Consider the following 57,671-nt stretch of genomic DNA (forward strand, 5'->3'; position numbering starts at 1 on the left):
GATTATGAAGTCGGAGTTCCTCTACATAAAAGAATTTGAAAATGTAGAGCACTTTAAAATAGAATTAGAAAAATATATAGATTATTATAATACGAAACGGATTAAGGCAAAATTAAAAATGAGCCCGGTACAATACCGGACTCACTTTTATCAAGCTGCCTAATGAAATAACCGTGTCTAACTTTTAGGGGTCACTTCACTAAAAACTGCTCTCTTTTTATTTGTTATTGAACTTTCTTTTTCCAAACACCTAGCATAACAGCCGAGACAATTGTTCCAATTAATATAGAGAAAATGTATAGTAACGGTTTATTTACTAACGCTATTACAAATAATCCACCATGCGGTGCCGGTAATGTAATTTGGAATAACATAGATAACGCACCTGCAATACTTGAACCAACAACACAACTTACGATTACTCGAACCGGATCTGCAGCTGCAAACGGAATCGCACCTTCTGTAATGAACGATGCTCCCATAATATAATTTGTTAAACCAGATTTACGTTCCGCTTCTGTAAACTTTGATTTAAAGAATGTAGTTGCGAATGCAATCGCAAGTGGCGGTACCATCCCACCAGCCATAACTGCTGAGTGCACTCCAAAATTCTGTGCTTCTATTGCAGCAATACCAAACGTAAATGCCGCTTTATTAATTGGACCCCCCATATCAATTGCCATCATACCACCTAAAATAAGACCTAGTAATATAGCATTCGTACCGTTTAAACCATTTAACCACCCTGTCAACATTTCATTTAATGCTACTACAGGCGGAATTACTACTTTTTGCATTACAACTCCTGTAATCAATAATCCAAATACTGGATATAACAATACAGGTTTAATTCCTTCTAATTGTACTGGTAGTCCTGAAAATAATCTTTTCAACCCTAAAACAACATATCCAGCTAAGAAACCAGCAATTAATCCACCTAAAAATCCAGCATTCGCATTCGCCGCTAAAAATCCACCTACAACACCAGGCATAAAACCAGGACGATCAGCAATAGAACTTGCAATAAATCCAGCTAAAATTGGTACAAGGAATAAAAACGCACCTGTTTTTCCTCCACCAATTGACATGAACAATTCAGCTAAAGGACCTTCCGCCTTTATACCACCAAACGAAAACGCTAGCGCTATTAAAATCCCGCCACCAACAACGAATGGAAGCATATTACTTACACCGCTCATTAAATGCTTATAAATTCCTAATCCTTTTTCTCCCTCAATACTTTCTGACTTCCCGTCCTCTTTTACACCTTTAAAGATTGGTGCATCTTGTTTGACAGCTCGTTTAAGCAGATTTTCCGTTTTTCGAATCCCATCAGCAACTGGCACTTGAATGACATGTTTACCAGCAAAACGATTCATTTCTACTTGTTTATCCGCCGCAACAATAATAGCTGTTGCACGTTCAATATCCTCTTTCGTTAAACCATTTTTAATACCTGTTGATCCGTTTGTTTCAACTTTAATCGCTATTCCTAACTCTGTCGCTTTTGCTTTTAAGCTATCCGCTGCCATATATGTGTGAGCGATTCCAGTTGGACAAGCTGTAACAGCAAGTACGTACGGTTCATTTCCTTCTGGTTTTGCGACTTCAATCTCTTCTTCTTTTTCATTCTCTTTTTCATCAAATAGTTGAAGAAGCTCACTTTCATCCTTCGCTTCTAATAGTTGCTTGCGAAACCCTTCATCCATTAATAATGTTGATAAACGAGACAACGTTTCTAAATGAGTATTATTCGCTCCTTCACTTGCAGCAATCATAAAGAATAAGTGTGCCGGTTGTCCATCAAGCGACTCATAATTGATACCGCTTACACTTCTACCAAAACAAATCGATGGTTGTTTAACAGCCTTTGTCTTCGCATGAGGTATTGCAATACCTTCACCTATTCCAGTCGTACTTTGGGACTCCCGCTTTAAAATAGCTTCTTTAAATTCCGTTTTACTATTTAAACGATTTGCCCCGTTTAATTTCTCAACTAATTCATCTATGACAGCTTCTTTATTTGAAGCTGTCAAATCCATAATGACTGTATCCCTTTTTAATAGTTCTGTAATTTTCATATGTTGCTTCCCCCTATCGCTTAGCTACAATTACTTGCGACAATAATTCTTCTACTTTTTCCTTCTTACATAAATCAGCTGAAAATGCTGTTGCACTCCCTGTTGCAACGCCGTATTGAAATGCCTTTTCAATATCTTTTGTCTGTTCATATTTGCCTACAAACCCTGCAACAAGAGAATCTCCGGCCCCAACTGAATTAATTACAACACCTTTTGGAACAGTCGCTTCATATATACCTTCTGCCGTAAATAATAAAGCTCCCTCTCCAGCCATCGATACGATAACGTGTTTTACACCTTGTTCAATTAATTTTCTTCCATAAGGTAAAATGTCCTCTACTGTTGAAAGCTCCACTCCAAACAACTCACCAAGTTCATGATGGTTTGGCTTAATTAAAAATGGCTTATTTTTAATTACATGTTGCAGTGCGCTTCCACTTGCATCTACTACTACACGAATACCTTTTTCAGCTCCAAACGCAGCAATTGATTCGTAAAAGGTACTTGGAATAGAGACCGGTACACTCCCAGCAAGTACAACACAATCTCCAGGTTGCATACTCTTAATTTTTTTCATTAACTGTTCGAACTGCTCTTTTGTTACGATAGGACCTTGGCCATTTAATTCTGTTTCTTCTTCCCCTTTTATTTTCACATTAATGCGAGTATCTTCATCTACTTGGACGAAGTTTGTTGTTACACCTTCTGTCTGTAATACCTCTTTAATAAATTGACCAGTAAATCCACCAGTAAATCCAAGTGCTATATTTTTAACACCTAAACGCTGAAGAACACGAGAAACATTAATTCCTTTTCCTCCAGGAAACTTCATATCTTTCTCCGCTCGATTTATTGTTCCTAAATCAAAAGAAGAAACTTGCACTACATAATCAATAGATGGGTTTAAAGTAACTGTATAGATCATTGTTTATCAGCCTCAATTACATTGGTTTGTTGTTTATATTTTTCTAAATCAATTTCTAAATGGTTTGTAATAATATTTGCTTCTTCAACATTTGCAATTTTCGCAAACGCAACTTCTGAAAACTTACTTTCATCAATTAAGAAATATCCTTCGTTTGCTAATGTTAATGCCATTTGTTTTAAGAGCGCTTCTTCTGGATCTGGCGTTGTAAAGCCAAGCTGTTCATGCACACCATTTGCACCTAAAAAACATTTATCAAAACGATACTTCTGCATACTTTCCTGTGCCATAGCACCGATTAAAGCTTTCGTCCTACTCTTCATCATTCCGCCTAGTAAATACGCACGAATATTATTTTCAACTAAAGCTTCAATATGCATAAGTCCATTCGTAACGACAGTAACATCTTTATTTATTAAAAATGGAATCATTTCAAATGTTGTACTCCCTGCATCTAAATAAATACAATCACCTTGTTCAACAACGCTAGCCGCATAATTAGCAATTTGTTGTTTTATTTGAATGTTTTTGGATGATTTTTCAACCATCGTTGGTTCTTGCCCTTTTCCTGTTAAAACAGCGGCACCACCATGAACTCTTTTTAATAACCTTTGCTTTTCCAATTGTGCTAAATCACGGCGAATTGTCGACTCAGAGCTTTCTGTTCTTTCAACTAATTGCTGTAATTTTACAACTTTCTGTTCTTTTACAAGTTGCAATATCATTTGATGACGTTCAGGAGTTAACATTTTATTCACCTCTTCTTTGATTACAGTATAATGAAAACGGTCACAAAAATCAACCATAAACAATCAAAAATAACCAAAAACATTCATAAACGTTTATAAACAATAAAAAAAGAAACCTATTCGATCAAACAATCAAATAGGTTTCTTTTCTAAATTCACTTATAAAGAAGCTTTATATATACTTAGAACATCATCTTTATTTAATTTTTTAAAGTTACCAAATTCACCATACGCCATCGCTTTATTAGCCATTATATCAATTTCATTTTCTCCAATACCGTAATCAGCTAATGTTGCTGGCGCTTCAATTGAAGTCCAAAATTGACGCAGTGCCTCAATTCCTTCTAACGCCACTTCTTTATCTGTTTTTCCATCTGTTTCTATTTCAAATACACGAATAGCGAACTGTTTAAAACGACTTACATTTTCCTCTATAACATGTTTCATCCAGTTCGGGAATAAAATCGCAAGGCCACCCCCGTGCGGTATATCATGAACAGCAGAAACTGCATGTTCAATATTATGAGTTGCCCAGTCACCTCTTACTCCCATCGCTAAAATACCATTTAACGCCATCGTTCCGCAATATAAAATTGTTTCCCTATGCTCATAATTTTCTAAATCACTTAAAAGCTTAGGTGCTGTTTCAACGACTGTTCTTAAAACAGATTCACAATAACGATCTTGTAGTTCTGTATTCGTTCCATGATGGAAATATTGTTCTAATACATGTGACATAATATCTACCATACCATAAATCGTTTGATCTCTCGGCACAGATGCAGTATGCACTGGATCTAAAATTGAAAACTGCGGGAATGTAACGGGGCTTCCCCATCCATACTTTTCATTCGTTTCCCAGTTTGTAATTACCGAGCCTGCATTCATTTCAGAACCTGTCGCAGCAAGAGTAAGTACAGTACCAAATGGTAATGCCTCACTAGCAAATGCTTTTTTCGTTACAATATCCCATACATCTCCATCATATTTACTACCAGCAGCAATCGCTTTCGTACAGTCGATTACACTTCCTCCACCAACTGCTAAAATAAATTCGACTCCATTATCTTTACAAATTTGAATCCCTTTCTTTACAGTTGATACACGAGGATTCGGTTCAACACCCGTCAATTCAAATACTTCTGCATTAATATCCTTTAAAATAGAAATCACATTATCATAAATACCGTTTCTTTTAATACTGCCTCCTCCATATACGAGAAGAACCTTCTTACCAAACTGTGGAATTTCAGTTTTTAACTGTTCTAATTGATCTTTACCGAAAATAAGTTTCGTTGGATTACGAAATACAAAATTTTGCATATTTCTTTACCATCCCTTCTATATGAAAAGCAACTATACTTTTGTATACCATATTTTTTTCATTTCACAAAAAGATTTGCTTAATAAAAAAATCCCAGCCTACAGGCTGAGATTTTTTATTGGTAATAAGGTGAGATCATTAAGTAAACAATAACACCAGATAAACTTACATATAACCAAATCGGCATCGTCCAACGTACAATTTTACGGTGACGTGTTAATTGATTTGTAAAACCAAATACAAGCGCAAACAATGCAAGTGGTACGATAATTGCTGCTAGGATAATATGTGTAATTAAAATGATGAAATACACATATTTAATGAATCCTTCTCCGCCAAAATGTGTTGCCGGTGCTAAGTAATGATACGATAAATACGACACACAAAATAGTAAAGTTGTCGTAAATGCTGCAAGGATAAAACCACGATGCATTTTCACATTCTTTTTAATAATAGAGAATAACGCTGCTAATAAAAATACGAACGTAAAGCTATTAAAAATCGCGTTTAACATTGGTAAAATCGTTACATCAAAATGTACTTCTCCTTCATAGCCAACAGGTCCAAAGAACAAAAATAAAATAATCGCATTTACAATTACAGAAAGCGTTATCACAATAGGAGCATAGCTTTTCTGATTTGTTGATTGATCCACCAAAATGGTCACTCCCTCTTCCTTCAAGTATGTATACATAACCTCACTATTTTAACATATTATTCACAGTGTAAATGTGACAATAGTTTGACACAGCAAGACAAAACAAAGAAAAAAATCCTTCTTAATAAAACTTCTTAAGAAGGATTTTATCGCTTTATTATTCAAATAGCAACGCGATTAATTTTTGTTAAAAAATGTATCGCTATATGCTTGAAAAATTTCAGACACTTGATATCCCATTAATGAAATTGCTGTTAATGAAAAGAAACCAATCATAAGAAATCGAAACCACATATAAATCTCCTCCTTGTATTTAGCTTAAAAAACGTTAGCTACCTTACAAGTTGCGTGGCACTCTTCATCATCACTTTCCTTCTTCTTTACAATTGCTGTTATAAATCGAATCATAAAGAAAACTACAAAAGGAAATTGTTCGTAATTCACATTGGCATAGTTTAGCAACGGCTCGCGCTGCACATCGAACGGAGATGAGAAGGAATAGAACATACCTTGCTCTTCCATATATACAATTACAATTTTCATGCAAAATACGATTCCTAGAAACGAAACAATATCTTGCCATTCTGTCGTATATAACAGGTTATACAGCTCTAATACATACTCTTCCATCATCATCCCCCCTTCCTTTTTTACCATTTTGCTCGCCTTCGTATAAAAAGTCAAGAAAAAAGTTTATATTCACTATGACAATAGTAATTACTTGTTTCTATGATTATATATGATTCTTTTATAGCAATGATTGGGTGTAACTCTCTTCGAAAATAAGAAAATTAGAATCGAACAGATTCCTCATTCTTACTTTTAGGCTTCAAAACTGTGCTATTTTTATTTCTATTAAAAATAAAATAAGAAAGTATGATAAGAACAGTAACAAACATTGTTAAAAATGCTTGTGAACGTAAAGTATCAATTGCGAACATCGCAACTAAAACTGCTATAATAGCACCAATTGTAACATACGTTACATACGGAAAAAGCCACATTTTCACTTTCAAATTTTGTTGTTCTACTTTCCCCATTTTTTTACGCATCTTTAAATGCGAAACTGCAATAACGAGATAAACTAGTAACGCAATCCCGCCAGATGCATTCACTAAAAACAAAAAGACTTTATCTGGAGAAATGTAACTAAACACAACTCCAATATAAGCGAAGAAAGTTCCAAATAAAACCGCTCGAACAGGAACACCACTACTGTTCAATTTTAAAAATGACTTTGGAGCATCTCCTCTTTCTGCCATTGAAAAAAGCATTCTTGAATTTGTGTATAATCCTGAATTTAAGCAAGAAAGTACAGCTGTTAAAACGATAAAATTCATAATTTGTGCTGCCGCTGGTATTCCTATATGTTCAAGTACAGCTACAAATGGACTTTTTAATATGTTTGCTGAATTCCATGGCAGTAGTGTAACAACTACCGCTATAGACCCAATAAAAAATACAAGAATACGCCAAATCACACTATTTGTTGCTGTTTTTACTGCTTTTACAGGTTCTGCAGATTCACCTGCGGCTACTGCTACAATCTCTGATCCCATAAATGAAAATATAACAACAGTAATTCCAAGCAGTACCGAACTTATACCGTTTGGCATAAATCCACCTTGTCCAATTAAATTCGAAGTGCCGGGTGCTTCTGTTCCTGGAACAAACCCTAAAATAACAGCAAGACCTAGACAAAGGAACAAAACAATACTTATTACTTTAATAAAAGAAAACCAATATTCAAACTCTCCAAATGATTTCACCGAAAAAACGTTCGTCAGCGTTAATAAAATTGTTAATATTAAACTTAATAACCAAAGCGGTATTTGTGGAATCCAATATTGGATAATACCAGCACCTGCTGTGGCTTCTATTGCAATAACAATTACCCAAAAAAACCAGTATAACCAGCCTATTGTATAACCTGCCCAAGGACCAATCGCTTCTCTTGCATACGTTGCAAATGAACCACTTGTCGGATTAACAGCTGCCATTTCTCCTAGCATTCTCATAACGAAAATGACTAGAAGTCCTGCTAATGCATATGAAACGATAGAACCTGGTCCTGCCGAATGTACAACTGCACCACTTCCAACAAACAAACCAGCCCCTATTACGCCGCCAATTGAAATCATTGTAATGTGGCGTATTTTGAGGTCTTTCTTTAGATTTTTATCCAAATCTTGTACATCCCCTTCCAAACTAAATTTTGAAATTTATGTAAGAGTACTGTGCGAAAGATTTTGTCCTATACTTTAAAATATATCAAAATATTCTGAATTTAACAATTACAATTCAACCTTCTTCAAAAATTATTACATTAGGTTTAATACTTTCCCATACACAATTGTTGAGAAAATTATAGTCCTCTTACAAAAGAAAGAATTTTCAGATATTATTAAATAAACAAGATTATACATCTAGACAACTTTTTGTATAGGAGTGTTGATATGTTAAACAAGTTCAAATTTTTTTGTTGTATTTTAGTAATGTTCTTACTTCTACCGCTATCCCCTTTCCAAGCACAAGCAGCAAACAATTTAGGTTCAAAATTACTCGTTGGATACTGGCATAACTTTGATAACGGTACTGGCATTATTAAATTAAAAGACGTTTCACCAAAATGGGATGTAATCAATGTATCTTTTGGTGAAACTGGTGGTGATCGTTCCACTGTTGAATTTTCTCCTGTGTATGGTACAGATGCAGACTTCAAATCAGATATTTCTTATTTAAAAAGTAAAGGAAAGAAAGTAGTTCTTTCAATAGGTGGACAAAATGGAGTCGTTTTACTTCCTGACAATGCCGCTAAGCAACGTTTTATTAATTCCATACAATCTCTAATCGATAAATACGGTTTTGATGGAATAGATATTGACCTTGAATCCGGTATTTACTTAAACGGAAATGACACTAATTTCAAAAACCCAACTACTCCCCAAATCGTAAATCTTATATCAGCTATTCGAACAATCTCAGATCATTATGGTCCAGATTTTCTATTAAGCATGGCTCCTGAAACAGCTTATGTTCAAGGCGGTTATAGCGCATACGGAAGTATCTGGGGTGCATATTTACCAATTATTTACGGAGTAAAAGATAAACTAACATACATTCACGTTCAACACTACAATGCTGGTAGCGGGATTGGAATGGACGGTAATAACTACAATCAAGGTACTGCAGACTACGAAGTCGCTATGGCAGATATGCTCTTACATGGTTTTCCTGTAGGTGGTAATCCAAATAACATTTTCCCAGCTCTTCGCTCAGATCAAGTTATGATTGGGCTTCCAGCAGCACCAGCGGCCGCTCCAAGTGGTGGATACATTTCGCCAACTGAAATGAAAAAAGCTTTAAATTATATCATTAAAGGAGTTCCGTTCGGAGGAAAGTATAAACTTTCTAACCAGAGTGGCTATCCTGCATTCCGCGGCCTAATGTCTTGGTCTATTAATTGGGATGCAAAAAACAACTTTGAATTCTCTAGTAACTATAGAACATATTTTGATGGTCTTTCCTTGCAAAAATAGCAAAGTAAAACTATAATTAGCCCTCATCAATCGGACATTTATGGGCAATCAATGCAGGATAAAAACAACAATAGGTCCCTTTATAGGTCCTATTGTTGTTTTTTATTTATGAAAATTACTTTGTCACATCTAAAGTTTTAAGAAACTCCTTACCATCGACCAACATCGCACGTTCCTTGGAATCATATTGTTAAATATTCTAGTTACTATTTTGCTTCAACACAAAAACTGAAAGTTCAGGTACACTCCAAAATCTAACAGGCATCCTAGTAGTCCCAATGCCACGATTTACATATAAATATAACAGCTTACTCTTCCCCTCTACTTCATACATACCTTCAACATAGCTCTCAGCTAGTTTGGTAGTAATTAATGGACCTACAAAAGGAATTTGGACTTGTCCTCCGTGACTATGTCCTGACAGTTGAAGATCAACTGGATAACGATTTATTTTGGTTACAACATCCGGCTCATGTACTAATAACATGTTGAAATCATTTTGTTTCAAGTTTTTTAAAGTTGAATCTATTTGCGGCTTCCCTAATAGAAAATCATCCAAACCTGATATTGTAATATATTTGCCGTTTTCCACTTTAATTTTCTGCACTTCATTTACTAATACAGAAAAACCAGCTTCCTCCATATATTTTTTGTAAAATAAACTACCGCCCCCGCCCCTATCATGATTCCCAAACACAGCATATTTCCCTAAGGGAGCGTAAATTTTCTGCAAAATAGCCTTCGCTTCTTCTCTTTCCGCATTATAAGACCCAAATTTATCTATTAAATCTCCGGTAAAAACTACTATATCTGGATGTAATTCATTCATCTTCTCCACTAAATGTTCAAGTTGTTTCAGTGTAAACTCTGGTCCTAAATGTACATCTGAAAACTGTAATATTTTTTTATTATTAAATTCTTTAGGAATTGCAGAAACTTCTATTTCATTCCACGTAACTGTTACTAGTTTTCGTTCTATTTCTGTCGCATAATAATACAAACTTACTGGTATCATTAATATACTTATAAAGCTAATAATAAATATCTTTACGATTGCTTGTTTTCGTTCTTTTTTTACATAATTCGTATTCATGTTTTCACCTCTAGAAACACTTTAAATCCTTATTGTTACATTCATGTGACAACATGAACAATGTTATCAATTTGTAATTCCCTCTCTATTCACTTTGACAATTTTATACAGAAGTCATAACATATTTTTATAATACATAGATTTTTGAAATTTTTTCTATTCATTCCATCATTTTATTACGGAGGGATTATTCATGTCTGTATTTACACCAGAAGAAATTACGGAACTTGCTGCGAATTCAGGAAGGAAAAAAGCTCATTTATCATTGCTCCCTATGCTAATTCTTGGTTTTTTTGGTGGCGCTTTTATCGCATTAGGGTATTTACTCGATATTCATGTTATTGGGACAATACCAAAATATTGGGGATCATTTTCTAGTTTTCTAGGCGCTGCTGTATTCCCTGTTGGTCTCATTCTCGTTATTCTTGCAGGCGGTGAACTAGTAACTGGTAACATGATGACAGTTTCTATGGCCTGGCTCCAAAAGAAAATTACTTTATTTTATTTCATACGAAATTTAGTTATTGTTACATTTAGCAATTTCATAGGAGCTGTATTCGCAGCCTATTTTTTCGGTCATATCGTCGGCTTAACTGAAGGAGCTTTTTTAGCGAAAACTATTTCTATCGCTCAAGCGAAACTACAAGATACACCATTGCAAGCATTTATTTCTGCAATCGGATGTAATTGGCTCGTTTGTTTAGCTGTTTGGCTCAGTATGGGAAGTAAAGAATTTATCGGAAAGATTATCGGTATTTGGTTCCCAGTTATGACTTTTGTTGCGATTGGATTTCAACACGTTGTAGCAAATATGTTTGTCATCCCAGCCGCAATTTTTGCCGGTCATTTCACTTGGGCTGAATATTTTCCAAACTTTATTTTTGTTTTCTTTGGAAATTTAGTAGGAGGTATGTTATTTGTAGCACTACCTTACTTCATATCTTATAATAAGAAACTACCTTCTCATCAAGAGAAGACTGAAATGAAGAGCAAATCTCTGTCCGCTTAAATGGAATGTCTATAAAGTGTCCTAAAAAATATTACAAATTTCATTTTTTTTGCGAATATATGTACGTACACTTGTTCTCGAATGTTTTATACGTTATAATAACAACTTAAATAGCATTATTTACATATGAGGTGAAAAACATGAACAAAACAGAATTAATTAAAAACGTAGCACAAAATGCTGAGATTTCTCAAAAAGAAGCTACTGTAGTTGTACAAACTGTAGTAGAATCAATCACTAACACTTTAGCTGCTGGTGAAAAAGTACAACTTATCGGATTCGGTACATTCGAAGTTCGTGAAAGAGCTGCTCGTACAGGCCGTAACCCACAAACTGGTGAAGAGATGCAAATCGCAGCTTCTAAAGTACCTGCTTTCAAAGCTGGTAAAGAACTAAAAGAAGCTGTAAAATAATGAAAAATATCCTTCTCATTTATGAGAAGGATATTTTTTTCATAACATAATTAATAAAAATCTGACCATTATGCTGTTTCTTTTGTTCCTTTATGCAAATAAAACCTTTACTTTCAAAGAAAGGTTTTGCTGTAATACTCGCTTCTGTATAGATTTCCCTATGCCCTAGGTTCACTGCTTCTTTTTCTAAATTCTGTAATATAGATGAGGCTATCCTTTTCCCTTGATAATCTTTATGTGTAAATAAACGCTCTACGTAATGATCCTCATTATAATCTCCAAACCCGACTATCACACCGTTATGATTCGCTACATAACTAATATTCTTCTTTAAAGACTTTAACCAACTTTCTCTATCTAGTCGATCTGGTGCCCATGCCTGTAGCTGTAACTCATTATAATCTTTTGCATTAACCGTATGAACTGTTTCATAGAACAATTGTAATACTTGATTTAAATCTTCTTTCTGAAATGTTCTAATTATAATATCTTTTAACATATATAAGTCTCCTTACCAAACTACCTCTTAACTTTTCTACTACATACGATTCAATAATTCTTCTTTATTATATCGTTTTAATTTCTATACGAACAAAAAAACAATACTTATTCAAAGTATTGTTTTTTAATTCTATTCAATTACTTAATGTAGCTTTTTTAAGATTTTAATTTAACTCTTTGTAATCGTAATGCATTTAATACAACGGATACAGAACTAAATGCCATCGCTGCTCCAGCAACCCAAGGGGCTAAGAAGCCTAATGCCGCAATTGGAATTCCTAACGCGTTATAAGCTAATGCCCAGAATAAATTTTGTTTAATATTTCTTATCGTCATTTTACTCATAAAGATCGCATCAGCAATACTATTTAAATCACCGCGGATCAATGTTATATCCGCTGCTTCCATCGCTACATCCGTTCCCGTTCCAATTGCCATACCAATGTTCGCTGTAGCAAGAGCAGGAGCATCATTTATCCCATCTCCAACCATCGCTACTTTCTTACCATTTGCTTGCAGTTTTTTCACTTCTTCTGCTTTTCCTTCTGGCAATACTTCTGCAATTACGTGATCAATACCAACTTGCTTTGCAATCGCCTGAGCAGTTTGTGTATTATCTCCTGTAATCATCACAACGTCTAGACCCATTTTTTTCAGTCTTGCGATAGCTGCTTTTGAAGTATCTTTCACAGTATCTGCAACGGCAACTATACCAGCATATTCTTTATCGATTGCAATAAGCATTGCTGTTTTTCCTTCTCGTTCTAGCGCTTCCATTGATTTTGAAACTTCTTCAATATTAATATTGAATTTCTTCATTAATCGACGTGTGCCAATTAATAATTGTTTTCCTTCTACAACTGATTCGATACCGAATCCTGGAATCGCTTCAAACATTTCTGAACTTGGGATATCAATTTTCTTTTCTTTAATTCCTTCTACAATCGCTTCTGCAAGTGGATGTTCAGAATTTCTTTCCGCTGCCCCTACTAATCTAAGCAGTTCATTTTCATTGAATCCATCTGCCACAATTACATCTGTTAACACCGGCTTCCCATTTGTCACTGTACCCGTTTTATCTAAAATAACCGTATCTAATCGGTGCGTTGCTTCTAAATGCTCTCCACCTTTAAATAAAATACCATACTCAGCCGATCTTCCTGATCCTGCCATAATAGATGTAGGCGTTGCAAGACCTAATGCACATGGACAAGCGATAACAAGTACTGCTATCATTTTCTCAAGGGCTCCGCCAAAATCACCAGGTGTAACAAATATCATCCATACTGCAAATGCGATAATCGCAATCACAACTACAACCGGTACGAAAATACCTGAAATTTGATCTGCTACCCTTTGAATAGGAGCTTTTGAACCTTGTGCCTCTTCTACTACTTTAATAATTTGAGCTAATGCAGTATCTCTGCCTACTTTAGTTGCTTTCACTTTTAAAAAACCATTTTTATTTATTGTAGAACCTATTACTACATCCCCAATTGACTTATCAACAGGAATACTTTCACCCGTTAACATCGATTCATCAATCGCTGATTTTCCTTCTACAATCTCACCATCTACTGGTATTTTTTCACCAGGCTTTACATAGACGATATCACCAGCTACTACTTCTTCAATCAAAATTTTTATTTCTGTTCCATCTCGCACAACTGTAGCTGTCTTCGCTTGTAAACCCATCAATTTTTTAATTGCTTCTGATGAGCGCCCTTTTGCTTTCGCTTCAAATAATTTACCTAAAATAATTAATGTAATAAGTACCGCACTCGTTTCAAAATATAAATCTGTCATATGTTCCGAAGAACCAATAGATTGAATACTTAAATATACACTATAGAAATACGCGGCCGACGTTCCAAGTGCCACGAGAACATCCATATTAGCACTTTTATTGCGTAACGCTTTATAAGCCCCAACATAAAACTGTCCACCAATGATAAATTGAACAGGAGTTGCAAGTGCTAGTTGCACCCAAGGGTTCATTAACATGTCTGGTAAATAAATAAACGACGTAAATGAGAAATGACTAACCATTGCCCATAATAATGGGAAAGATAGAATAAACGAAATAATAAACTTCTTCTTTTGTCTTTCAATTTCTTGTAATCGATGATCAGTTGATGCATCTTGATCATCTGGTTTCACTTCTAATTTATATCCTAACTTCGTAATCGCACTCTTCATTTCATTTACATTAACTTCATCAGGATTAAAGTCTACTGTAGCTGATTCTAAAGCAAAATTTACTGTCGCTTTGTTTACACCATCTAACTTATTTAAACGCTTTTCAACTCTATTTGCACATGCTGCACATGTCATTCCTGAAACAGTAAATTCAGCTTTATCACTTACAATTCCATATCCTAATGATTCAACTTTTTCTTTAAATTGTTGCGGATTTGTTTTAGTTGGATCGTACATTATTTTTGTTTTTTCAAGCGCAAAATTTACATTTGCCTCATGAACACCTTCTACTTTTTTTAGACCTTTTTCAATTCTATTTGCACATGCCGCACATGTCATTCCTGATATTTGAAGATTGGCCTCTTTTTTTTCATTCATGTCTCTCACCTCTATATACCCTTATGAGGTATAATTATTAGCAAAATAAATCGTACTTCATTTAAAGTACGATTTATTTCCATATCTAAAAATAATTATTGAACATCGTATCCTTGATCTTCGATTACAGCAACGATATCTTTTAATGTTACAGCAGACGAGTCGATAGTAACTTCAACAGTTCCTTCTGCTAATTGAACCTTCACTTGTTCAACACCGTTTAGCTCTTTCACACTGCTTTCGATAGCATTTACACAATGTCCACAAGACATACCTTCAACTTGTAATGTTAACTGTTCCATTTAAAATCCTCCTCTTGTTTATTCATTGTTTGTTAATCACAATTACATTTTACCATACCCCCCTAAGGTAATCAATGGTTTTGTATCATGATTTTTCAATTATTTTCTAAAAGTTTATTTTACACACACTTTTTCACTACAATACACCAAAATCCAATATGAGGGTAAACAAAAAAACAAGCCAGTTAATGAACTGCACCCCAATTGTTAGACACAGTCTAACAATTGGAGGTGCAGTTTTTCTATGGCTAAATTTACAGCTGATGAAAAAATACAAATCGTTCTACGTTATTTGAACGGAAATGAAAGTTATCGAGAAATAGGTAAAGTCATTGGTATAAGAGACACCGTAATTTTGAATTGGGTAAACCAATATAAGCAGAATGGTGCGGAAGCTTTTCTAAAACGGTATACAAATTACACCCAACAATTTAAACTAGACGTACTAAATTTTATGATTGAAAACGGTACGTCCTTGTTTGAAACGGCAGCTATCTTTAACATCCCTGCCCATTCAACGATTATTGCTTGGAAAAAACAACTCGAAGCACAAGGAATTGATGCCCTTCAATCAAATAAAAAGGGGCGTCCATCCATGAAAAAAGAGTCAAATAAACAATCAAAACAAGCACCAGTTGAAATTTCAGTCGAAGCACTTGAAGCACGTATTAAACAGCTTGAAATGGAAAATGAGTACTTAAAAAAGTTGAATGCCTTAGTTCAAAACAAGGAAAAATCACGAAACAAGATAAAGCGCAAGTAGTCTATGAATTAAGGCATAAATATTCGGTGAAGGCACTCGTGGAGCTAGCTAATATTCCACGAAGCACGTATTATGATTTAGTACAGAAAATGAATCGTCCGGATTTAGATGCGGATTTGAAAGCTGAAATTAAAGCAATTTATGAGGAAAATGAAGGTCGTTATGGCTACCGTCGCATTCGTGATGAGTTAACGAATCGTGGTCAGAAAGTGAATCATAAGAAGGTTCAGCGCATTATGAAAGAGCTTGGATTAAAGTGTGTTGTACGTATAAAAAAATATAAGTCTTATAAGGGGAAATCCGGTAAAATTGCACCAAATATTTTAGCTCGCAATTTTCATGCAGATGCACCGAATCAAAAATGGGTAACAGACATCACAGAGTTTAAATTATTTGGAGAGAAACTTTATTTATCACCTGTATTAGACTTGTATAATGGTGAAATTATTACCTATACAATAGGCTCTAGACCGGTGTATTCACTTGTTTCAGAGATGTTAGAAAAAGCATTAGAACGTTTGCCTGAACATCACCAACTATTGATGCATTCAGATCAAGGATGGCATTATCAAATGAAACAATATGTCCGTACACTTGAATCAAGAGGTATTGTGCAGAGTATGTCTCGAAAAGGCAACTGTTACGACAACGCAGTAATGGAGAATTTCTTTGGGATCATGAAATCGGAATTCCTCTACATAAAAGAGTTTGAAAGTGTAGAACATTTTAAAATAGAATTAGAAAAATATATAGAGTATTATAATACGAAACGGATAAAGGCAAAATTAAAAATGAGCCCGGTGCAATACCGGACTCACTTTTATCAAGCTGCCTAATGAAATAACCATGTCTAACTTTTAGGGGTCACTTCATAAATACTAGCTTGTTTTTACGCTTTTGAAAAACGTTCAAATACTGTCATTAATTCTTCAATTGCTTCGTCACCATTTCCATTTTTAATAGCTCCTGAAACACAATGACTCGTATGATTTTTGAGAACGCCCATCCCTACTTTTTTCATTGCTGCATTAATCGCTGAAATTTGCACTAAAATATCTACGCAATAACGATCATTTTCAATCATGTTTTGAATACCACGGACCTGTCCTTCAATTCTCTTTAATCTATTTATAATCTGTTCTTTTTCTTTTTCTGATCTATGTGTTACTGCTTCATGCTCTTTATGATCCATATTATCACCTTCTTAAAGTTTCTCTTCATCCAATAAAACAATTGTCTTTTATGAGTATACCAATTATAGCATTAAATATCTACGCATGATACCCCATAAGAGTATATTTACGCTTTATGATTATTCTTAACAACTCATTAGCTTCTTAATCTCAATTTTCAGTATACCCTTTCCTTTTTGTCGAAAAAATCATTATATCTCTCATCAAAATTCAATAAAATGAAACAAGAATAAGCAGGGATTACCCGCCCCGCTTATTCTTCGTGTATAATGTTTTAATTTTCAGATATTTAACCCTAGAATTTTTCTTTCCATATATAATTATTGCTGATCACATACTTTTGTATCATTCACTACTGAAGTTCCTTCAACGGTTACCGTATGAAAACAGTCATTTACTCGAACTGTCACAACATTATCTTGCCGATCAATGATATGATATTCATTAAAATTTTTATTTAGAGCACTGCGAATTTGTTCTCCTTCATAAATTGGAATGCCATGCGATAGAACCCAAATAAGTCCAGCGATAGCAAGAATAGTTTTCATACGATCTACCTCCTTGGGAATATAGTGAACTTTTAATCCATGCTTTTTCAACTCTACGAATCATGATTGAAATAAACCAAGCCTTTTTGGAAATAAGTTCATTTCGTCTATTTTATGTTTATGCTAATTGTGACCGATTTGTGACAACTTTTTGTCTCTTTAGACGAAAAGTTGAAACAAAACTTTCAAAAAGGACAATTCTACATATCAAAAAAGGCTATAGAATGTTTCATCCATAACCTTTTTTCCTATACGTAACTAATAAACCTCAATCCTTTACTTAAAGACGTCGGCACAACAGATGCATGATTCTCCCCTTCAGCCTCATAGAACTTAAATCTAAACTGATCATGTTTTACTAGGAGAAGACGCTCTGATAATTCATTTGCTCCTACAACCATATGCTCTCGCTCTAGTGACCCAACTGTAAGAAATACTCCTGTTTCAAACTTAGCATTGTTTAATTCAATTATAAGGTTCTCTTCTTTTTCAAGAACGGATTTATTATTCCACCATATAGATGGACTACTAATAAAATAATTTTGAAAAGCATTCAAGTTTGTAAATAGTATATGCAAAGCGAATAGGCCACCTAAAGAATGCCCAAATAAAGTTTGCTTACCTTTATCAATCTCAAAATTCTTTTCAATTTGTGGTTTCAGTTCTTCTTCAATAAAAGTAAAGAAATTATGTGCTCCTCCTGTTTTAGGCCACGGTTTACCGTCTGGTTTTAAAGGGGCATCTTTTGAAATTACGCTAGGCGTAAAATCATAGCACCTTTCTTCCCCTGAAAATGCGCCTTCAATCGGATAACCCACTCCAACTATAACAGCTGGTGAAACACCAGTTTTTTCCGCTCTTACTGATTGTATTTTAACTGCTTCATGAAATGTTTGAAAAAAGGCATTGCCATCTAATACGTAAATGACAGGATATCCTGAATCCGGTGCTGGTTGCCTCGGCTTTGAAATATGAATTTGATATTCCTTACCTTCTAATTTTGAATACATTTTCCACTGCTCTGTATTAGATGTTATAATCTGCTGTTTTTCAATTGTAGTATTCACCCTATCCCCCCCCTTTTAACTTGTTACATATATTTCGATTTTTTCTTCTTGAGATACAACGCTATCATAACCGAAACAAACAGGAGCCCCATTATACGGATCAATCATGACACGCGCATCAATATGAAATACTTCTTTTAACACTTCATTTGTAATGATTTCTTCTGGGCTACCAGTTGTAACAATTTCGCCTTCCTTCATTGCAATAATTTCATCTGAAAACCTTGATGCATGGTTAATATCATGTAATACCATAACAACCGTACAATTATGTTCTTTATTTAACTTCTCCACAATTTGTAATACATCTAATTGATGAGACATATCAAGGTATGTAGTTGGCTCATCTAATAGCAACACTTCTGTCTCTTGTGCTAATGCCATCGCTAGCCATACCTTTTGTCTTTGACCACCTGATAAATTTGCAATTTGTCTCGTTCGAAATTCAGAAGTTTTCGTTATATTTAATGCCCAATCAATCATTTCTTTATCTTTTGTCGTTAACTTATTTACGTTATTTCGATGTGGATAGCGTCCATAAGAAATTAATTCTTCCACTTTAAGTTCACCTGGTGCAATTGGAGTTTGCGGGAGTAAAGCTAACTGCTTCGCAATTTCCTTCGTTGGAATTGTATGTAAATCTTGCCCTTGCAAATATACTTTTCCGCTTTTTTGTTTTAAAATTCTTCCCATTGTTTTTAACAATGTCGATTTACCGCAACCGTTTGGACCTATAATTGTCGTTACTTTTCCTTCTTGTATTTCCACATTTAAATCGCGAAACACTGTAAGCTTTTCATAACTTGTTTCTAAATTTTTTGCACTTAAAATACTCACTTTTATTCCTCCTCTTACGCTTTCGCCTTATAAAGTAAATATAAGAAATACGGTACACCGACAATAGAAATAACGATTCCAACTGGTAGCTCTACAGGTGTAAAAACTGTTTTCGCAATAAAGTCTGAAGCAATTACAAGAAACATTCCGATTACGCCGCACGTAGGAATTATATACTTATGTTGAATACCGACAAGCCTTTTCGCTATATGCGGTGCCATTAAGCCAATAAAACCGATACTCCCTGAAACAGCAACACATGCGCTCACAAGCCCGATACTACTTAATAGTAAAATCGACTTCTCTCTTTCTACTGAAACACCTAAACTTGTAATACTCGTTTCTTCCAATTGAAATAAATCTAATAAATAAGCTTTCTTTTGTATAAGCGGAATTAAGATAATAAGCCATGGTAACATAGCCACAATATACTTCCAGTTCGCACTATATACGCTTCCAGACACCCACACTGCGGCCATTTCAAAATCAGTTGACTTCATTTTGAGTGATAAATACATAGAAAAGGCTCCAAATCCTGATCCAATTGCAATCCCTGTTAATAAAAGTCGCTGCGAATCTAATTTACCGTTTTTCCAAGAAAACAGATAAATGATGATAGCTGCACCTAATCCGCCTACTAAACCAAACATTGGCATCATCATAATAGAAACCCAGTCTGTGCTTTTTAATTGCCCTTGAAAGAAAAACATAAAAATGACAATCGCTGTTCCTGCTCCGGCATTTACGCCTAAAATACCTGGGTCCGCCAACCCATTTCTCGTAATCCCTTGAATAACGGCACCCGCAACACCAAGGCCTAATCCTACTAATCCAGCAATTACGATGCGCGGAAGGCGAAACTCAAAAATAACTAAATCATGTTCTGGTACTGGATCAATTCTAAACAGTGTTTTAAATACATCTGTAATCGTAATGTCGAACGTACCATTTGTTAAACTAATATAAATAGCACATAGTATTAAAAATATAATAATCCCCATCGTCATTCCGAAACGTTGACTTGAACTTTTAAGCATGTCTCTCTCCTCCTCTAGTACGGATTAAATAAAGGAAGAAAGGAATTCCAATTAAAGAGGTAACGACTCCAATAGGTGTTTCAAATGGATAGTTTACAAATCTACTCAAAACGTCACATAACGCTAAGAAAACGCCACCAATAACACCTGCACATGGCAAAATCCACTTATAATCTACCCCAATTATAAAGCGGGTAATGTGCGGAATAATTAAACCTACAAAACCAACTTTCCCCACTAAAGCAACTGCTGTTCCTGTTAAAAAGATAACTGATAAAATTGCCATCGCTTTAACTAGTTTTGTACGTTGCCCTAAATTAATAGAAACCTCTTCGCCTAATGAAAGAATGGTAATAGATTTTGATATTAACAGTGCTAAAATTATTCCAATTATCGCAAACGGTATCGTGATTTTAATGATATTAGGATCTACTTGATCTAACTTTGCATTAAACCAAAAACTAACATTTTGAGAAATTTGGAAATACGAAGCCATTGCAGCCGATACACTGCTTAAAAATGTTCCAATAACTGTTCCTATAATCGCTAACCTAACTGGTGATAAGCCATTTTGAAGGAGCGAACCAAAACCAAACACGATACCGGCTCCTAGTGCAGAACCAATCATTGAACATAAAACCATACCAATTGATGACATTCCCGGAAGAAAAATCATGCTAAGTGTAATAACAAAGGCAGCGCCATCCGTCACACCCATAATAGAAGGGGATGCAAGATAGTTTCTTGTCATCCCCTGCATAAGTGCTCCTGATATGGCTAGAAATGCTCCGACTAAAAGAGCTGCAACTACCCTTGGTAAACGTGAAGTAATAATAATATTATGATTTACATCGCTTGAATCAAAATGAAATAATGCGTTCCACACTGTTTCAGCGTCAATACTTTTTGCCCCATACAAAATCGAAAGTATAACTGTAAATAAGATGAGTATGGGTGCTATACATAATATAGTTACTGGTACTGCATTTGTTTTCTGCATATCATTCAACGCACCTTATTTATTGTATTATTTAGATAAATTTTTCACTGCTTCTTTTAAGAATGCTGTTTTACTCCAAGCTGTACCACCTTGTGCCATTGGGTCTACAACATTTACAAATACTTTCTTTTCTTTCGCAGCGTTCATACTTTGCCAAATTGGATTATTTTCAATGTCTTCTAACACTTTCGGTTTATTATTTTCACTTGCCTCGTATTGTAAGAAGATATAATCAGGATTAACTTCAGCTAATTTTTCTAAAGAAATTTTTTCTTGTGCTTTTACCGTTTTAAGTTGTTCTGGAGCAGTTAGTCCAAGATCTTTATAAATTACAGGGTTAAAGTATACTCCTTCTGGGTATAGGAATAAGTCATTTGCTCTTAGTCTAATGACAAGTACTTTTTTATCTTTTAACTTATCTCCTAGTTTTGCTTTTGCTTTTTCAGCGTCCGAATTGTAGTCTTTAATAATTTTTTCTGCTTTATCTTTTTTACCAGTTAATTCTCCCATTAACTTTAAGTTATCTTCCCAATTTGTTGAAACGTGTGATACCGGGAATGTAGGAGCTACTTTCGTAAACTTTTCAGCTGTTTCTGCTGGGAATTTCGTACTTGATGTAATAACGTCTGGTTTTAATTGAAGTAATGTTTCGAAATTTGGTTCCATTTTCTCACCAACAGATTTCGCACCTTCTAAATCTTTCTCAAGATACTTCGGTAATTTACCACCAACAGTAATGGCACCAACTGGTTTAATTCCAAGTACTGCCGCATCTTCCATTGATTCTAAACTAGCTGTCGCAATTTTGTCTACTTTTGCTGGCACTGTATATTCTTTACCTAAATATGTAATTTTTCGTTTTTCATCTTTTTTCGTTTCCGTAGCTTTTGTCTGTTGTTTTTGCTCGCCTGAAGTTTTATCCGCACTATTACATGCCGCTAAACCTACACTTAAAACTGTAACCATCCCTAATGTAAATAACTTCTTATTCATCTTTATATATCTCCTCTCGAATTTTCCAAACTATATTCTCAATAAAATTTAACTATATGAAACTTGTCTTACATATATATTTCATTAGATTAATAATTCTATCCAGAACTCATTCCCGTTCACTTCCCCTAAGCTATAATTCTTTTATACCTCATCCGTTGATAACGCTTTTCATTGATAATGATTATCGTTACTAAGTATATATTTAATATGCAATTATTTCAAGAAAGATTTGAAAAATTTTAACAAACTGAATTAAAAAAGAAGTATCCGCCTAATGTTAGGTAGATACTTCTTTTTTTAGAAATTTATATGTAATTCAACTGGACAATGGTCTGATCCCATTACTTCACTATTAATTTTCGCTTCTGTTATTTGGTCTTTCATTCTTTCCGAAACAACAAAATAATCTAAACGCCATCCGATATTTTTCGCTCTCGCGCCCATACGATACGACCACCACGAGTATGCACCTTCTTGATCAGGATAAAGGTAACGATATGTATCAACAAACCCTTCTTCTAAAATACATGAAAATTTCTCTCGTTCCTCATCAGAGAATCCAGGATTTTTACGATTACTTTTTGGATTTTTCAAATCGATTTCTTTATGAGCAACATTTAAGTCTCCACAAAAAATAACTGGTTTTTTCTCATCTAATCGTTTGATATAGGACCTGAAATCATCTTCCCATTTCATTCTGTAATCTAATCGTTCTAATCCACGTTTTGAATTTGGTGTATATAACGTTATCATATAAAAATCTTCGAATTCTAAAGTAATAAGTCGCCCTTCTTGATCATGCTCTTCAATGCCTAAACCATATGTAACTGAAAGCGGTTCTTTTTTCGAAAAAATAGCCGTTCCTGAATATCCTTTTTTCACAGCATAATTCCAGTATGTATAATATCCCTCTAGATTTAAATCAATTTGCCTTTCTTGCAATTTAATCTCTTGTAGACAAAATATATCAGCACTTGATTCCTCAAGATATTCTAAAAATCCACCTTTTGCGATAACTGCTCGCAAACCATTTACATTCCATGAAATTAACTTCACTTTTAGCCCTCCTCTTGATGATTATTTCCAAATTTCATGCTATCACAAAATAGAAAAACAATCATATTTTCACCTTTGTAATCTTGCTCTTACATTTATGAATACATACATACGCACTTTATTCAGGTTATACTAATTTCAGAGGTGATGTTCTTTGCACAATGAAGGAGTTACATTAACAAATGAGTATTGGCAAGCAATTATTCATAATGATTCTTCCTATGATAGCAAATTCTTTTATGCTGTGAAATCAACTGGAATCTTTTGCAGGCCATCATGCAAATCAAGAATACCGAATAGAAACAATGTACAAATTTTTCATAATACAGAACAAGCATTAAGTGAAAACTTTCGCCCGTGCAAACGTTGTAAGCCAAACGGGATCACTTTACCTAATGAAGAGTGGGTAGAACAAATTAAAGACTATATCGAAAAGCATTATGACGAATCCTTAACTCTCGACATGCTTGCGGAAATGTGTCACGGTAGCCTTTTTCATTTACAGCGTACTTTCAAAAGAATAATAGGGCTAACTCCTATAGAATATATACAACAATTCAGGGTTCTTAAAGCAACCGAATACCTTTTACACACAAATCAATCTATTAAAGAAATTAGTACTGCTGTCGGGATAGAAAACCCAGAGTATTTCGCAACTTTATTTAAAAAGAAAACCGGATTTACTCCTACTGAATATCGAAAAAAGAACGAAATGAAAGAGGGATACGATAATGAATTCCTACAAAAATAATTATATATATTGGACGCTACTTACACATAAAAATTGGCGATTTCATATTGCTGCAACTGAAAATGGACTATGTTTCATTGGATCACAAGAAGAAAACTTTGAAGAATTAAATATATGGGCTAGAAAAAAACTGCCCCAACATATATTGATCCATAGTCCAGATTACTTGCAAATATATACGAAAGAAATTATCAAGTATTTAGAAAACAAGCGAGAAACTTTTACATTCCCTATCGATGCTTATGGAACTAATTTTCAATTATCTGTTTGGAATACGGTACGTGAAATTCCTTATGGAAAGACATATTCTTATACAGAAATCGCTGAAAGAATTCAAAAACCTAAAGCTGTGCGCGCCGTTGCTTCTGCTATTGCTGCTAACCCTCTTCTTATTACCATTCCTTGTCACCGCGTTATTGGGAAGAATGGGAAACTAACCGGATTTAGGGGTGGATTAGAAATGAAGAAAAAATTGCTTACATTAGAAAAGCTGCAGGTGGAATTCATATGACAGCAGAATATAATAGCGCATTATCTGTAGCAGTTCCGAAAGAATTTTGTTTTCAAGAAAATTTACGCTATCTATCACGTTCTAACAATGAATGTATGTTCCATATTGAAGACAATAAAATTTATAAAGTTATCCCTGTTCAAGATGTAAATCCTTTAGTTGAAATTAGTTTGAATACTGATGGCAATATTCAAATACGTTTTTTAGGAAAGTTATATACTCATGAAAGATGGGTAAGCGATGCTGTAGCTAACTATATAAAAGAATGGTTTGATTTAACTACTGATTTAGCCCCTTTTTATACATTAGCGAAACATGATTTACTCCTTCAAGGACCAATTGAACAATATTATGGCCTTCGTAATTTAGGTATTCCAGACTTATTTGAGGCACTTTCCTGGGGAATTATCGGTCAACAAATTAACCTAACATATGCTTATACGCTAAAAAGGAGATTAGTTGAGCAATTTGGAAGTTATGTAGAATGGGACGGTAGAAAACATTGGATATTCCCATCACCTGAAACAATTGCAAATCTACATGTAGAAGATCTCCAACAATTAAAAATGACGACTAGAAAATGTGAATATTTAATCGGTATTGCGAAGCTTATTACAGAGAGAAAACTATCAAAAGAGGATTTACTGCAAACACAAGATGTAAAGGTTGCTGAGAAACAATTAACCGCCATCCATGGTATAGGACCATGGACTGCCAACTATGTTTTAATGCGTTGTTTAAGATTCCCTTCAGCTTTTCCAATTGATGATGTTGGTCTCCATAATGCAATTAAATTTATAATAGGCTCCGAAAATAAACCGACTAAAGATGAAATAAAAGATTTTGCAGCAAACTGGGCTAATTGGGAGTCTTATGCGACTTTTTATTTGTGGCGAGTACTATATTAAAAGAACCAAGTAGCACATTCGTACTACTTGGTTCTTTTTTAAGCTTGCTCCTCAAAACGTCTTGCAATTTCTACAATAACTTGAACAGCTTTTTCCATAGTATCTACCGAAACATACTCAAATTTACCGTGATAGTTTTCACCACCAGTGAAAATATTCGGCGTCGGTAATCCCATATATGATAATTGTGATCCATCTGTTCCTCCGCGAATCGGATGAATATTTGGTTCAATGTCTAAACTTTTCATTGCTTCATATGCAATATCAACAATTTCTCTTACTGGTTCAATTTTTTCAAGCATGTTATAGTATTGATCATTCATTTCTAAAACGACTGCATCTTTCCCATACTTCTCTTGCATTTGTTTCACAATATTTTCAATGGTATTTTTACGTGTTTCAAAATTTTCACGATCAAAATCTCGAATAATATAATATGCTTTACTTTGCTCAACATCACCATTTAAAGAGAGTAAATGGTAAAACCCTTCGTATCCTTCAGTATACTCTGGTGCCTCTTCTACTGGCAAATACCCGTTAAACTCCATAGCCAGTTTAGTTGCATTGCGCATTTTATTTTTCGCTGTTCCAGGATGTGTATTCGTTCCGTTAAACGTTAACTTAGCACCTGCAGCATTAAAACTTTCATACTCTAAACCACCTAATGGACCTCCATCCATCGTATAAGCGAATGATGCACCAAATGCTTCTACATCAAAATGCGCTGGTCCACGGCCAATTTCTTCATCTGGCGTAAACGCAACTCTAATTTTCCCATGCTTAATTTGCGGATTATGTATTAAATAATTCATTGCAACCATAATTTCTGTAAGACCAGCTTTATCATCTGCTCCTAGCAGTGTTGTACCATCAGTTGTAATAATCGTATGCCCTTTATAAGATGGTAATTCTGGGAACTGTTCCGGCGTTAACACAACATTTAGCTCTTCATTTAATGTAATTGCATTACCATCAAAGTTTTCATGAATTTGTGGCTTTACGTTTTTCCCTGTAAAGTCGGTTGCCGTATCTAAATGTGCTAAAAAGCCGATTACTGGAACATCCTTTTCCGTATTAGCAGGAAGTGTTGCCATTACATACCCATTATCATCCATTGTTACTTCTGTTAAGCCAATCTCTTTTAACTCTTCCACTAATAACTTACCAAACTCAATTTGTCCAGGTGTTGTTGGTACTGTATGACTTTCTTCATTTGATTGTGTATCAATCTTTACATATCTCGTAAATCTTTCAATAAGTTCTTGTTTCAAACTCATTCACTCCCTTTTATGTTTCTCTCTATTATAGTCCTTAAAACGAAATACTTTAACTTTTTTGACTGCGAATATATATTTCATTTGTATTTTAGAAATTATAAATACCAGCTAAAAAGTCGTAATATTTGTACATTAAAACTCTTACATGTAATATACATAATTATACAATATGGGAGGTTTTAAAGATGAGGCTAACTCTCTTTCGCTATTTTCTTTTTTTCTTAGGATTAATTTTTTTCGGCCTTGGAAATGCTCTTGCAGTCAAAGTTAAGTTTCTCGGTTTACATCCTTGGGAAGTTTTAAACATGGCTCTCTACCAAAGGTTTGGATGGACCATTGGTACGTGGAGTGTCATATGTGGATTATGTCTCGTTCTCATTTCTTTACTAGTAGATCGAAAATATATAAATGTGGGCACATTTTTAAATGCACTACTTATCGGTCCCATTATGGACTTTTTCTTACAATCAAATATCCTTCCAAACGCTAGTGATTTTTTATGGATAAATTTACTCATTTTATTATCCGGTATTGCCATTACAGGTATTGGGGGAGGGATGTACGTTGCGGCTGGGATTGGTGCTGGACCTCGCGATGGATTCATGCTTACTATTTCCGACAAAACAGGACTGTCTATTAGCCGTGCTAGAATTATAGTAGAATGTGTTGTACTAGTTATTGGATTTATGCTAGGAGGTCCTGTTTTCATCGTAACTTTTCTGTACACCTTTATTCAAAGTCCAATCTTTCAGCAATCATTTAAGATGTTTCAAACACTTTTACATAGCAAAAAGAAAATTAGTGAACATATTTAAAGTACAGTTTAATACAAATAAATTCACCCTATTTACGATTCTCACCGCAAATAGGGTGTTTCTTTTTTCATCTCACAATTTAAGAATATATACTACTCATTTACAATAAAAGTATATATATCGTCATAAATACAGCCATTTACTTTAATGACATACTTCCCTGGTTTACTAAAACGAATTGTGTATTTATTTAGTTGAATTGCTTCTTTATCTCCAGAAAGAACATCAATGCTTCTGCCACTCAATACATAAAATTCACTTTGATTCATCGTTACATCAATTGCATTGAAATTTCCTTCTTTCACCTGCTGGGTTTCCGCAGCGCTTACACTTTGTTCTAAAAACAGTAGTCCACTTAATCCAATCGTCCCCGCTAAAGCAACTCCCGCAAACTTTTTAATCTTTTTCATCACAATGTCCTCCTTATAAATTTTGTGTAAAGATGATGTTCCCCTTTACACCACAAAGCCTATATGTAATGAAATGAAAAGTAAACGGGGACCGTAAGACAAAATTCTACATCTTTTTCTCTGTTTGAATATAAATCCAACGTTTGGAGTTTTGACACATTTAAAATTGTTTCTCTAAACCAATTCCCCCATAATTTATACAAATACTGAATAATTACTTATTGATTTAACATTCTAAAAATAGTTGATAAAGATGCTTTCTATCCAAAAAAAAGATTTTGCTATAAAAGTAACTTTTACAACAAAATCCATGCAACTAATTTTATTCCGCTTTCCATAATCTCTCTACATTCATTAATTGTTCTTCTTTAAACTCCATCTTATATATATCCGGTTTTGACGTATTCATTAAAAATTCAAAACCATATTGTTTATCAAAATAGTTCATCATTAATGTCATGACAAGCCCATGTGTACCAATTACAATTTTGTGTCCTTGAAAATCCATTAAGATTTCTTTTAATACTTTCACTACTCTTCTCTGGCAATCTGCATACGACTCTCCTTCCGTTCTTGCAAAATCCGGATTAGAGAACATCTTCTGTACAAGTGGATACACCTCTTTGTCTGATATAACCTGATCCTCACTTAAAAACATACACTCTTTAAGATTTTCATATACTACTATTTCTTTTTCATGGAAATTAGCTGACTCCTCTATCGTTAACATAGCCCTATTATAGGGACTGGAAATAAAAGTATCAATTCTCTCCGCTTTTAATATATCAGTTACTCTACGGGCATCCATATGTCCCTTCTCAGTTAACCCGCGCATTCTTTCATTTCCTTCTAGTTTTGGCGATTCACCATGTCTAACCATATAAATATATGTGCTCATAATTTCTCCTTAAAATTGTTTATTAGTTAATAAATCACGTTCATTTATCCCATTTCAACACTTAAGCGTAATACTAAAATACTTTATAAAACGTGCTGATTTGTTCGTCTAATCCATTCTCCCACTAAACTTTCAAATAATTCAGGCTGTTCAATTTGCAAATTATGCCCTGCCATATCTAACACTGCTAATGTTGCCCTTGGATATTCTTCAATAATTTCTATAATATTTTGATAACCTACTGATATATCTTGTCTTCCAGTCAGTAAAAGAACGGGCTTTTCATATTTTTCACGCTGAAAATCCATAGTAAGAGAGTAATTCTTTTGCAACCTTTCAATAAATTCATAATTAGCAACACCTAACCCAGGCTTAATTTCTTCTTTAAATCGCTTATATGTATATTCATTTGCTATTACAGCTAACTCACAAAATTCCTCTCTTTCTGTGGAAGTGAGCGTATTTAAAAATTCCTCATCTTGTACAATTACCTGTTTATATGGAAGAATCCTTTTTTCTGGCTCCGCTACAACAACAGGACATACTAATAGTAATCCGCTAACTCTCTCAAACATCTTTGCAAGTATACCTTTGGCTAAATAGCCTCCATATGATTCTCCTACCAATAAAAATTTTTCAGTAGAAATGATTTCCTCAATAAATGTGATAAGCACTTCTACTATACGATCTGAACTATTTATCCAATTTGGAGCATTCGATTTTCCCATTCCAGGTAAATCAATATATATTCGCTTATAACCTTCATATTTCTGAAATACTGATTCCATACATTTCATCATTAACCTATGGTCAGGGGCGCAGCCATGTATGATAATGACCGGTTTACCCTCTCCCACAATTTCATAGTATATTTCTGCATCTTTAATTCGATATATCATAAAAAAGCCTCCCTATTTAGTGGCAATACTATTCCACTCTGTAAGAATACACGTTCTTATTTTATATCTTTTCTCAACATTTTCACAAATATTAATTTTCAGATTAAAAATAAAAATCTCACCAAAAAAAGATACTCATCATTTTATATGCAATTTTGCATCTCCACTTACAAATCACTAAAAAAACTTTACAATTCAAAGGATGACTAAATATACAATTTCTATTTAAAGTCTTGATACAGTCTATACTATCAACCGCAATATTTTTTCAACCTTAAGAATACTTACACTCTTTAACACTTTCCTTATAAACATGATTTTTATAAGGAAATCTGATACAATTCTTAAATAATATTATTATGTATAGATATAACGAACATAGTGCATAATTAAAGAAGGTGATTTCATTGAAATTAAATAAAAATTTACAATTATGTATATTAATCGGAACATTAATATGCTATTCAATCTATTTTATGTTTTTCTATCTATTCCCTACTCATTTTTCAAATTCAGATGTACGCTTCGCTTCACTTGTCGTTGAAGCCATTACATTTGTATCACTGATTTACTCTATATATTCTAAAAAAGTCAGTTCAAATCCGTTTTGGATATGTATTACAATAGCAATTGGTAGTTTTTTATTAGGGAAAATAGTATATACATATCAAGATAGCTTCTTCGAAATTCCAATACATCGTTTTACGGTTTCTGATGTATTTTACATGTTTTTTCTATTTTTCTGTCTTATCGCTTTCTGCTATAAAATCTTAAAGGAATGCAATAAATGGGAAAAAGCGTTCTTTATTTGTGATATATGCATAGTGCTTACTTCCATATTTACATTAGAATGGTATTTATTTAATCAACCAAATTTAAATATATTCGCTCTTTCACTAGGAGATGTTTTCCTTTCATTTTTATATCCAATTGCAGATTTATTATTTCTACTGCTAGGTGTTAGTCTCTTTTTCCGTCCAACAATTTTTAATTCCAAACGGAAAATTTATATCTTTATTTTTGTATTAATAAGTTCTGCAACTTTTAACTATATTTATTTTTACTTAAATAACCACTTATCAACTGAAACGATAATATTATTACGTCTTTTATATAGAATACCTATATTACTTATTGCAATAGCTGGCTCTATTTCAGAAGATCATAATAGCCATAGAAATTATTTCCTTGTAAACCCTATAATAGGAAAAAAAGCTTTAGTTATATTTCCCTATCTTGCTGTTGCAATACTAATCGGGTTTACATTAAAAGAACAAACATCATCTTCAACTCTCATTACAGGAAATTGTATTACTTTTATTTTCGTACTCATTCGTCATTCTATCGTACGTATGCAAAACAATTCCTTAACAAAACGTTTGCAGGCATTTAATGCCCAACTAGAAGAAAAAGTTACTGTACGGACGTCTGATTTAGTTCATAAATCAGAGGCTCTTTCTCAAAAACAGCAAAAGTTTAAATCATTATATGAATATCATCCTGACCCTATCTTCACCATTGATTTAAATGGAATATTCTTAAATGTAAATAAGGCTGGGAGTGTACTACTTGGGGCACCAACGGATGAGTTACTAGGTGAAACTTGTTTTTCGATCATTTTAGATGAAGATAAGCATAAGCTAGCATTGGCATTAGAAAAAGTGAAACAACAAGAATCGGCATTCTTACAACTTAGTTCTCAATATAAAGATGGCTTTACTTATTTTTTATACGTTACAATCATTCCTATTATAATAGACGGACAAATTTCAGGAAGCTATATTATGGTGAAAGATATTACTGCACTAAAAAAACAGCAAGAAGAAATAAAATATTTAGCATTCCATGACACTGTAACGAAAATTGGTAACCGTGCCTTTTTCCATAAGAAATTAAAGAGAGTTATAAAAAATGCTAAAATAACAGAAAGCGAGTTTGCATTATTATATTTAGATTTAGATCGCTTTAAAGCAATTAACGATACACTTGGACATTCATCAGGAGATTACATATTAGAAGAAGTAGCAAAGCGATTCCAATCATGTCTTCCATCACATACTCATCTTTCAAGAATCGGTGGCGATGAATTTACAATCATAATTGAAAACTATACTGACGAAGATTACTTATTCCAATTATGTAACCAATTATTTAAATGCATGAAAAAGTCATTTATCATACATGAGCATAAATTAACTTTATCACTGAGTATCGGCATCGCTATTTATCCACATTCCGGAATCGATACCGCTACACTTCTGAAAAACGCTAATGTTGCAATGTATGATGCAAAAGCAAAAGAACTTAACTCTGTATCTATTTATGACGATGTAATCGCTAAAAAAATTGAAAGACGATTGCGATTAGAAAAAGATTTACCAAACGCACTACAAAATGAAGAATTGTTCCTTTTGTATCAACCTCAAGTTGATAGTGAATCTAATAAAATTATCGGTGCAGAAGCTTTAATTAGGTGGAATCATCCTGAATTAGGTATTATTTCTCCATACGAGTTTATTCCGATTGCAGAAGAAACACTACAAATTATTTCAATAGGTAAATGGACATTAGAGCAGGCTTGTAAACAAATGAAACGTTGGCACGCACTCGGATATTCACATTTAAAAATAGGTGTAAATTTATCTGCTAAGGAATTTGAACAAGAGGATTTTGTAAAATCTATTTCTTCTACTTTAACAAATACAGGTTTACCAGCAAGCTCTCTTGATCTTGAATTAACAGAGCGAATTGCAATGATGGATGAGCGAGAAACATTGATAAAACTGCGTACACTAAAAAGTTTAGGGATTCACATTTCTATCGACGATTTTGGTACAGGTTATTCTTCGCTAGCCTACTTACCTTTGTATCCAATTGATACTTTAAAAATCCCGAGAGAATTTATTACAATGTCTGAAACATGTGATGATGGAATGGAAATTATTAAAACGATCATCACATTAGCAAATACATTAGGAATGTCTGTCATTGCTGAAGGTGTAGAAACGAAAGAGCACGTAAATTTCCTTCAAAAAAATAAATGTCAGTTTATTCAAGGTTATTATTACAGTAAACCTATTCATATTCATGCATTTACTGAGCTATTAGAAAACGGCATTCACCCATAGTATATAACTAATTAGAACAAATATAGCAAAAAGGAAAGAAGATACCTTCTTTCCTTTTGTTTTTCTATTTACATTTCTATTACTTCACCACTTCATTTATTATATCTATTATTTGATGAATTCCCTCATCATTTGTTTTCTTATATCCATTCATGTTTTGAATATATTTCTCCTTATTTGTATACAACTTATTTACTGCATGTATAAATGTATTCGTACTTACTCTGTCTTGGAGTATAACTTCCGCATATCCTTGCCGTGAAAAATATTCAGCATTTAAAACTTGATCTCCCCTACTGGAACTGTTAGTTAACGGGATAAGCAACATCGGTTTCTTCAAAAATAACAATTCAGAAATAGCAGTAGAACCCGCTCTAGAAACTACAACACTTGCCATATTTAGTATATGCGGCAACTCGTCGCCTATATATTCAAATTGCATATATCCCTCCATGCCAATAGATGGGTCTACCTTCCCTTTACCACATATATGAATAATATTAAAGTTTAATAGTATTGTATCTAAACATTCCCTTACCATATCATTTATCCACTTAGCACCTTGACTCCCACCCATAATTAATAATACTGGTTTATCTTGCTGAAATTCACAATATCTTCTTCCTCGTAATACGTTACCCTTCTCAATTTCTTCCCTTACAATTGGTCCTACATAAACCTTCTTCTCATTACTTACATTTTCTCCTGTCTGAGGAAATGTTGTGCATAGCTTTGTAGCAAAAGGTAATGCTATTTTATTGGCAAGCCCTAATGTGCTATCTGGTTCACGTATAATTATAGGCACACGATTTAACCATGCTCCTATAGCTACAGGAACTGAAACAAATCCTCCTGCTGAAAAGATAACGTCAGGCTTTGTTTTCTTAATTAAATTATAACTTTGTAAACAACCGCGTATAATTTTAAAAGGATCTTTAAAATTCTCCCAATCCCAATATCTCCTAAGCTTGCCCGTTGAAACACTATTGTATTTAACATTTTGCACTAATGATTTTTCAATTCCATTTTTGGATCCAATATACTCGACTCTCCATCCTTGCTCTATAAATTTAGGAATTAATACAATATTAATCATAACGTGTCCGGCTGTACCGCCCCCAGTAAAAAGAATCGTTTTGCTCATAACTTATACCCACCTTTATTATTAAAAATCTAGCTTTATATTTACCTTTTAAATGTAAATAAAATTATTATTTTTTATATAAATCTTTAACTCCACCTCTATATCTTGTAAAAGATCTTTAATGAGTTCATAAAAATCATTTCCATACTCACTACACTCGTATTGAGCAAAGATTTGAATCACATATCTAGTTTCCGTCTCTAATGCTGACTTTATTTGATTAACCCTTTTTTCTTCTACATACGCTTGATATTTATGTATTGCCTCATAAAGACGCAATACATGCGCTTCTTCATCTCTCCAATCCAACGTATCAACAATTGAAAGAAATAGCGTATTTTGATTATCTATTATTTCATAATCATTCATATATTTCTTACACCCTTTTTTGTTTTTCATTGCATGCAGATGTCACTACACTTCGCATACTCAAGTACATCTTTTAATGATTGATGAAATTCAATTTCTGGGATCCAACCTAACCTTTTTATTTCCTCTATTGCTAAACTCTCATTTGAGTCGCTCCCACTTTTCTCTGTTTCCTCTATAAAAAAATTTAGCTGTGTTAATTCTTTATATTGTTCTAGTACATTTAATAAAGATCGTTTTACTCCTGATCCGATATTATATTGTTTTCCATTTATTCCATCTCGTAATAACACATGATACGCTTTAATCGCATCACGTACATCTAGAAAATCTCTACTATCTTTCAAACTGTTTACTTCAATAATGGCTTTACTTCTACCTGATTCTATATCTATCATTTTCTTTGCGAGAATCGAACAAATGCCATTCGATTCCCCTGGACCAATTAAGTTTGAGGGCTTTGCAATGATAATATTTGAATCCATTAATCCTCCCCAAGCCTCTGCAATAATGACTTGCATCGTTTTACTTAAACTATATGGATTTGAAATTTTTATTTCGTTCATACTATCTGCTTGCAAAGCAGATCCTATAACTAATGTTCTACAATGCGAGGCTTCTTGCTTAATTGCTTCTAATAAATATAACGTTCCTATTACATTAATCTCTATATACTCAAGAGCAGCTGTCCAAGATTCTATAACCGAATTCCTTCCTGCTAAATGCAATACGTAGTCTGGCTTTATTTGTTTCATTACCTTCATTACTTCGCTCTTATTAGTTAAATTACACGTAATACCATTTCTAATTTTTTCTCTATGTGCACGATTTTGAAACATAGGAATTACATGAAAGCCCTGCTCTAAAAAATATTGGCAAGCATGGCGTCCTGTGAAACCATTTGCACCAGTTATTAAAAGGCTCGCATTTTTTTTCATCGCAAAAACCCTCCTTTTAATAGCATTTGTTTCACCTCATGTTTTGCAAGCAAGTCTTGTTGAGAACTAAAACTCTTCACATCCACTAGCGGATAGCTAGAATAATATTCTTGAAGTCCTTCGATAGGAATCGTCGGTAGTACCACAAAATAATTTTGATCAAAACTTATACTTGTTTTACTCTCTACCTCAGATAGAAGCATTTCACTTAATTTTTCACCCGGTCTTATCCCTACCTCTTTCACCTTAATATTTTCTTTTTTCGAACCTTCAATTAATATTTCTGCTAAATCTGTTATTTTACATGCCGGCATTTTCATAACAAAGATTTCCCCGCCTCTACCTTGAGATACGGCTTTAAATAACAATCCAACAGCATCTTCAACTGTTAAGAAAAATCTAGTCATATTCGCATCGGTAATCCCTACTTGTGAAGATCTTTTAATTTGTTGTTTAAAAAGCGGTACTACACTTCCACTCGTTCCTAAAACATTTCCACCACGAACACAAATGAATTTTGTTTTCTTCGTTTGTATATTCGCATGAACCATTAATTTTTCACCAATTGCTTTTGTCATCCCATACGTATTTGATGGATCAGCTGCTTTATCCGTTGAAACATATATAACTTTTTCAACTTGCATCTGTGTAGAGGCTTCAATTACATTTTGCGTACCATGTATGTTAGTTTTTATAGCTTCATAAGGATAATACTCACATACTGGAACGTGTTTTAAAGCTGCAAGATGGAATACATAATGTACACCTTGGCATGCATAGACTAGTTGATCTTTATCACGAATATCTCCAATAATAAATTTTAGCCTATCATCATTTATAAACTGTTGCTGCATTTCAAACTGAACCGTTTCATTTCTTGAAAAAACTCTAATTTCTTTCGGTGATTTTTCTAATAGTTGTTTTATAAGTTCATGCCCCCATGAACCTGTACCACCAGTAATTAAAATTATTTTATTTAACATTCCTTTTCCTCCTACGAAACATCTCAATTCAAATAATATTTATTGAATTATTTTCAATTGATTCAAATCATAATCGTCGTTTGTTACATTTAATTGACAAAATAAAAAAACAGAAACTATTAAACTTAGTTTCTGTTTTTCATTTCACCTCACAACAGTAAGATTTTCCATACTGTTTGCATGATAAATAAATTCCTTGTAAAAAAACACCGCTCATTTATTTCTTATACTCGTAATAAAATAAATAGAATGATTCATAGCCAATAATCATGTTTAAATTTATGAAAAAGGGAGGTAACGGAATGGACCGAAACAATTCATATCATACATATAACGGACCTTCCAAAGCACTGCCTCTCTCCCTATTCGATGTAAAAAATGAATTGAAACAAAAAAGCAAACTTATTCCTTCTGATACCATGTATAAATTAACGAAAGAAGAGCAACTCATCATCAACAAAATAAAAATACAAACAGAACAACTAAATAAAAATAATGTTACAAGAACACGCGCATACTACCAATTTTACATTCAATATCCAGAAATACATTGGGCACTGCTTGGGCATATGGTATCACGTAACGGCGGTTGGAATATGACTGATTTAAAGGGCGATTTATATACGAGAATTTTATCAGAGAAAGATCAATTCATATTTTTTTCTTTTTTAGAAAGAGGGAATTGGCTTATTTTCCAAGATGTATACCCTCAATTTTTACTTTACGAACAAAGTGTAAAGAGATCACAAAAGTTATTTCACCTTCTCCCTCACCTAAATGTTTCTACATTTATGGAAACGATGTGGAACGATTTTTGGAAAACAGGCAACAAAAAAACATTAGCGATTGCAACTATTGTTAATGAACAAAACTACTTAGAAAAAAGAGTGATTCAAAATGTACAATTTAAAAAGACTGTACTAAATAGTATTGGATTTAAACTCTTTGATTTCTTTCAGTTTAATCATATCCTTTTCCCATTCTACGAAAATGATAAAAAACAAAAAGTATTACTATTTGGTGATACAATGAAACATTTCACTTCCTTACATGAACGAATATTAATTGGAAAAAGATTGTATTCATTATTATTTCGAGATACACATGTTTTATCTCAAATAATAAGCTGGGCCCAACATCATCCGCATACAGGCTCAAGGAAAGATTACTGGCCCCATTTATTTTCAAGTGTAAATGAATCTTTTTCCCGTGAGTTTTATAAGCGCCGAATAAAGAAATGCCAGTTGCGAAGTGGCGCTTATCGTATATACAGTCCTTCACTCATCTATGCATGGCGAGATATGAAGCATGAAGAAGTTGACAGTGAAGATTGGTTTACCGATTGGCAAGTTGTAAATTACTTAGTTGATAAGGAGGAAAATATAAATGGACAAATTACAGAAGACTACTGCAAAACACTCGAAAAAATTGAACTCGCAATTCTCGCAAAGAAAAATGTCCTCCTCCGAGAAGAAGAATGAGTTTCTAGCATTAGTAGTTACAATCTTTCTCTCTTCTATTATTGGAACTTGTTTAGATGCTTTTTTTGTTCATAAACAAATATATTCCTTTCCAGCTAGACCCTTCTCATCCACATTTTCAGTTAATATAGCTTTTACATTGTTCGTACTGCCGATTTTAACAGTTATCTTTATACACATTTCAAAAAAATTATCTAAAGTTTCTAGAATTCTATTTATTATTTCGATCGGTATTTGCGCTAGCCTTTTTGAACAGATTGCTGAAAGTTTAGGTTTATTTGTACATAGTACGAATTGGAACCATACATATTCTTTATTTGGTTATATGATTTTTTATTCTTTTATTTGGAACGTATATAATTGGATAAAAAAATAAAGAGACCATTATAGGTCCCTTCTTAAGCATACTCTTCCATTATTGCTAATGGTGCCAATGTTTGAAGGCTTTTAGAGCGTAAACGATAGGCAACGACTTTCTTCTTATATTGCTTAATGACATCAACATGTTCCTCATAGCTATATAGAGAAAACCTAATCTCTTTATTCCCTTTCTTCGTATCAATGACTATTGGTGTCCCTTCTCCCTGCGGCGGGAAATAATGTTTATCTAAAAACAAAGCCTCATTAAATTCATGAATAACTTGTAGTTTCATTTCTCCCTCTATATTTTTTCCATCTATCGATATAGAAGTATTTTCCGCCTCAAGCTTTTGATGCAATTCAAATTTACTAATAATTGATTCTACAACAGAAGTGGGCATGCTAGAAACTAATACTTTAATAGCTCCAAAAACAAATAATGTAACTATAAACCATGTTGTCATTGTTATCATCTCCATTACATTTAAAAAATAAATTTCGTTCCATACGGTATTAGTATACTAATGAGTATTCCAGTTACAATCATCGTTACCGAACCGATAGTCGCTTCTTTCTCGCCTTCCTTCACTAAACGGCTCACACCGATAATATGTGATGCACAGCCCATTCCAACTCCTTTTCCAATCGTACTTGTTATACTGAAAAGCTTAAGTACTGTTGGTCCGATAATAGCACCTGTTATTCCTGCAACAACTACAAAACTAGAAGTCATAGATGGAATACCACCAATTTGATCCGCTAATGATAGGGCAATAGGCATCGTTGCTAACTGTGGTAAAGTAGTTAATATAAGTTCCTTATCTATATTTAAAATTCCGCCAATCACTACATTCATACTCGTTACAGCCACTATACCTATTACTACTCCAATAAGTATCGATAAAAAATTTTTCATAAGTATCTTTCGCTCTTTAAATAGAGGTATGGCTAATGCTACAATTGCAGGGCTCAATAAGCTTGAAAGAATGTCTCCTCCATTTTCCCTATACTCATGATGAGAAATACCAAAAATCAAAAATAAACAAATCATAATTGCCGTAACTGTTAACACCGGTAACGTAAATGCAAACGTAAATTTTTTATATAGCTTTGTCGCCAAGAAATAAATTGCTACAGTAATAATAATTAAGACCATTTGAATCGTGCACCTTGTCGATTTTATTTTTTTGTTGTTATTAATAATTGACTTATATACCCTGAAACAATCAAAGTTACTACAGTACTTGCAACTACTAAAAGGAATATAATACTCCCCTTACTTAAAAGAAAAGACCCGTATTCCATCAGCCCTGTTGTCGAAGGGATTAAAAATAACGGTAAAAATACGATTAACTTTTCCGCACCTAACTCAAACCATTTTAACGGTAAAATGCGAGTGGAAAGGAGCAGGAACAGCATTAACATCCCTATTAAACTTCCCGGTATTGATAGATGGAATATTTCCTGAATCCACGTACCCACTAAGCTAAATATATATAGCACGCCTACTTGAAGTAAAAGCATCACGTACTTCATTTCTTTCCCTCATTTCACTATCACACATCCATATTATGAAATTTCATTTAGCGTGTCGGCAAACCGTTTAATTCCAAGTTGAATTTGTTCTATATTCGCTCTACCAAACGTAAATCGTATATATTCATTTTTCGAACCTAAAACACTGCCCGGAACAAATGCGACACCATTCCGTATAGATTCACCTAATAAGTGATATTCATCAAACTTTCCTTTCACTTTACACCATACATGTATTCCACCCTCTGGCACGAAACATTCAACTCGGTCTCCCAATGTTCCTTCAAGCTCTGCAATTAATTCATCTCTTCTTTGCTTCAATTGTCCACGAAGTATCGTAATATGTGTATGAAAATCCTTTGATTCTAAAAATTGATTTGCTACCCACTGCGTAAATACACTATGGCCAAAATCAACTTGTTGCTTTGCATCTGCTAAACGCTCAATTACACGTGTAGGACCAATTATCCATCCAATACGTAATCCTGATGCAACAATTTTTGATAATGAACTTATATAAAGAACATTTCCATTTTGGTCCATTGATTTTAATGTTGGGTTCACTTCTCCATTAAAAGAAATTAAACTATACGGATCATCTTCTACAATTGGTATACCGAACTCAGAAGACAGTTCTAAAATCTTTTTACGTCTCGCTAATGAAAGCACAGTACCCGTTGGATTCTGATAATCTGGATTCAAAAATACCATACGAATGCGATGCTTTTTGTGCAAATCGATTAAGTCATCTGGATTCATTCCATGCTCATCAACAGGTAAATGAAATATGTTTAAACCGGCCGATTTAAACATTGGAAGCGAAAAACAATATGAAGGATCTTCAATCGCAATCGCATCGCCAGGTTTTAATAAACATTGAACGATAAGATTAAGCGCCTGTTGTGCTCCAGACGTAATAAGAATAGAGCTTGAATCTGCTTCAATTTGTTTATATTGCTGAACATGTGCTGCAATTGTTTTTCTCAACATCTCATTTCCAAGTGGATGGTCATAGCCGAGATTTCCCATAAATGTTTTCTCCGCCAAAATTGTTCGAAATCTATCACTCGGAATTAATTCTGGTGACAGTTCACCACTCGCTAAATTAATTAAATCATCTTTTTGTGTTTCCGTTCGAATTTGTTGAACGAGTGGTACGTTAGGTAAGAACGATCCATCCTCCACGTACCTACCCCAGTTCGGTATTCGTTTATGTGAGACACCCCATATGTCTGTATTAACCCGTGTTCCGCTTCCCTTTTGCCGTTCTACTACTCCAAGTGATTTTAATTCTTCATACGCAGCTACTATTGTACTCCGGTTCACCTGTAATTCCTTTGCCAATATACGCTCAGAAGGTAACTTACTATCAGAAGGAAATTCACCTGAAGAAATGCCTCTTTCAATATAATCAGCAATTTGTTTATATACAGGTGTCTTATCTGCACGATTTGGTTTCCATTCCATCTAGTTCCCTCCTTTCAAAACGAACTATCCTCATTTTTTACTAACAGTATTCACCGTAAAAATAGTATTAATTAGTCACATTTTCTTATCCGTAAATGGATATATCCAAAATGGTTCTCTTTCTGATTACTCAATAGCTTCTGAAATTCCAACTTCATACTCTCATTTCATTTCTTTTACAAACTATTAAATCATTACCGCATACCATGTTACCCCGGCCAGTAGAACAAAAAGAAGAAGAATATAGATTGCAGATAAGTTTTTCACATTTCTTTTTGTAGACTTACCGTAATTCTCCTCCACGTTTCTTGCAACTAGTACAGTCCCAAATAGCGATACAATTACAATAATAACGACTAGTGAAATTGCAAAACTCATTGTATTTTCACCTCTCTAAGACCCATCTATTTTAATTAAAGAACTTACATAAAAACCTTCCTCTTTAAAACGTTGATAACATACTACCTTTCTTTTCTTATCATAATAGATGTTTGCAAAAAGCGGACCAACCACTTTCGTGTTTTTTTGCTCATCCACTTAAAAAAATAAAAAGCAACTGATCACTTAGGACCAGTTGCTTTTTTCACACAATAATTTTTCATTTAAAATTAATTCGATTTAAAAGTTTCGCCTTTTCATAATGAAACATCGACTGAGATAACTCAAAAATTGTTCCATTTACAAGATACACTGTATTTTCAATAAGAAGCGCCGGATCACCTTCATTTAATTCTAAAAGCTGTGCATTTTCTTTATTTACTTTTTCACAACTAATAACTTTATCAGCAAAACCAATATTTAATCGTAAATCTTCAATGAAATAACTGTATACAGAGCTTAATGCTATTTCTTCGTTCAAATATGGAATAATATCCTTTTTGAAATAACTTACTTCAATAGAGAATGGTTTAGCATCTACAATTCTTAAGCGCTTCAAAAAATACAACCTAGTTCCAGCTTCGCATTGCATCCGCTTTGCTATCTCTTCGTCCGCATCTATTACTTCAAGCTCTAACACTTTCGTTTCAATATTTTGTGAAACAAGATTTTTCGTTAATCCACGTAAACTTCCTAAATTAATGTAATCTGTTACAGAAGTTTCGCGTAAAAACATGCCACTACCTTGCACTTGAAAAATATAACCTCTATTCACAAGCTGACTAATTACTTTACGTATCGTATTACGGCTTACTTCAAATCGATTCATCAACGCTTCTTCTGTAGGTAGTTTTTTCGTTTCATTAAAAAGCCCATCTCGAATGTTTTGCTCTAACACATCTGCAATTTGTTTATACTTTGCACTCATACACTTTCTCCTAAAATACTCTTTTATCTGTTATAACTCTTCCCCTCTCGTTTCGATCACACGTTTATACCAATGAAACGAAAGTTTCTTCTTACGTTTTAAGTTATCATTATGATCGACAAAAATAAAGCCATATTGCTTTTTATATCCATTTAACCAACTTAAAAGATCAATCACTGACCATGCATAATAACCTTTTAAGTTAATTCCCTCTTCAATTGCACGCTTCATTACTTTTAAATGCGCTTCAATAAATTTAATTCTCGGAACATCTACAATTTCTCCGTCAATGATTGGATCTTCATCACCAAGTCCATTTTCCGTTACATACATCTTTATGTCACCGTAACGCGCTTTCAACATATGCAATCCCTCTAAGAAACCTTCGGGAGATATTTCCCATCCCCATTTTGTATATGTTTTATCATCCATTTTAACTGTTCGATAAAAACCATCAAAAGAAGGGTTACCTGGAGCAAGCGTTGAGTTTTCTCGAGAATGTTCCTCACTCTTTATATCCATATCGTATCTTTCTACTCGTATTGGTTGATAATAATTCAAGCCAATAAAATCATTTTCTTCTGCATTTTGTTTAATGATTTCTAATTCTTCAACCGTCCAATTAGGAGTCCATCCTTTTTCCTTTAATTGTTGTACAACATAAGACGGATACTCGCCTTTTAAAATTGGATCATAATACCAATACGTTTCATATTCATTCGCATGATTTGCTGCTTGTACATTTTCTTTTTGATCATCCACACTATAAGCTGGTAAGAAAACATGTGTAATCCCAATCTCACCATATTGTTTCAGCTGCTTGTACACCGCAACTGTTTTCGCGTGTGCATAAAATACATAATGAGTCGCTTGAAAATACTTTGGAACATCATTTTGTATTCCTGGTGGATGTGCACCTTTTAAATAACCTAATCCACAAAACATTACGGTCTCATTAAAAGTAATCCAATGCTTAACTCTGTCACCAAATGCCTTAAAGCAAGTTTCTGCATATTTTACGAAAGCCTCTGCTGTTCTTTTATTCGTCCATCCACCATCTTTTTCTAACGGTAATGGTAAATCCCAATGATATAAAGTGACAAACGGCACAATCCCGTATTTTAAACATTCATCAATTAAGTTGTTATAAAATTCAATCCCTTTTTCATTTACCTTTCCATCTCCAGTCGGCAATATTCTCGCCCAAGAAATAGAAAAACGATACGATTCTAATCCCATCTCAGCCATTAAGCGAACATCTTCCTTATATCGATGATAATGATCAACAGCTACATCACCATTTGTTCCATTGTATGTTTTGCCAGGAATTTTTGAAAACTCGTCCCAATTCGTAACACCTTTTCCATCTTCATTCCATGCACCTTCTACTTGATAAGAAGCTGAAGCAGCTCCGAATAAAAAATCATGTGGAAACTTCATAGTATATACCTCCATTTCATTACAACAAATCAAATTCAATCATACATATAAAATTTATAGGTACAAATTTTATATGTATGATTATATCTTATGTTTTTATTTTTTTCTATTATAAAAGTACAATTTATATTGTTGGTTATTGGAAAAGAAAAAGAAGCGATATATTTTATCGCTTCTTACTCTCATCATCTTTATTCTTTTATTAATGACTTATTCGCTCTTATAACTTCTTGATACAATAATGGTGACCACTTTTCATTTATGTAGTCTTGAATTACCCAGCCCACTCTCAAAGGATTCTTTTGTTTTATATAGTTTGCAATTTCAGGATTTATATAAGAGGCATAGTAATATGGACTATTCCATGCTGTACCACCAGAAGACAAGCTTGTAAAATTAATATATAGATGATTTAAATCCTCGCTATTGTTCATCGTTTCATCCATCGTATCTTTAATAGATTTTACTTTCTCATCATAGCTCACTTTATATTTATCTTGTACTGTTACATTTACATTTTGGTTTACAGTTGTGGTAAACGTCTCATTATCTGGCCAATAAAAATTATTATATCCTCTAGATTCATTACTACCACTATATCTTTTTAGTAGTACAATTTTCCCACGAGCATCTCCAAGCTTTATATTTCCTTCTGTTTTTAAAAAGATAGGATCAACAAAATATTTTTTTTCAAACGTGCTACTAAATGAATCTTCTGCCCCTTTCATATCCTCATACTCTTTTTTTAAAGACATAATAATTGTTTCACTCGGGTTATCTTTTAAAAATTGTTTCGCTTCATTTATGAATTCATGCAGTGTTACGTAAAGATATAATGGCCCATGATGAAGAACTATCGTATTATCATCTGTTAAACGTCCTCTTATATCAAAAATGCGAGCTCCATGGTCCATTTGATAGCGAAAATCATATTCTTGCGTCATTCCCCACACTTGCTTAATCGGATTTTGCAACTTGAACGTCCCACTATCGTGTGTTCCTGGTATTGAAATTCGTGCTAACGGGATATTATCAGGTATAGGTTGCATCCATTTTGACCAATTTTCAAGCTCATTAACAGAGCTAGCTGCAACTACTCTCTTATCATGTAAAGCAAATACAAATGTGATAAATATTGTACTACATATGAATAATTTCAAAATTAACTTCTTATTGCTCATTATTATCCCTCTCTTTTTCTGTTTTTACATCAAACTTATTGAATATAATATAAGCTAGTTCATAAAAAATAAATAATATTTCATCAATATGAAATATTGCATAGAAGTAAAGTTAAAAAATCATTCACATATACTAAATTAGAAAAATTTAAAGGAACTTCATCTGAAGTTCCTTTTGCCTATTTTATGTTCAATACATATGAACCATCTTTATTCTCATATTTATAGACGTATAAATAATATTTTCCTGGCTTTGCATTATAAGTTCCTTTAACTACATTTCCTTCATTTTCACCATATGCTACATAGTTATTTAAATCCGATTCATGATGAAGTACCCATGTCATTCCGATATTTTGTTTATTTAGTAGAGAAATATTAATATTTTCCGGCGAGTCAATTTGGAAAGTAAATACATCTACTCTATCACTAGTATGTAGCGTTCCTTTCACCGGTGTATGAAAGTTAACTTTATTTGCCTGTCTAGGCTCATTGTTTGGTTCATTTTCTGTTACTTGTAACTCATTTCCACCATTTGGTTTTCTTTGTTCATAACCTAAGTTTACTAGTATAGACTTCAAATCTGGTAAAACACCAATTTTATCTGCATATGGATCTTTAGATTTTGTTCCTGTGCTCTGGTTGCTTAATATTGCTCTTAGTTCACTTGGTCTATATGGTTGTCCTAAATTTTCTTTAGCAATGCTTTGTACTAAAGTCGCTGCCCCAGCAATAATTGGCGAAGCACTAGATGTTCCGCTAAAGCTTGAAGTATAAAGATTTACAGCACTTCTACTTTGCTCGGCTGTAGTTGTATCTACATTTTCTCCCCATCCGTACACATCAATACGGCTTCCATAATTCGAAAACCACATACGTTCATGAGGGAAAGATGAAGAGCCAGCTCCTACCATAATTGCACCCGAATCTTTAAAATCTTTACTATTACGATTTAAGACTTGCTTACCCTTTCTATCTTTGAACTGATCTAAATCATTCCACCCATTTGCTCCAGCCTCTATAATTACAATTCCCTTATCTGTACCAGCACGAATTGCATCAAAAATATCTGGTTGTACTTCAACAGGTAAATATTTATCACCATATCCATCAAAGGATGCTTGCGCCTCTAATAATAAAACATCCCCAGCTTCTAACTGATTTACAGCGCTTAATATTGCATCAGCCGTATTATACTGTCCGTTATCTCTTATTTGAGAGATAACCTTTGCTTTCGCTTTTGGCGCAATCCCAATATTCCCGACTTCATTGTCCTCAGAGGATACAATTCCTAGTACAGACGTCCCATGACCGACATGCTGATTTATATTTCTTCCAGACATTAATTCAATATTTTGATGTAATAAATCCTCATGATTTAATAGCCATCCGTATTCCATATCAACAAAAGTAATACCATTTCCATTACCGCCTTGAATTCCCCAGGCGAAAGGCGCATTAATACCGTATGGGGCTGCTTCAAGATAACCTTGTTTTTTAAATCTAGGATTGTTATTAGGATTAAGAGCTACACTTGATGATTGCACTTCAGGTGGCATTATTTTCTCTTGTTTCTTCATATACGCATCTTCTATTAAAGAAGATGCCTTTAACTTATCTACTATTTCTTCTTCATACCCACTATTTTGATTTTGAAGAATATAGTAGTTTAATAAACTTGTAGATACATGATTAGGTGCTTTCACTTCAAGGTTTTGTATTTGTTCCGGGCTTACAGATGTGAATAAACGAGTAAATGTTACATCTGGATATTCTGTCAAAAGATCTTTTATTACTTTATCATTCGTTTGAGATTGTATTTGTTTTTCAATACCATCTTCATATGGCAAATCCAAATCCGCTTTAAATTTTACAATGATTTGCTTATCTGTTTCTTGTTCTATCCCTAATTTACTCTGCTGTTCTATAGAATCAGCATATACACTATTGATAGTGCCTCCTGTTCCTAAAAGTGTTGTAATGATTACAGTTGACGCACACATTTTTTGAAATATTTTCATTACATCAATCCTCCTATTAATAATTATTAATCACTATATTGACCTATAATGATTTATTCTATAACGTATTCCCTTTCTACTAAATAGATTATAGTAATCAGAAATATGAACTTCAATGTATTTTCATATGCAATATTTCATATTCTGACTCTACACTAAACGAATATGAAACTTATAGTGATTATTTATTTTATATGTGCTAATATACTTACATTAATATATTACGCATATACACATTTCAAACTACATTACTTAATCGTTTCACCTTAATTTTTTCTTAGGAGGATTTACAATGAAATTACTAAAAATAAAACATATAATTCCTTTATCTGCGGCCGCAATTACATTCGTATGTAGTCAAAGTACAGCTGAAGCTTCTACCATTCATACAGTAAAAAAGAACGATACACTTTGGGGCATTAGTAAACAATACGGAGTTTCAATACAATCCATTAAACAGGCTAATAATAAAGGAAACGATAAAACCTTTATTGGCGAACAGTTACATATTCCAGGGTCCGTGAAATCAAATGAAATCACTGTTCCTCAAAACGCCAAGCCTGCGAACATTTCTGAACAAATTATTTATCAAGTACAACCGGGAGATTCATTAGAAACGATAGCAAAGCGTTACAATGTCACTGTCCAATCTATAAAACAAATTAACAATACAGTCGGAAACAAGCTTTATACAGGACAACATTTAAAAATCAACTCAAGTATTTCACAAAAAGAAAAAGACTTAATGGCACGCTTAGTTACCGCTGAAGCAGGTGGCGAATCCTATAAAGGAAAAGTAGCAGTAGCCAAAGTTATACTAAATCGTGTAAATGCAAAAGGTTTTCCAAATACAATAACAGGCGTTATTTATGAACCTATTAAATACGGATATGCATTTACTCCTGTTACAGATGGAAGAATTAATCAACCTGCAAGTGCAGAAGCAAAAATGGCTGTAGAAGAGGCTATCTCCACAAATGGAGTAGATTCAGACTGGATTTATTTCTACAATCCAAAAACATCAACGGACAAGTGGATTACGACACGTCAAACAGTAGCAGTAATTGGTAACCATGTGTTTGCTAAATAAGATTTAAAATCATTAACAGACCTCTTCACTTAAAAGGTCTGTTTTTTCTATGTAAGATGTTATTAATCATATGACATAGTTATTTTTTAAACTGTTTCTTCTTTCAAATAAAAATTTTTGTATTTACTCCACCACTCGTAGAAATTAATAAAGCATCAAGTTCAAAAACTCCCACTTTATTAATAAAAGCTATTTCTTAACTTCATAAAATTGTTATACACTAGAAAAATAAAAAACAAACTATTCGTTAGCAGGTGAAAGAATATGTATGATGTTACGATTATCGGCGCTGGAGTAAGTAGCATTTTTATGGCTTATTCACTAGCTAAAAGTAACAAAAAAGTTTTAATTCTTGATAAAGGTAAAGCGCTAGAAGATCGCCATTGTCCTTTAGACGAAGGAAAAGTGTGTAATTGTACTACATGTGATAAATATTTCGGGTTTGGTGGTTTAGGCAAATCTGAAGGGAAATTTAATTATACAAACGGATTTGGCGGAGAACTTGAGAAAAAAGTCGGTAAAGAGGGTTTTATACACCTCATGGCTGAAGTAGATGAAATTCTATGTCAGTTTGGTGGAAGTTCGGTTTCAAAATATTCTACTGAAAATTCAAGTCTCACTAAGAGAGCTGAAGCGTGTGGTTTACAAATGCTAACAACAGAAGTAAGACATCTTGGTACTACACTTTCCAGTAACATTTTTCAGCAGCTCTATGAATTTTTACTGACGAAAATAAAGATCCAATTTCATATAGATGTACAACATATTCTGAAACAGGAAGATCATTTTACAATAGATACAAATCAAGGAACAGTTCAAACTAAGCAACTAGTATTTGCAACTGGGCGCTCTGGGGCCGATTGGTTAAAAGAAATGTGCAGTTCCCTAAATATTTCTCAGGAGCAAACACGTGTAGATTTAGGAATTAGAGTAGAAATGAAAGAACATCAATTACGTTCTATATTAAAAGATACTTTTGAAACAAAACTTTCTTATCAAGGTGAGCATTTCACAGCAACTACTTACTGTATGAATCCAAAAGGACGCATCATTCGAAAGTACGAAGAAGGTTTAGTTATGCCTGACGGTCAAAATTTTCGAGAGCAAGGAACTGGCACTTCTAATTTAAATTTCACTTTATTTATTCCTCGCTATTTTCCAACTCTCAAAGAAGCAAATGTATACGCAAGTTCAATTATTAAAGGCATTAACCAAGGACGAGATCGGATTGTTATACAGCGCTTAGAGGACTTACTAAAGAAACAACCTACGGCGGAAAACAGCATGGAACATAGCCGTATACAGCCTACACTACAGGGGGATTATGGAGATTTGAATCAAGAAATTCCTCAATTATATATTGAAGGGCTCAAAGAATTTTTATTACGTTTAGAACAATTTATACAAGAACCTATTGATCAACATACTTTACTATATGGAATTGATGGAAAGTTCTATGCTCCTACGATAAAAATTAATAATCATTTTGAAACTAGTATACATGGGCTATTTTTAATTGGAGATTGTTCAGGCGTTACGCACTCATTATCTCAAGCAGCTGCAAGTGGTCTGTATGTTGGAAAGTACTTATCTGACATTTAATTTCTATCATTAAGATTCTAGTCAAATATTCCTAATTTCAAAACACTTTACTTATATAGTAAAAATATATTAATAAGCCCCCTATCCTTCCCGGCTAATGATTAACCGACAAAAAATCGGAATTTTACAAGATACATATGTAATATAACTACATATTTAAAACTGTTGGTATTCAATTCTAATAAATTGAATGTCAACAGTTTTAAAAGTCTCTATCCATTTTCACTTTCATTTGTTCGATATTTTGTAACATCATCATAGTGTTTAATATGGTAGGATGTCTATAAGTCAATTTCACTACAACTATGACTTGTTCTGCCCGTTTCTCAAAAAGAGTTATATTTATGCTACTACGCTTTAAAAATCCCCATTGTATGTATATGAATACTTCAAATTATTCCCTTTAGAAAACAGAGTCTAAATGGTTCATTACACTCTAATAGTTATAAAAACATAATATATAACTTCAGTTAAATAAATTGTATAAAGAAGGTGTAAAAATGAAGAATAAAATAAATTTACAAATGCAAAATATAAGCTTTGTTATAATAATGGCTTTAGCAGTATGGTTAAAAACATATCTTATTACGCGATTCAGTTTTGATTTAAAAATCGAGTCTTCAACGCAAGAGCTTATTTTGTTTATTAGTCCTCTAGCCGCATCATTAGCATTTGTTGGATTAGCATTATTTTCAACTGGTGAAAAGCGAAATTATATAGCGCTATGCATTAATTTCTTATTAACAATCGTACTCGTTGGAAATGTAATGTTCTATGATTTTTATAGTGATTTCGTTACATTACCAGTACTTGGACAAACCTCAAACTTTGGACAATTAGGCGGCAGTATTATAGAAATATTAAACTACAAAATTATACTCGCATTCGTAGACATTGTTTTCTTCTTTATTTTATTAAAAAAGAAATCATTGGTCTTTAAAACCGAACGTGTAACTCATTCTACACGCTTGTTATACTTTCTTTTAACAATTGGTGTATTCTTTGCGAATCTACATCTTGCAGAAAAAGAGCGCCCCGAATTATTAACGAGATCATTCGACCGAGTCATGCTTGTCAAAAATTTAGGCTTATATACTCACCAAGTATATGACTTAACACTGCACGTAAAAGCCGGTTCACAAAAAGCGCTTGCTGATAGTAGTAAATTACAAGAAACTGAAAACTACGTAAAAGCAAACCAAAGCGAGCCAAACCCTAATATGTTTGGTGTAGCGAAAGGAAAAAACGTAATTGTAGTCACTCTTGAATCCTTGCAAACCTTCTTAATAGGCGCATCAGTCAATGGGCAAGAAGTTACACCATTCCTAAATGAATTCATAAATGAAAGTTATTACTTTGATAACTTTTTCCATCAAACTGGTCAAGGGAAAACATCCGATTCTGAATTTCTAATCGATACGTCGTTGTATCCATTAAATCGAGGGGCTGTATTCTTCACACACGGTAACAATGATTATACTGCGACTCCAGAAATTTTACGTCAGCAAGGTTATTTCACTTCTGTATTCCATGCGAATAACGCAACATTTTGGAATCGTAATATCATGTACTCTGCTCTTGGTTATGATCGTTACTATAATGAGCTTGATTACAAAATTACACCAGAAACAAATTTAAATTGGGGATTAAAAGATATCGAATACTTTGATCAATCAGTAGATATATTAAAAACTGTTAATCAACCATTCTATGCTCGTTTCCTCACTTTAACAAACCATTATCCATTTACGTATGATGAAGATACAAAATTCATTGAACCATACAACTCTGGTAATGGCGTATTTGATCGTTACTTCGTAACAGCACGTTACTTAGACGAATCAATTAAAAAATTTATTGAACGTCTAAAGGCCGAGGGGCTTTACGATGATTCTATTATTGTGTTATACGGTGATCATTATGGTATTTCCGAAAAACATAATCGTGCAATGGCACAGTTTTTAGAAAAAGATCAAATAACAGAATTTGATACTTTAAATTTACAACGTACGCCTTTATATATTCATATTCCTGGACAAACAGAAGGTCAAACTATTTCAAAGCCTACGGGACAAATCGATATGAAACCTACTATTCTAAATTTATTAGGTATTGATTCTACGAATGATATTCGTTTTGGCCATGATATGTTTTCAGATGAATATACTGGCTTTGTTGTTTTACGTGATGGTAGCTTCGTTACAGATAAGTATGCATACAAAAACAACACTTTCTACGACCGTATAACAGGTGAAATTGTAGATTTACCAAAAAAAGAAGCTCAAGCCCTCATTAAACGTGCCCAAAATGAATTACGAATGTCTGACAAAATTATTGAAGGCGATTTATTACGCTTCTCAGAAAGCAATAAAATTAAAACTGGCGAAGTACAAACTAAAATTAAAGAAACAGAAAAATAATCTATATATGAAAAAGGGAGCAACTTATTACAGTTGCTCCCTTTTTCTTTTATTCTACGCTTGTTTCTAAAGCTACATCCGTATAGGTATTATCATTACCAATATTTAAAATTACTTCACATTGACGCAATCTCAATTCAAAGAGCATGATAGAATCATGATAGATTTCAGGATTTGATTTCATCTTATGTAATATCTCTTGTTTTTCTTGTATTTCTATATGCGTGTTTTCTACAGCTTGCTTTAAGGAGTTAAATGGATTCCTAAAGAATATATTAATATCTCGCTCTTGTGTGTTTTCAAACAGCTCAAATTGCAAGAAAAATTTCTTCATAATAGAAGCCGTTACCTCAGTATAATCTTCATTTTCTACATACTGTTTGTATTTGTTATATAGCATAGATTTATTTTTAGGAAGAACTCCAAATAATTTACCGGCACTTTTCAGTAAAAATTGTGCTGGCGTAAATCGACGTAAAATATTTACTTCATCCATTTGTATTCTAGTCGTCATCCTGTCAGTATCTCTGCGCCAGTCATCAAGCACTTTAAAGTCACATTCTAACTGTATTCTATTTTCTCCAAATAGTGAATTAAGCCCTTCACTAAGTTCTTCTAAATACGTTTGACTTTGAAGAAGCTCATTATTAGAAGTTGCAATCCAATTTTGCATAGAAAGAGCAAGATTAGGTAATACAGTTTGTTCTAAATATTTATGCACTCTTTCATTCATTGCTTTATTTAGTTCCGTATCCATGTGCCCGAAATCACTTTCTTCACTAATTAAATTAGAACAGCTCTTTAATATCTTCGGAATATTTTCAGTAAGATCATTTGTAATTTCAGTTTTCATTGAACGATATGATTGTGTAATGAGATGAATTTTTTCCCGCTCAAATGCAGTAAGGTTATTAATGCTACCGTTTAGTTTCACTAGCATATCTTCATTCCAATTAATAGCATCCACTAGATTGTTTTCTTTCTCAACACGTTTATCCAAAAGATATGTAATTGTTTTTCGAATGAAATATAATAACTTTTCAGTACGTTCTGCATCTATATGTTTATGATTAAAGTTAAAATGAATAAACTCAGTTAAATCATTTAATTGTTGACTACTTGTATATAACGAAGAATAAGGGAAAATTCTCGCATGCGGGAAATATGTGTTTATTCTCGTTGCCGTATCATGTAATACCCTTTTCACTTCTGCTTCACTGTAAATGTTATCGATTTTATTTAATAAGAAATGAATTTGTAAATTTGGCGTATGTTCTTGAATACTTAATAGAATGTCGCGTTCCTTATCAGTAAAAGGTGAATCCGCATTCAATACGAATAGTAATTCGTCTACAGAATTTAAATATTCGAATATCTCATCTCTAGTGTCGTTATTCCTATTAAAGCCAGGTGTCACTACAAATGTAAGTTTATTTTCATTTAAAAATCTGCATGGTAATTTAAATTCAACACACGCTCTATCTCTATATGTTTGATGGTGCTGAGACATCATATTATGGTAATCAGAGACATCTTCCGTTGTTGTAATTGCTGAGTCTGTTATAGCGTTTATTTCTATATGAGCATCATTTTTTAAAACTACTACATTTGAAATTGATTTTTCTAATATATTTTCTCCTAATATAGAGTTAATAAATGTAGTTTTTCCGTTTCCTGAAGTTCCCGTTACTAAAATACGATTTGTTCTTAAATCTGCGAGCTCGTCAACTAGCCATTTAAACCGGTGACCTATTTCTATATTGTGCTTTTGTGCCCATTGTGTAATAGATTCAAAAAGGTGTAAGCTGTACTCTAAGCCATTTACATGATTAATAGAATGTGACAGTAAGTTTTCCGCATGTTCTATATTTGCTGAATCTATTTTGGAAGGGAAAATCTCATCCCATGCCAATACAGCTGCAGATGGAAATACAGCATAAGATGGATTGACTACCTTTAACCAATTTGCTAACAGATTTGGTATGATATCGTTTAATTGTCTAAGCGTATATTGACCTTGAATTAATGCAAAGTACGTTTCTTCGTAAAGAGCAGAAACTTTGTTCCATATATCGGACGAATGTATTTCAATATGTAAGAAAAATTCATTTATTGTGTTAAGCCACAATAAGTAATTTTTTTCATTTTTATAACTGTTCCAGAGTGATGAAACCATTTGCGTAAATTGTACTTGATCTACATTATTTAATGTAGCTAATGCATCATAAAAATAGTCTGGTGAAATATGTTTAGTAAACCCTTTATCGATATATCCTTTTAACACCTCAAACCAAGGATACGATTCTATGCGAATTAACTCATTCACAGCAAGCTCTACTGCACTATCAAAATCTTGCTGTTCCTCATAAAAGGAACGGGCAATTTTTGTGACATTCGGATAATCAGGATTTAAAGAAACTGCTTCTTTAATAACACCGAAAGCTGAGTCAAAATTATTTTGCTCAATGTAAAGAGAAAGTAATTGTAGTCTAATTTCGGTCATCAATATTTTATTATCAGTGGTAATAGAAGTATAAATATTTTCAGCAAATGATAACTGATTAAGTTCGAAATAAGCATCCGCAATATTTTTTTGTGCCCATGGTGCTAATTCATTACTAACCTTCTCCCATTTAAAAATAGCTGCTTCAAAATCTTGATGACGATAATAAAATTCACCTTGTGCAAAACGAATATAAGACCCATCAGAAATCTCATTTTTTTCTTCGTTTACATAAGCTTGTCCAAGTACGTCAAGAGTTGGTTTTGTTTCATTCTCCATTAGGAATGTTTCATAATACATCTTTTTTATTAATTGTTTTTCTAATCTCATCTTTTCCCCCACTATATCTTGAAAATACATTTTTAAGATATGTCAATACTTTTTGTATGTATGCTTTTTATCTTAACAAAGAATATCTTTTGGAAAATTTCATTTTCCTTTCATTTTTCAAGTTAGATTGAATTTTTATGAGAAAAGTTTCAGTTTTTTTTCAATTCCCTTTCAGTTATGAAACAGCATTAAATGTTCCTAATAACCTAATAATACTATAATATTCCACATTATATTATCAGGAAAATCCCATATAAACCATATTATAAAAACAATCTATATTGAATTTATATACATAATTCACTGTGCTGTCAAACAAAAAAAAAACAATAAGAGCCAACAGCTATTCATACCATTTCTTTCTCAAATTGTTTTCCTTTAAAATGTTTCAGTAGTTATATAATTAAATTCCATTAACCTATATAAATAACTAGTCCAAAAAATATCTATATGCATATCATGTTATAGTAAAGAATTTAGGAGATCCTAAAAGGAGGCATTTTCATGTTTGAAGATAAATCTAAAATAAATTACCCATATGAATTTACTGAAACTACAACAGTTCCTCTAAAGAACCCCATTGACAAAAAATTCAAGAACGGGACAGGTACACATAACTTTCCAATTAAGAAGCACTATAAAGAGCAAGTTCTATACACTGAAAAAATCAATACTAATAAAAATAAATAATTGTATAGATCCTTATAACAATTAGCCAAATAAGAAGCAACATTTGGCCATGCATAGTTATTTGGTTAGTAATGTAGAAATCTTTATTATACAATTCATGCACCTTTTAAAAAGTGCTGTATACAGCGCTTTTTTATACATAGATAAATTTAAGCTAACGCAACCAAGAAATAAACTGCAAAATTACTTCACCATATTCTCGTCTAACAATTAAATCTACATATTAAAAGGGAGCAACAGTAAATGTTGCTCCCTTTTGAAATGTAATTTTATTCACTCTACATAACCCTCTTAAACATCTTCTCCAACTCATAAGTAGAATGATGCACAAGAATCGGTCTTCCGTGTGGGCATGTGTATGGGTTTGTTGTTGTACGAAGTTCTTCCAGTAAAGCAAATATTTGATCGTTCGTTAAATATTGATTTGCTTTAATGGATGCTTTACAGCTCATCATGATGGCAGCTTCTTCACGTAACTTTTTAATATCAACTTTTTTTAGTTTAACAACTTGCTCCATCATTTCATCGATGATTTCTGTTTCTTGTCCTTTCGGGAACCATGTTGGATGCGAGCGGACGATAAAGGATTGATGGCCGAATTGTTCTAAAAATAGCCCGACTTTTTTTAGTTCTTCTAACTGTTCTTCGACACGTAAAAATTCAGTAAGAGATAGATCAATACGGTACGGTACAAGTAACTCTTGTACTTCTTGCGCTACCCTTCCTACTTTATCACGGAAGTATTCATAATTAATACGTTCCTGCGCGGCATGCTGGTCAATCATATATAAGCCTTTATCATTTTGAGCGAAAATATATGTTCCATGCATTTGTCCAATTGGATAAAGCGGTGGTAAGTCATTCCCGTTCATTTCAATCTCTTTTATTTCCCGAACTTCTTCTTCTAATTCCTCTAGTTCAAAGTCCTCTTCATTACTGTCCCACGATTTCTCTTCTTGAATCGGTTCTTCGATTATCGGTTTAGTGGATGGTTGCCAACTTCGTTCTTCTCTCACGAGCGACTGTGGTGGTTGCCATTCTTGCTTCGGTGGTTGCCAAAGCTGCGCTGGCTGTTTCACAGTCTGCGGTTCTTCTTGTTTTGCATCCATGCCAGTCGGTAAAACGATGTCCGGCATAGATGGTTCTTTCGGCTTCGCATGCTCAAACTGGAACTGTTCTTGCACACTTTCGTCTTTTTCTTTTTTCTTTGTTGTTACACCTGCATCTGGAATAAGCTGTATTTTTTTAAATGCAGCTTGCAATGTTTCTTCAATCAGCTTTAGCAATTCTTGTTCTTTACTAAAACGAACCTCTAACTTCGCTGGATGTACGTTAACGTCAACTAGCATTGGATCCATTTCAATCGATAAGAAGCCAATTGGATACCGGCCGACTGGCAGTAATGTATGGTATCCTTGCTGAATTGCTTTCATTAGTACAAAGTTTCGAACGTAACGACCATTTACAATCGTTGACATATAATTACGAGATGCTCTCGTTACTTCTGGTAATGTTACATAGCCTTTAATTGTGAAATCTAAAGAT

54 protein-coding genes (1 of these 54 running past the window's edge) are annotated in these 57,671 nt (G+C 33.4%); 16 read left to right on the forward strand and 38 right to left on the reverse strand.

All coding sequences use genetic code 11. The annotated features are described in order from the left end of the window. A partial coding sequence (locus tag ACTJJY_RS08590; RefSeq protein ID WP_229178092.1) for an IS3 family transposase occupies positions 1–163 on the forward strand: 163 nt, incomplete at its 5' end. 61 nt (positions 164–224) lie between these two features. Here ACTJJY_RS08590 and ACTJJY_RS08595 read toward each other — a convergent pair. From ACTJJY_RS08595 to gabP, 7 genes are all read right to left on the reverse strand, one after another. Continuing rightward, the gene (locus tag ACTJJY_RS08595; protein ID WP_016123255.1) at positions 225–2,081 is read right to left on the reverse strand and encodes a PTS fructose transporter subunit IIABC; all 1,857 of its coding nucleotides are present in this window, start codon (positions 2,079–2,081) and stop codon (positions 225–227) included. Between the two features lie 13 nt (positions 2,082–2,094). Next, positions 2,095–3,006, reverse strand: coding sequence for a 1-phosphofructokinase (gene pfkB, locus ACTJJY_RS08600; RefSeq protein ID WP_440605354.1), 912 nt, complete (start codon positions 3,004–3,006; stop codon positions 2,095–2,097). Next, the gene (locus ACTJJY_RS08605; RefSeq protein WP_440605355.1) at positions 3,003–3,755 is read right to left on the reverse strand and encodes a DeoR/GlpR family DNA-binding transcription regulator; all 753 of its coding nucleotides are present in this window, start codon (positions 3,753–3,755) and stop codon (positions 3,003–3,005) included. Before ACTJJY_RS08605 ends, pfkB begins: the two co-directional genes overlap by 4 nt. 159 nt (positions 3,756–3,914) lie before the next feature. Next, positions 3,915–5,078, reverse strand: a complete 1,164-nt coding sequence (locus tag ACTJJY_RS08610) for an iron-containing alcohol dehydrogenase (protein ID WP_440605356.1) — start codon at positions 5,076–5,078, stop codon at positions 3,915–3,917. Positions 5,079–5,194: 116 nt separating this feature from the next. After that, positions 5,195–5,737: a DUF420 domain-containing protein gene (locus ACTJJY_RS08615; RefSeq protein ID WP_000228315.1), complete on the reverse strand. Its 543-nt coding sequence runs from the start codon at positions 5,735–5,737 to the stop codon at positions 5,195–5,197. Positions 5,738–6,055: 318 nt separating this feature from the next. Further along, positions 6,056–6,394 carry a hypothetical protein gene (locus ACTJJY_RS08620; RefSeq protein WP_003271231.1) on the reverse strand — a complete coding sequence of 113 codons (339 nt, stop codon included), beginning with the start codon at positions 6,392–6,394 and terminating at the stop codon, positions 6,056–6,058. Positions 6,395–6,528: 134 nt separating this feature from the next. Beyond that, positions 6,529–7,923, reverse strand: a complete 1,395-nt coding sequence (gabP, locus tag ACTJJY_RS08625) for a GABA permease (RefSeq protein WP_440605357.1) — start codon at positions 7,921–7,923, stop codon at positions 6,529–6,531. Between the two features lie 270 nt (positions 7,924–8,193). On the opposite strand from gabP, the gene ACTJJY_RS08630 reads away from it, so the two are divergent. Next, positions 8,194–9,276, forward strand: a complete 1,083-nt coding sequence (locus ACTJJY_RS08630; RefSeq protein ID WP_000932438.1) for a chitinase — start codon at positions 8,194–8,196, stop codon at positions 9,274–9,276. 199 nt (positions 9,277–9,475) lie between these two features. Here the strand turns inward: ACTJJY_RS08630 and ACTJJY_RS08635 are convergent, their stop codons facing one another. Further along, entirely contained in the window at positions 9,476–10,369 is an 894-nt protein-coding gene (locus tag ACTJJY_RS08635) for a metallophosphoesterase (protein ID WP_440605358.1), read from the reverse strand. A gap of 193 nt (positions 10,370–10,562) precedes the next feature. Here ACTJJY_RS08635 and ACTJJY_RS08640 point away from each other — a divergent pair, with 193 nt between their 5' ends. Together ACTJJY_RS08640 and ACTJJY_RS08645 are read left to right on the forward strand one after the other, a co-directional pair. Next, positions 10,563–11,378 (forward strand): formate/nitrite transporter family protein, encoded by an 816-nt coding sequence (locus ACTJJY_RS08640; RefSeq protein ID WP_440605359.1) that lies wholly within the window; start codon positions 10,563–10,565, stop codon positions 11,376–11,378. A gap of 140 nt (positions 11,379–11,518) precedes the next feature. Further along, positions 11,519–11,791: an HU family DNA-binding protein gene (locus tag ACTJJY_RS08645; RefSeq protein WP_001043904.1), complete on the forward strand. Its 273-nt coding sequence runs from the start codon at positions 11,519–11,521 to the stop codon at positions 11,789–11,791. A gap of 19 nt (positions 11,792–11,810) precedes the next feature. Here the strand turns inward: ACTJJY_RS08645 and ACTJJY_RS08650 are convergent, their stop codons facing one another. The 3 genes from ACTJJY_RS08650 to copZ form a co-directional block, all read right to left on the reverse strand. Then, on the reverse strand, positions 11,811–12,290 hold the full coding sequence (locus ACTJJY_RS08650) for a GNAT family N-acetyltransferase (RefSeq protein WP_440605360.1): 480 nt from the start codon (positions 12,288–12,290) through the stop codon (positions 11,811–11,813). A gap of 158 nt (positions 12,291–12,448) precedes the next feature. After that, positions 12,449–14,869 carry a heavy metal translocating P-type ATPase gene (locus ACTJJY_RS08655; protein ID WP_440605361.1) on the reverse strand — a complete coding sequence of 807 codons (2,421 nt, stop codon included), beginning with the start codon at positions 14,867–14,869 and terminating at the stop codon, positions 12,449–12,451. Positions 14,870–14,964: 95 nt separating this feature from the next. Beyond that, positions 14,965–15,171 carry a copper chaperone CopZ gene (gene copZ / locus ACTJJY_RS08660; RefSeq protein WP_000436973.1) on the reverse strand — a complete coding sequence of 69 codons (207 nt, stop codon included), beginning with the start codon at positions 15,169–15,171 and terminating at the stop codon, positions 14,965–14,967. 244 nt (positions 15,172–15,415) lie between these two features. Here copZ and ACTJJY_RS08665 point away from each other — a divergent pair. Continuing rightward, positions 15,416–16,770, forward strand: a protein-coding gene (locus tag ACTJJY_RS08665) for an IS3 family transposase (protein ID WP_440605362.1) whose coding sequence is annotated in 2 segments (ribosomal slippage) — positions 15,416–15,869 and positions 15,869–16,770 — 1,356 coding nt in all. Because the reading frame shifts where the segments join, the coding sequence is not laid out codon by codon here. 53 nt (positions 16,771–16,823) lie between these two features. Here the strand turns inward: ACTJJY_RS08665 and ACTJJY_RS08670 are convergent. From ACTJJY_RS08670 to ACTJJY_RS08705, 8 genes are all read right to left on the reverse strand, one after another. Next, positions 16,824–17,126, reverse strand: coding sequence for a metal-sensing transcriptional repressor (locus ACTJJY_RS08670; protein ID WP_000349637.1), 303 nt, complete (start codon positions 17,124–17,126; stop codon positions 16,824–16,826). A 321-nt stretch (positions 17,127–17,447) separates the two neighbouring features. Continuing rightward, the gene (locus ACTJJY_RS08675) at positions 17,448–17,675 is read right to left on the reverse strand and encodes a hypothetical protein (RefSeq protein ID WP_000849103.1); all 228 of its coding nucleotides are present in this window, start codon (positions 17,673–17,675) and stop codon (positions 17,448–17,450) included. A gap of 248 nt (positions 17,676–17,923) precedes the next feature. Next, positions 17,924–18,742, reverse strand: coding sequence for an alpha/beta hydrolase (locus ACTJJY_RS08680; protein WP_440605363.1), 819 nt, complete (start codon positions 18,740–18,742; stop codon positions 17,924–17,926). A 15-nt stretch (positions 18,743–18,757) separates the two neighbouring features. Continuing rightward, a complete protein-coding gene (locus ACTJJY_RS08685) occupies positions 18,758–19,579 on the reverse strand; it encodes an ABC transporter ATP-binding protein (protein ID WP_440605364.1) in 822 nt (273 codons plus the stop codon). A gap of 14 nt (positions 19,580–19,593) precedes the next feature. After that, the gene (locus ACTJJY_RS08690) at positions 19,594–20,616 is read right to left on the reverse strand and encodes a FecCD family ABC transporter permease (protein ID WP_440605365.1); all 1,023 of its coding nucleotides are present in this window, start codon (positions 20,614–20,616) and stop codon (positions 19,594–19,596) included. Beyond that, the gene (locus ACTJJY_RS08695; protein ID WP_440605366.1) at positions 20,609–21,616 is read right to left on the reverse strand and encodes a FecCD family ABC transporter permease; all 1,008 of its coding nucleotides are present in this window, start codon (positions 21,614–21,616) and stop codon (positions 20,609–20,611) included. Before ACTJJY_RS08695 ends, ACTJJY_RS08690 begins: the two co-directional genes overlap by 8 nt. A 27-nt stretch (positions 21,617–21,643) precedes the next feature. Next, positions 21,644–22,609: an iron-hydroxamate ABC transporter substrate-binding protein gene (locus tag ACTJJY_RS08700; protein ID WP_001035498.1), complete on the reverse strand. Its 966-nt coding sequence runs from the start codon at positions 22,607–22,609 to the stop codon at positions 21,644–21,646. A 300-nt stretch (positions 22,610–22,909) separates the two neighbouring features. After that, complete coding sequence (locus ACTJJY_RS08705) at positions 22,910–23,668, reverse strand: exodeoxyribonuclease III (RefSeq protein WP_440605367.1); 759 nt, start codon at positions 23,666–23,668, stop codon at positions 22,910–22,912. Positions 23,669–23,822: 154 nt separating this feature from the next. On the opposite strand from ACTJJY_RS08705, the gene ACTJJY_RS08710 reads away from it, so the two are divergent. The 3 genes from ACTJJY_RS08710 to ACTJJY_RS08720 are packed head-to-tail and all read left to right on the forward strand — an operon-like array spanning position 23,823 to position 25,838. Beyond that, a complete protein-coding gene (locus ACTJJY_RS08710) occupies positions 23,823–24,419 on the forward strand; it encodes a bifunctional transcriptional activator/DNA repair enzyme AdaA (RefSeq protein ID WP_440605368.1) in 597 nt (198 codons plus the stop codon). Next, positions 24,400–24,930, forward strand: a complete 531-nt coding sequence (locus ACTJJY_RS08715) for a methylated-DNA--[protein]-cysteine S-methyltransferase (protein ID WP_440605369.1) — start codon at positions 24,400–24,402, stop codon at positions 24,928–24,930. Before ACTJJY_RS08710 ends, ACTJJY_RS08715 begins: the two co-directional genes overlap by 20 nt. Beyond that, complete coding sequence (locus ACTJJY_RS08720) at positions 24,927–25,838, forward strand: DNA-3-methyladenine glycosylase 2 (protein ID WP_440605370.1); 912 nt, start codon at positions 24,927–24,929, stop codon at positions 25,836–25,838. Before ACTJJY_RS08715 ends, ACTJJY_RS08720 begins: the two co-directional genes overlap by 4 nt. A gap of 38 nt (positions 25,839–25,876) precedes the next feature. Here the strand turns inward: ACTJJY_RS08720 and pepT are convergent, their stop codons facing one another. After that, positions 25,877–27,109 carry a peptidase T gene (gene pepT, locus ACTJJY_RS08725; protein ID WP_440605371.1) on the reverse strand — a complete coding sequence of 411 codons (1,233 nt, stop codon included), beginning with the start codon at positions 27,107–27,109 and terminating at the stop codon, positions 25,877–25,879. Positions 27,110–27,300: 191 nt separating this feature from the next. Here pepT and ACTJJY_RS08730 point away from each other — a divergent pair, with 191 nt between their 5' ends. Continuing rightward, entirely contained in the window at positions 27,301–27,930 is a 630-nt protein-coding gene (locus tag ACTJJY_RS08730) for a YczE/YyaS/YitT family protein (RefSeq protein WP_440605372.1), read from the forward strand. 92 nt (positions 27,931–28,022) lie between these two features. Here the strand turns inward: ACTJJY_RS08730 and ACTJJY_RS08735 are convergent, their stop codons facing one another. The 3 genes from ACTJJY_RS08735 to ACTJJY_RS08745 form a co-directional block, all read right to left on the reverse strand. Next, a complete protein-coding gene (locus ACTJJY_RS08735; protein WP_440605373.1) occupies positions 28,023–28,340 on the reverse strand; it encodes a hypothetical protein in 318 nt (105 codons plus the stop codon). A 322-nt stretch (positions 28,341–28,662) separates the two neighbouring features. Beyond that, complete coding sequence (locus ACTJJY_RS08740; protein WP_440605374.1) at positions 28,663–29,238, reverse strand: histidine phosphatase family protein; 576 nt, start codon at positions 29,236–29,238, stop codon at positions 28,663–28,665. A gap of 83 nt (positions 29,239–29,321) precedes the next feature. Next, positions 29,322–30,137 carry an alpha/beta fold hydrolase gene (locus tag ACTJJY_RS08745; protein WP_440605375.1) on the reverse strand — a complete coding sequence of 272 codons (816 nt, stop codon included), beginning with the start codon at positions 30,135–30,137 and terminating at the stop codon, positions 29,322–29,324. A 407-nt stretch (positions 30,138–30,544) separates the two neighbouring features. On the opposite strand from ACTJJY_RS08745, the gene ACTJJY_RS08750 reads away from it, so the two are divergent. Continuing rightward, positions 30,545–33,265 carry a putative bifunctional diguanylate cyclase/phosphodiesterase gene (locus ACTJJY_RS08750; RefSeq protein WP_440605376.1) on the forward strand — a complete coding sequence of 907 codons (2,721 nt, stop codon included), beginning with the start codon at positions 30,545–30,547 and terminating at the stop codon, positions 33,263–33,265. A 79-nt stretch (positions 33,266–33,344) separates the two neighbouring features. On the opposite strand, the gene ACTJJY_RS08755 is transcribed toward ACTJJY_RS08750, so the two are convergent. Genes ACTJJY_RS08755 through ACTJJY_RS08770 form a run of 4 tightly spaced genes read right to left on the reverse strand, consistent with a single transcriptional unit; the run spans position 33,345 to position 36,699 of the window. Beyond that, entirely contained in the window at positions 33,345–34,409 is a 1,065-nt protein-coding gene (locus tag ACTJJY_RS08755) for an undecaprenyldiphospho-muramoylpentapeptide beta-N-acetylglucosaminyltransferase (protein WP_440605377.1), read from the reverse strand. 48 nt (positions 34,410–34,457) lie between these two features. Continuing rightward, a complete protein-coding gene (locus ACTJJY_RS08760; protein WP_003315123.1) occupies positions 34,458–34,808 on the reverse strand; it encodes a DUF6572 domain-containing protein in 351 nt (116 codons plus the stop codon). Next, positions 34,805–35,716, reverse strand: coding sequence for an NAD-dependent epimerase/dehydratase family protein (locus ACTJJY_RS08765; protein ID WP_440605378.1), 912 nt, complete (start codon positions 35,714–35,716; stop codon positions 34,805–34,807). The genes ACTJJY_RS08760 and ACTJJY_RS08765 overlap by 4 nt, the downstream gene beginning before the upstream one ends. Next, the gene (locus ACTJJY_RS08770) at positions 35,713–36,699 is read right to left on the reverse strand and encodes a UDP-N-acetylglucosamine 4,6-dehydratase family protein (protein ID WP_440605379.1); all 987 of its coding nucleotides are present in this window, start codon (positions 36,697–36,699) and stop codon (positions 35,713–35,715) included. The genes ACTJJY_RS08765 and ACTJJY_RS08770 overlap by 4 nt, the downstream gene beginning before the upstream one ends. Before the next feature lie 302 nt (positions 36,700–37,001). Between ACTJJY_RS08770 and ACTJJY_RS08775 the strand changes: the two genes are divergently transcribed. Further along, a complete protein-coding gene (locus ACTJJY_RS08775; protein ID WP_000375774.1) occupies positions 37,002–38,180 on the forward strand; it encodes a DUF2515 domain-containing protein in 1,179 nt (392 codons plus the stop codon). Continuing rightward, on the forward strand, positions 38,155–38,556 hold the full coding sequence (locus ACTJJY_RS08780) for a CBO0543 family protein (protein ID WP_440605380.1): 402 nt from the start codon (positions 38,155–38,157) through the stop codon (positions 38,554–38,556). The genes ACTJJY_RS08775 and ACTJJY_RS08780 overlap by 26 nt, the downstream gene beginning before the upstream one ends. Before the next feature lie 22 nt (positions 38,557–38,578). Here the strand turns inward: ACTJJY_RS08780 and ACTJJY_RS08785 are convergent, their stop codons facing one another. From ACTJJY_RS08785 to ACTJJY_RS08825, 9 genes are all read right to left on the reverse strand, one after another. Beyond that, positions 38,579–39,004: a YfmQ family protein gene (locus tag ACTJJY_RS08785; protein ID WP_440605381.1), complete on the reverse strand. Its 426-nt coding sequence runs from the start codon at positions 39,002–39,004 to the stop codon at positions 38,579–38,581. Positions 39,005–39,024: 20 nt separating this feature from the next. Beyond that, positions 39,025–39,696, reverse strand: coding sequence for an LrgB family protein (locus ACTJJY_RS08790; protein ID WP_326341618.1), 672 nt, complete (start codon positions 39,694–39,696; stop codon positions 39,025–39,027). Between the two features lie 23 nt (positions 39,697–39,719). After that, positions 39,720–40,076, reverse strand: coding sequence for a CidA/LrgA family holin-like protein (locus ACTJJY_RS08795; protein ID WP_000878380.1), 357 nt, complete (start codon positions 40,074–40,076; stop codon positions 39,720–39,722). A 33-nt stretch (positions 40,077–40,109) separates the two neighbouring features. After that, positions 40,110–41,543 (reverse strand): MocR-like pyridoxine biosynthesis transcription factor PdxR, encoded by a 1,434-nt coding sequence (gene pdxR / locus ACTJJY_RS08800; protein ID WP_440605382.1) that lies wholly within the window; start codon positions 41,541–41,543, stop codon positions 40,110–40,112. A 186-nt stretch (positions 41,544–41,729) separates the two neighbouring features. Further along, positions 41,730–41,921, reverse strand: a complete 192-nt coding sequence (locus ACTJJY_RS08805) for a hypothetical protein (RefSeq protein WP_000006458.1) — start codon at positions 41,919–41,921, stop codon at positions 41,730–41,732. A gap of 220 nt (positions 41,922–42,141) precedes the next feature. Continuing rightward, positions 42,142–42,849 carry a GntR family transcriptional regulator gene (locus tag ACTJJY_RS08810; RefSeq protein ID WP_001274912.1) on the reverse strand — a complete coding sequence of 236 codons (708 nt, stop codon included), beginning with the start codon at positions 42,847–42,849 and terminating at the stop codon, positions 42,142–42,144. A 30-nt stretch (positions 42,850–42,879) separates the two neighbouring features. Then, positions 42,880–44,289, reverse strand: coding sequence for a glycoside hydrolase family 1 protein (locus ACTJJY_RS08815; protein ID WP_440605383.1), 1,410 nt, complete (start codon positions 44,287–44,289; stop codon positions 42,880–42,882). A gap of 191 nt (positions 44,290–44,480) precedes the next feature. Then, positions 44,481–45,470, reverse strand: coding sequence for a phosphatidylinositol diacylglycerol-lyase (plcA, locus tag ACTJJY_RS08820; RefSeq protein WP_440605384.1), 990 nt, complete (start codon positions 45,468–45,470; stop codon positions 44,481–44,483). A gap of 179 nt (positions 45,471–45,649) precedes the next feature. After that, positions 45,650–47,491, reverse strand: coding sequence for a S8 family peptidase (locus ACTJJY_RS08825; protein WP_440605385.1), 1,842 nt, complete (start codon positions 47,489–47,491; stop codon positions 45,650–45,652). Between the two features lie 292 nt (positions 47,492–47,783). Here ACTJJY_RS08825 and ACTJJY_RS08830 point away from each other — a divergent pair, with 292 nt between their 5' ends. From ACTJJY_RS08830 to ACTJJY_RS08840, 3 genes are all read left to right on the forward strand, one after another. Then, positions 47,784–48,581 carry a cell wall hydrolase gene (locus ACTJJY_RS08830; RefSeq protein ID WP_000771003.1) on the forward strand — a complete coding sequence of 266 codons (798 nt, stop codon included), beginning with the start codon at positions 47,784–47,786 and terminating at the stop codon, positions 48,579–48,581. Positions 48,582–48,845: 264 nt separating this feature from the next. After that, a complete protein-coding gene (locus tag ACTJJY_RS08835) occupies positions 48,846–50,183 on the forward strand; it encodes an NAD(P)/FAD-dependent oxidoreductase (RefSeq protein ID WP_440605386.1) in 1,338 nt (445 codons plus the stop codon). A gap of 500 nt (positions 50,184–50,683) precedes the next feature. Then, positions 50,684–52,603: an LTA synthase family protein gene (locus ACTJJY_RS08840; protein ID WP_440605387.1), complete on the forward strand. Its 1,920-nt coding sequence runs from the start codon at positions 50,684–50,686 to the stop codon at positions 52,601–52,603. Positions 52,604–52,652: 49 nt separating this feature from the next. Here ACTJJY_RS08840 and ACTJJY_RS08845 read toward each other — a convergent pair whose 3' ends face one another. Further along, positions 52,653–55,436 carry a dynamin family protein gene (locus tag ACTJJY_RS08845; RefSeq protein ID WP_200458030.1) on the reverse strand — a complete coding sequence of 928 codons (2,784 nt, stop codon included), beginning with the start codon at positions 55,434–55,436 and terminating at the stop codon, positions 52,653–52,655. Between the two features lie 504 nt (positions 55,437–55,940). Here ACTJJY_RS08845 and ACTJJY_RS08850 point away from each other — a divergent pair. Further along, a complete protein-coding gene (locus ACTJJY_RS08850) occupies positions 55,941–56,126 on the forward strand; it encodes a hypothetical protein (RefSeq protein WP_089171654.1) in 186 nt (61 codons plus the stop codon). Positions 56,127–56,404: 278 nt separating this feature from the next. Here ACTJJY_RS08850 and mutL read toward each other — a convergent pair whose 3' ends face one another. Then, on the reverse strand, positions 56,405–57,671 hold the 3' portion of the coding sequence (gene mutL / locus ACTJJY_RS08855) for a DNA mismatch repair endonuclease MutL (protein WP_440605388.1). 677 nt of this gene lie beyond the right edge of the window; the window shows 1,267 of its 1,944 coding nt (coding positions 678–1,944); the start codon falls outside the window, past its right edge — the gene reads right to left on this strand; it ends in the stop codon at positions 56,405–56,407.

It is taken from the genome of Bacillus sp. 22475, assembly GCF_052044835.1.
In the GTDB taxonomy this organism is placed as follows: Bacteria; Bacillota; Bacilli; order Bacillales; family Bacillaceae_G; genus Bacillus_A; species Bacillus_A cereus.

Excerpts from the sequence above, each read along its gene's own strand:
- pdxR (WP_440605382.1), bottom strand. The coding sequence starts at position 41,543 with ATGGAATGGAAACCAAATCGTGCAGATAAGACACCTGTATATAAACAA.
- ACTJJY_RS08825 (WP_440605385.1), bottom strand. The coding sequence starts at position 47,491 with ATGAAAATATTTCAAAAAATGTGTGCGTCAACTGTAATCATTACAACA.
- ACTJJY_RS08635 (WP_440605358.1), bottom strand. The coding sequence starts at position 10,369 with ATGAATACGAATTATGTAAAAAAAGAACGAAAACAAGCAATCGTAAAG.
- ACTJJY_RS08595 (WP_016123255.1), bottom strand. The coding sequence starts at position 2,081 with ATGAAAATTACAGAACTATTAAAAAGGGATACAGTCATTATGGATTTG.
- ACTJJY_RS08815 (WP_440605383.1), bottom strand. The coding sequence starts at position 44,289 with ATGAAGTTTCCACATGATTTTTTATTCGGAGCTGCTTCAGCTTCTTAT.
- ACTJJY_RS08775 (WP_000375774.1), top strand. The coding sequence starts at position 37,002 with ATGGACCGAAACAATTCATATCATACATATAACGGACCTTCCAAAGCA.
- ACTJJY_RS08830 (WP_000771003.1), top strand. The coding sequence starts at position 47,784 with ATGAAATTACTAAAAATAAAACATATAATTCCTTTATCTGCGGCCGCA.
- copZ (WP_000436973.1), bottom strand. The coding sequence starts at position 15,171 with ATGGAACAGTTAACATTACAAGTTGAAGGTATGTCTTGTGGACATTGT.
- ACTJJY_RS08850 (WP_089171654.1), top strand. The coding sequence starts at position 55,941 with ATGTTTGAAGATAAATCTAAAATAAATTACCCATATGAATTTACTGAA.
- ACTJJY_RS08690 (WP_440605365.1), bottom strand. The coding sequence starts at position 20,616 with ATGCTTAAAAGTTCAAGTCAACGTTTCGGAATGACGATGGGGATTATT.
- ACTJJY_RS08700 (WP_001035498.1), bottom strand. The coding sequence starts at position 22,609 with ATGAATAAGAAGTTATTTACATTAGGGATGGTTACAGTTTTAAGTGTA.
- ACTJJY_RS08695 (WP_440605366.1), bottom strand. The coding sequence starts at position 21,616 with ATGCAGAAAACAAATGCAGTACCAGTAACTATATTATGTATAGCACCC.
- ACTJJY_RS08755 (WP_440605377.1), bottom strand. The coding sequence starts at position 34,409 with ATGAGCAAAACGATTCTTTTTACTGGGGGCGGTACAGCCGGACACGTT.
- ACTJJY_RS08645 (WP_001043904.1), top strand. The coding sequence starts at position 11,519 with ATGAACAAAACAGAATTAATTAAAAACGTAGCACAAAATGCTGAGATT.
- ACTJJY_RS08780 (WP_440605380.1), top strand. The coding sequence starts at position 38,155 with ATGTCCTCCTCCGAGAAGAAGAATGAGTTTCTAGCATTAGTAGTTACA.
- ACTJJY_RS08810 (WP_001274912.1), bottom strand. The coding sequence starts at position 42,849 with ATGAGTGCAAAGTATAAACAAATTGCAGATGTGTTAGAGCAAAACATT.
- ACTJJY_RS08835 (WP_440605386.1), top strand. The coding sequence starts at position 48,846 with ATGTATGATGTTACGATTATCGGCGCTGGAGTAAGTAGCATTTTTATG.
- ACTJJY_RS08720 (WP_440605370.1), top strand. The coding sequence starts at position 24,927 with ATGACAGCAGAATATAATAGCGCATTATCTGTAGCAGTTCCGAAAGAA.
- ACTJJY_RS08715 (WP_440605369.1), top strand. The coding sequence starts at position 24,400 with ATGAATTCCTACAAAAATAATTATATATATTGGACGCTACTTACACAT.
- ACTJJY_RS08765 (WP_440605378.1), bottom strand. The coding sequence starts at position 35,716 with ATGAAAAAAAATGCGAGCCTTTTAATAACTGGTGCAAATGGTTTCACA.
- ACTJJY_RS08610 (WP_440605356.1), bottom strand. The coding sequence starts at position 5,078 with ATGCAAAATTTTGTATTTCGTAATCCAACGAAACTTATTTTCGGTAAA.
- ACTJJY_RS08655 (WP_440605361.1), bottom strand. The coding sequence starts at position 14,869 with ATGAATGAAAAAAAAGAGGCCAATCTTCAAATATCAGGAATGACATGT.
- ACTJJY_RS08760 (WP_003315123.1), bottom strand. The coding sequence starts at position 34,808 with ATGAAAAACAAAAAAGGGTGTAAGAAATATATGAATGATTATGAAATA.
- ACTJJY_RS08640 (WP_440605359.1), top strand. The coding sequence starts at position 10,563 with ATGTCTGTATTTACACCAGAAGAAATTACGGAACTTGCTGCGAATTCA.
- ACTJJY_RS08620 (WP_003271231.1), bottom strand. The coding sequence starts at position 6,394 with ATGGTAAAAAAGGAAGGGGGGATGATGATGGAAGAGTATGTATTAGAG.
- ACTJJY_RS08650 (WP_440605360.1), bottom strand. The coding sequence starts at position 12,290 with ATGTTAAAAGATATTATAATTAGAACATTTCAGAAAGAAGATTTAAAT.
- ACTJJY_RS08795 (WP_000878380.1), bottom strand. The coding sequence starts at position 40,076 with ATGAAGTACGTGATGCTTTTACTTCAAGTAGGCGTGCTATATATATTT.
- plcA (WP_440605384.1), bottom strand. The coding sequence starts at position 45,470 with ATGAGCAATAAGAAGTTAATTTTGAAATTATTCATATGTAGTACAATA.
- ACTJJY_RS08675 (WP_000849103.1), bottom strand. The coding sequence starts at position 17,675 with ATGAAAACTATTCTTGCTATCGCTGGACTTATTTGGGTTCTATCGCAT.
- ACTJJY_RS08605 (WP_440605355.1), bottom strand. The coding sequence starts at position 3,755 with ATGTTAACTCCTGAACGTCATCAAATGATATTGCAACTTGTAAAAGAA.
- ACTJJY_RS08630 (WP_000932438.1), top strand. The coding sequence starts at position 8,194 with ATGTTAAACAAGTTCAAATTTTTTTGTTGTATTTTAGTAATGTTCTTA.
- ACTJJY_RS08770 (WP_440605379.1), bottom strand. The coding sequence starts at position 36,699 with ATGTTAAATAAAATAATTTTAATTACTGGTGGTACAGGTTCATGGGGG.
- ACTJJY_RS08730 (WP_440605372.1), top strand. The coding sequence starts at position 27,301 with ATGAGGCTAACTCTCTTTCGCTATTTTCTTTTTTTCTTAGGATTAATT.
- ACTJJY_RS08840 (WP_440605387.1), top strand. The coding sequence starts at position 50,684 with ATGAAGAATAAAATAAATTTACAAATGCAAAATATAAGCTTTGTTATA.
- ACTJJY_RS08785 (WP_440605381.1), bottom strand. The coding sequence starts at position 39,004 with ATGACAACATGGTTTATAGTTACATTATTTGTTTTTGGAGCTATTAAA.
- ACTJJY_RS08670 (WP_000349637.1), bottom strand. The coding sequence starts at position 17,126 with ATGGATCATAAAGAGCATGAAGCAGTAACACATAGATCAGAAAAAGAA.
- ACTJJY_RS08745 (WP_440605375.1), bottom strand. The coding sequence starts at position 30,137 with ATGATATATCGAATTAAAGATGCAGAAATATACTATGAAATTGTGGGA.
- ACTJJY_RS08735 (WP_440605373.1), bottom strand. The coding sequence starts at position 28,340 with ATGAAAAAGATTAAAAAGTTTGCGGGAGTTGCTTTAGCGGGGACGATT.
- ACTJJY_RS08845 (WP_200458030.1), bottom strand. The coding sequence starts at position 55,436 with ATGAGATTAGAAAAACAATTAATAAAAAAGATGTATTATGAAACATTC.
- ACTJJY_RS08805 (WP_000006458.1), bottom strand. The coding sequence starts at position 41,921 with ATGAGTTTTGCAATTTCACTAGTCGTTATTATTGTAATTGTATCGCTA.
- pfkB (WP_440605354.1), bottom strand. The coding sequence starts at position 3,006 with ATGATCTATACAGTTACTTTAAACCCATCTATTGATTATGTAGTGCAA.
- ACTJJY_RS08740 (WP_440605374.1), bottom strand. The coding sequence starts at position 29,238 with ATGAGCACATATATTTATATGGTTAGACATGGTGAATCGCCAAAACTA.
- ACTJJY_RS08790 (WP_326341618.1), bottom strand. The coding sequence starts at position 39,696 with ATGGTCTTAATTATTATTACTGTAGCAATTTATTTCTTGGCGACAAAG.